Consider the following 42024-nt stretch of genomic DNA (forward strand, 5'->3'; position numbering starts at 1 on the left):
GACCTCGAAGGGTCATCGCCAGACCTCGAAGGGTCATCGCCAGAGCGCCGCCGCCTGCGTTTCTCTTTCCAAATCAACAATGTCAAAGACCAGAGCCGAAGCTCCGAGCCGCCTCCGTAACCGGGGAGCGGCCCCACCGTTTAGCGCCCGGTGTCGGCGGAGGCGGCTATTTAAACCAGCGCCTCATTTTGTCAAACTCTATTTTCAACTTTCTTTTCCAAACCGTCCCGCCTCCGAGGAGGCCGAACCGCTCCGCGGCGCCGAATGGACTTCAGCGCCTCGGAAAGAAAAGAGAGCTTCGAATGAGCCCCCGAAGCGGCGGGCCGCGTCGGGAGGGCGGTGTTTATGCGGGAGCCCATTTTGAGTCAAGCGCACTGCAACGCGCTTTGACGATTTTCTTCGCAAACCGCCCGAAAAGCCCGCCGCATATGGGTGGCGGAAGCCCCCTCCCCTCGCCCACGAACAGGCGCAGGGCGGCGAGACAATCGTTCAGGAGCTGGAAAATCGGGTCGTCCGCCGGCCTCGGCGGGAATCGGCCGTCGAAACGACGCCGCTTCGGCGCGTCGCTCGCGCCGGAAAATCATCGTCCGGGACGAATCCCGGATCTCCGGCGGCGCTTCGAAAAGCGCCGCCGGGATCGTCAGTCTTAGAATCGCTTCGTCACCTGCACGCCGTAGGTGCGCGGCTCGTTGACGAAGGCCGTCAGGTTGTTGAAGTCGATCGCGCCGATGACATTGGCCTCGTCGGTCAGGTTGCGGATGTAGACCGCCGCTTCCAGGCCCTTGGCCGGGCTGCGCCAACCGGCGCGGGCGCCGCCCTCGAAGCTGGTGTCCTGCATGAACTCGACCGACTCGTAGAGGAACAGGTTGAAGTCCTTCTGCAGGACCCAGTCCGTCGAGGCGAAGAGCTCGGTCCCGTTGCTCAGGCCATGCACGTAGGTCAGCGTGATGTTGGCCGTGTACTTGGGAGCCTGCGGGAACGGGTTGCCGTCGATGTTGGCGCGGCGCGTCGTCCCCACCGTCACGATCGGATCGGTCACGGTGCAGTTGGCGCCGCAGAAGGCGACCAGCAGGTCCTTGTCCTTGATCTCGGTGTGATTGTAGGCGAACCCGCCGGCCAGGCTGAAGCCGGCGCCCAGATAGACGTCGCCGTCGATCTCGAGGCCGTAGCCCACGCCCTTGTCGGCGTTGATCAGTTGGTTGAAGTTGCCCTCGCCGCCGATGGCCGTGAACTGCGGGTCGGAGACCTCGTAGTAGTAGGCCGTGGCGTTCAGGCGCGCGCGGCCTTCCCACAAGCGCGACTTCAGGCCGGCTTCGTACGACATCACGGTTTCCGAATTGGCGGCCGTGATCAGGTCGGACGAGGTGATGCGGCCCTGCAGCGAGGGACCGCGATAGCCCTTGGCCACGCGGGCGAAGACATTGAGGTCGCCATTGACCTCATAGAGGGCGCTCAGATCCCAGCTGACCTGCTCGTCGCCGACCGAGCGACGCACGTCGAACAGCGGACGGGCCGTGCTGGTGCTGCCGGTGGGGATGATCCGGTCGCCCTGGAAGTCGCGGCTGTCTTCGGTGTAGCGCAGGCCGCCGGTGATCTTCAGGGCGTCGGTGACCTTGTAGTTGGCCTGGCCGAACACCGACCACGACTCCGAGCGCTGGACGACGTCGCCGATCACGGTCGGCGCCAGGCCGCCCGTGCCGTTGAAGGTGCCCGAGACGAGGTTGAAGCGCTCGTCCCAGAAGAACGCGCCGACCTGCCAGCCGAAGCGGCCGTCGCCGTTCGAGGCCAGGCGCACTTCGATGGTCTTCTGGTCCAGGTCGCTCGACAGGGTGCCGGTCTCGGAGTTGAACGGCGTCTTGTAGGGCGCGGTCGCCGCGGCCGAGGCCACGCCGCCGTCGATGTCGCCGTCACCCGACGAGCGGCCCTGATAGGCGCTGACCACGCCGGTCAGGGTGACCGGGCCGAAGTCATAGGCCGCCTGCAGGCTCTGCGAGGTGGTGTGCTGCTTCTGCGGGTTGTTGCGGCCGCCGTCGTAATAGACCGTGTCGCGGTCGAAGTTGCCGTTCAGCTCGTTGGAGCCCTTGGTCAGCACGTTGGCGCGGTTCAGCGTGCCGGTGCCGATGTAGTCGCGGGCCTGCAGGGTCAGCAGGGTCGACAGGCGCTCGGTCGGCTTGAAGGCCACGTGCACGCGGGCGGCGACGTCGTCAAAGCCGCCCAGGTCGTCGCCGTCGCCGGCGAACGAGGGGTTGTAGGCGTTGTTGACCCAGTCGTCCCGGTGGTTCCACAGGCCCGCCACGCGCACCGACAGGGTGTCGCTGACCGGGATGGAGACGCCGGTCTCGGCGCGCACCGCGCCCAGGTTGCCGTAGGCCAGCGAGCCGAAGCCGCCGAAGTCGTCCGAAGGCTTGGCGGTGTCGATCTTGACCACGCCGGCCGGGGTGTTGCGGCCGAACAGCGTGCCCTGCGGGCCGCGCAGCACTTCAAGCTGCTCGACGTCGAACAGCGGGAAGCCCTTCAGGAAGACGTTTTCCAGCACCACGTCGTCGAGCACCACCGACACCGGCTGCGAAGCGTTGAAGTCGAAGTCCACATTGCCCAGGCCGCGGATGTAGAAGCGCGGAGCGTAGCGGCCGTTGGAGCTTTCGATCTGCAGGCTGGGCACGCGGGCCGACAGCGACAGCACGTCGCCGCCGCCAGCGGAGACCGCCGCCAGGGTCTTGCCGCCCAGGGCGGTGACGGCGAACGGCACGTCGCGGATGTTTTCGCTGCGGCGCTGGGCGGTGACGACGATCTCTTCGGTGATCGTGGCGTCGGTCGCCGGCGCCTGCTGGGCCAGGGCCGGAGCGCTGGCGAGCAGCGCAAGCCCGCTCACCGACAGAGCAAGCCAAGTGTGGCGATGGTTCATAGGTCTATCCCCTGTAATTTATAGGGGCGCTGCCTACGCCGCGACGTTACGCCAGCGCCATAAAAAACCGGCGCTATTGCTTGAATTTTTCACGACAACTGGACGTTGCCTAAAGAGGCTCCAGCTTGCACGCTGCATTTACTGGAGAAACCAGGGAAAGAATAACAGCAATATATGATCTTATTCCGCATCCATGGCGCAGCGATCTGGCCCGCCTGACCGGCAAGTAAGACATGACTTACCCGAACAACGATCCGTGAACGAACAAATACCGACGAAAGGCGCAGACGCGGCGTCGCCTTTGCGGGCGCCGGAACGACCGATCCTGGACCTTCGAACGGAGGGAGACGTGGTGCCGGTTGAGGGGATTGAACCCCCGACCTTCGGTTTACAAAACCGCTGCTCTACCGCTGAGCTAAACCGGCGCGCCGACGCGTGTTCGCGAACGGGCGTTCTCCTTAGCCGCAGTCGACGGGGCGAGGCAATGCCCCCGCCCCTCGCCCAGGTAAGCTTCAGAGGAACACGGCCACCGTCTGGCGGGCGGCGATCAGCGGGGTTCCGTCCCGGCTCCACAGGGTCATGGCCTGGGCCGAATAGCCCTCGCGGATCGTCTCGGCCCGGCTGCTCATCAGTCGCCAGCCGTCGTCGTCGGGCGCATCGCCCAGCACGTCCATCGACCAGGTCATGGTCGAGATGGGCGCGAACTGATCGAACACCGACAGGGCCGGCGGCGGCAGAGCATCGGCCAGGGCGACCATGGCCGCCAGCGAGCGGGCGGCGGCGTCGCGGTGGCGGATCCACACCAGGAAATCGGGCGGCCCGCCGCTCAAGGGCCGTCCGCCGGCCACGTAGCGGAACTCGAACTGGCGCGCGAAGGCCGGACCGGCCCCTTCGGGGATGAACAGCTCGCAGGCCTCGGGCGCGGGAACGGCCGGCGCCGGCAGGTCGAGGTGGTCGAGCCTGGAGGCGCGCTCGGCGCCGAAGGTCAGCGCGCCGCGCGTGGCCAGGCCGCCCTCCCCCGTCAGGTCGACGCTGGCGAACAGCGCCGACTTGCCCTGGCGCAGCACCTCCACCTTTGCCGACAATTCGCCGGCCGCCGGGCCGACGAAGGCGAACTGGGCTGAACGCAGCGGCGGGGCCTGCGGCAGGCGGCGCGCGGCGGCTTCCAGGCACAGCGCCGCCGACAGGCCGCCATAGGTGGTGCGCCCCTGCTTCCAGTCGTCGCCCACGGTCGCGACCACCGTCTCGCCATCGATCCGCAGGGCGTCGATCAGTTCGCTGTAGCTGGGCACGGTGCTTGGTCTCCCACGCCTGGAGTGGCGCGCGACCGACATAGTCCTAATTCGAAACTGACGTCAATCTTCCCCGACGTTCAGTTGCCAGGACACGCCGAAGCGGTCCGACACCCAGGCGAACCAGGGGCTGAAGCCGTAGCTTCCGGGCGGCATCAGCACCCCGCCGCCCTCGCCCAGCACCCCGGCCAGGCGATCGACCTCGGCCGCCGAGGCGCAGGTGACGAAGAACGAGAACGACGGCGTGAAGGTAAAAGCGTGCTTGATGAAGCTGTCGCTGCACATCACGCTCTGGCCGCCGATCGTGAAGCGAGCGGTCTTGATCGTACCYTGCGGCCCCGGGCCGGCGGGGCCGTAGAGCTCGACCTCTTCGACCACGCTGCCTGGAAAAACCGAGACGTAGAAGTCCAGGGCGTCGGGGCCGACGCCGTCCTGGAACATCAGGAAGGGCTGCACGGTTGGGCTCATGCCCCCAGCCTAGTCCCCTGCCCGCCTGTCGCAAGCGCATTGCGCTTCCCGCAAACGTTCGTTTGAATACGCGCCGAACGCCGCCCCCGGGAGCCGCCATGACCGCCTATATCTGCGACGCCATCCGCACCCCGTTCGGCCGCTATGGCGGCGCGCTGTCCAAGGTGCGGGCCGACGACCTGGCGGCGATCCCGCTGAAGGCGCTGATGGCGCGCAACCCCGGCCTCGACTGGAGCGCGGTGGACGAAGTTGTCTACGGCAGCGCCAACCAGGCCGGCGAGGACAACCGCAATGTCGCGCGCATGGCCCTGCTGCTGGCGGGCCTGCCGCAGACCGTACCCGGCGTCACCGTCAACCGGCTCTGCGCCTCGGGGCTGGAAGCCGTCGGCTACGCCGCCCGCGCCATCCTTTCGGGCCAGGCCGACCTGGTCATCGCCGGCGGCGTCGAGAGCATGAGCCGCGCGCCCTTCGTGATGGGCAAGGCCGACAGCGCCTTTTCCCGCAACGCCGAGATCTTCGACACCACGATCGGCTGGCGCTTCGTCAATCCGGCGATGCGCGCGGCCTATGGCGTCGATTCCATGCCCGAGACCGCCGAGAACGTCGCGACCGACTACGCCATCAGCCGCGCCGACCAGGACGCCTTCGCCCTGCGCAGCCAGCAACGGGCGGCGGCCGCCATCAAGGCCGGCTTCTTCGACGGCGAGATCGCCCCGGTCGAGATCCCCGGCAAGGGCGGCCCCACGATCGTCGATCGCGACGAGCACCCGCGCGAGACCACGCTGGAGGCCCTGGCCAAGCTGAAGCCGATCGTCCGCGAGGGCGGCACGATCACCGCCGGCAACGCCTCGGGCGTCAACGACGGCGCCGCCGCCATCATCCTGGCCTCGGAAGACGCGGTGAAGCGTCACGGCCTGACGCCGCGGGCCCGCGTGCTGGGCTACGCCACGGCCGGCGTCGCCCCCCGCGTGATGGGCGTCGGCCCCGTGCCCGCCACCCAGCGCCTGCTGGCGCGCACCGGCCTCTCCATCGGCGACTTCGACGTGGTGGAGCTGAACGAGGCCTTCGCCGCCCAGGGCCTGGCGGTGCTGCGGCAGCTGGGCCTGCCCGACGACGGCGCGCACGTGAACCCCAACGGCGGGGCCATCGCGCTGGGCCACCCGCTCGGCGCCTCGGGCGCGCGTCTGGCCCTGACGGCGCTGCGACAGCTGGAGGCCTCCGGCGGCAAGCGGGCCCTGGCCACCCTGTGCATCGGCGTGGGGCAAGGCGCGGCGCTGGCGATCGAGACCGTCTGATCCCTCTCCCCTTGCGGGAGAGGGTGGCCTCCGAAGGAGGTCGGGTGAGGGGTCGATAGGCCGGCCAGCTGCAACCGAGGCCCAGGCCGGGTGAAGTGCTCGAGATCTGAGAGACCCCACATCCGTCGGCTAGCGCCGACACCTTCTCCCACAAGGGGAGAAGGAAGGCCCGCGCCTAGACCTTCGGCGTCGCGGCCGCGCGGAAGCGGTCCTTCATCTTGGCGACCCAGCCGTTGAACACCTCGTTCTCGGCGGTCACGCGGCCAAAGTCGCTGCTGGAGGCAACGCCGTCGACGCCGGCCAGGGCCACGCGCAGGCCTTCGGGATTGCGGGCCGTGCCGATGAGGTTGGTGTAGCGCGTGCGCAGGCGGCCCAGCGAGGCGTCGTCGTCCGACAGGCTGAAAGCCACGGCGGCCCGCATCAGCTTGGCCTCGTCCGAGGGCGACAGGCCGGCCGCGTTCTTGAAGCGGTCGCCCAGCGCGGCCTCATAGAGCTTGCCGGCCAGGGCCCAGTTGCGTTGCTTCCAGGCGATGTCGCCGCGGATGTCCTGGGCGTCCCTGCCCTTGTCGCCCTCGATCACCTCCAGGGCGTCGTCGTAGCGGCCCAGGGTCATCAGGGCGCGGGCCGTGGCCAGGCGGCGCTCGCTGTTGAGGGCCGGCGGCAGGATGGTGGTGCGGGTGTTGTTGATCGCCGCCAGCGCGTCCTCGGGCTTGCGGTCCATCAGGTAGATCCAGGCCAGGTCGGTGGCCACCTGGGCCTTGGGCACGCCGTTCAAGCGGTTGTCGACCTGGTACTTGAGCAGCTTAGCCGCCTCGTCCAGCAGGTCGACGTCAACCAGCCGGCGCACGAGGTTGCGGACCATCTGGTCGCCGTCGGCGCCGATCGGCGTCAGGTCCTGATAGTCGTAGAACAGTCCCACGGCCTGGATCGGCTGCATGCCGTCGGCCAGACCGTCGAGGAACAGGGTGCGGAAGGCGCCGTAGAGATCGTTCTGCAGGGCCACCGCCTGCGGCAGGTCCGGCAGCACCTTGTTGGCCGAGCGCAGCACCTCCAGCGCCTCGCGATAGCGGCCCTGGTCGATGTAGAGCTTGCCCAGCGCCCGCACGACGTCCAGTTCGACGCCGTCGCCGCGCCAGCGGAACCGCAGTTGGTCCAGCGTCCTGGCGGCCTCGGCCGGCGAGATCTGGTTCTTCTCCAGGCGGATCTGGGTGGCGTGCAGCACGGCGGGCGTGGCGATGCGGTCGTTCGGCGCCTTGCCGATCGCCTGGAACATCTTCAGCGCCTTGTCCTTGCGCCCTTGCAGCTCGAAGGCCTTGGCCAAGGTCAGGCGCAGGTCCAGCTGGTCGACGATCGGCAGCTTGGGCAGCTTCAGGGCCTGGTTGACCAGGCGCTCGGCGCCGACCCCGTCGCCGGTGGCGGCGGCAGACTCGGCCTGGGCGCCCAGGAAGCGGGCCTGCCACACGGCCGGGAACAGGTTCATGGCCTGGGCGCCGCCTGCGAACTTGTTGCGGGCGTCCACCCACTGGCCCTGCTTGTAGGCGACATAGCCGCGCCACAGGGCGCTGGACGGATCGTCCGACAGCACGGGCGAAGAGAAATCGGCTTCGGCCTCGGCCCAGCGGCCGGCCATGGCCTTGGCCGCGCCGCGCAAGCCGCGGAACTCGGCGTCGCCCAGCAGGCCCTGCTGCTTGCGGGCCGCGGCGTTCAGCACGCCGATCGCCTCGAACGACAGGTTAGAGCCGACCAGGAAACGGGCCAGGGCCATCCGGGCGGCGATATCGCCCTGGCGGTCGGCCGGATCGACGGCGGCCACGGCCGCCTGCAGGGCGTTGTAGCGCGCCAGGAAGCCGCCCGAGCCGGTCTTGGGCCAGTGCTCCAGGTCGATGACGGCGGGCATGGCCGCCGGCTGCGGCGCGCCGGTCACGATCTCGGCCGCGCCCCCGCCGGCACCGGCCGGCGACAGCACCAGGCCCTTGGGCCGGCCGATGCGGACGATGTCGCCCTCGGTCAGGATCTGCACGTCGCTGGCGAAGGCTTCGACGGCCAGACCCTGCGCCGACGGCAGCAGGGCCATCTCCACATACTCGCGGCGCGAGGCCAGCCCCTTGGAGGGGGCCAGGGCCGGGACCACGCCGATGCGGTCGCCGACGGCCGGATCGCTGACCCACACGGGACGGGCCGCGCCGGCCAGGTTCGCCGACAGGCTGGCGGGGGTGGCGGCTTCGTCGCGGGCCACCTTCACCGGGTCGGGCTCGCGCTGCAGGCCGGCCCCTAGGGCCACGGTCCAGCTGTTGCCCTGCCCCTCGGCATAGACCGGCACGCCGGGCTTGGCCGAGATGCGCAGGGCCGAATAGTCGGCGCCGCGGAAGACCTGGATCTTGGTGTGGCTGGGCCCGGTCTGCGGCGTGCGGCCCAGGTCCAGGCGAACGGGCGCGTCGAACACCACCCAGACCGCCTCGCCGCGCTTGAACACGGCGGCCGCGGCCGGCGCCGCCCAGGTGGTCGTGAACTGGGTCTGGCCGTCGGTCTTGTTGTAGGTCACGGCCACCACGCCGCTGGCGGGCGCGGGATTGGGACGGCGCGGGTCGCGCGGAACGGGCGCGGGCGTCGCGGTCGCCGCGGCGGGCGCTCCGGCTTGCGGCGGCTTGGCGAAGATGTTGACGAAGTCGATCCCGTCGGCGCGCCCGACCCGCAGGTCGGCGTCGTCGGTCAGGGTCAGGACCAGTTCCAACGCGCCGCCGACATGGCGGGCCTCGACTGTCTTCACCCAGCGCGGCGGGGCGATGCGAAGGCTGGCCAGATTGGGATTGGCGTCGCGGCCGAAGCGCAGGATCGCTTGCTGCCCCTCGCGGCGCATCTTCATCACCGGAACGCGGCCGCTCCAGCGGAACTCCAGGCGCGAGAAGTCGGGAGCCTGGGCGACGCGGACGACCAGGTCGCCCTGCACGGCCTGGGCCGCGGCGGGCGCGGCCGCCAGAACCGTGGGCGCGACGACGCCGGCGATGCAGATCGCCGCAACGCTCGCCTTCAACGCCCCCCGCAGGTTCATGAGCCCCCCAGCTTCCCCTTAGCCGGCCTTTTTCGGCGCGCCGGCGCCGGCCAGGGCCGGAGCCGCGGCCTGCTGGCCGCCGGCGGCGGGCGCCGCGGCGTTCTCGGCCACGGCGGCCTTGCCCTTGGCGATGGCGTCGCCCGAGAAGCGGCTGGCCAGGCGCTCGGTCAGCACCTTGGCGTCGGCGGGCGCCATGTTGGCCAGGATCATGGCCAGCGTCCGCTCCTTCATCTTGGCGGCGATCGGCAGGCGCACGCTGTCTTCCAGCACCGTCAGGCGGACGGCCGCGTCCTTGGGCTTCATGGCCGAGAACACGGTGACCATGCGGTCGACCTCGGCGGCCTTCTGGCTGTCGGCCTGGCCCAGCAGGCCCTGGATCTCGCCCTTCATGCCGTTGAGGGTCTTCATCTTGGCGTCGAGCTTGGCCTCGGCGGCGGCCAGCAGCTGCAGCTGGACGTCGATGTCCTGCTCGCGCTGGTCAAGCTGACCGCGACGCTGGCCAAGGCTCTGCAGCACGCGCAGTTCGGCCGGCGACAGGCCCGCTTCCTTGGCAAGGTCCGTGGCCGACGGCGCGCAGATGCGCGGCGGGGCGGCCTTGGCGGCGGCGTCGCTCGACGCGCTCTCGGCCGAGGCGGCTTCCTCGCCCTTGGCGTCCTTCTTCTCGGCCTTGGCGCCCTCGGCGAAGGCCTTCGCCCCGCTCAGCAGGTCGGGAACCGACTTGGCGCCGGCCAGGGCGTTGACCGCCAGGACGCCGACGACGGCGACGCCGACGATCGGCAGGATGCGGGGAACGTTCTTCATCGACGGTCTCTGAATGGCGATCCGGGCCGCGACGCGGGGTCGGGGCCGTCGAACAGGTCATCATCCACCCGAGCCCGTGAACGGGGCGTTTCACGCGCGGGCGTGGGCGACGAAATAGGCGAGGAATTGGCGGCCGTCGCGGGACGCGAGGTCGCAGGGCCGGCGCCGCGGGCGCGAGCCTCGCGCTCCAGCATGGCTTCGAAGTCCTGCGCGTTCAGGCGGCGACCGCCGGCCGGGGCGGCTTCGGGCGCCGGCGGCGCGGCGAAATCACGCGGATCGCGGGCCGGACGCTGCGCCGGCTCGGGGCGGGCCTCGATGCGCGGCGCGGCGGCGGCGCGGGTCATGCGCTCGTCCAGCTGCAGCGCCAGGGCCTTGGCCTTCTCGATGCGGTCGGCCAGGTATTCGGAAGCCTCGTCGGTCGCCGCGCGCAGGTCGGCCAGGCCCTGTTCGGCGCGCTGGGCGGCGTTGTCCAGGTCGGCCACGGCCTTGGCGAAGCCGCTCTGGGCGTCGCGCAGCGCCTTCAGCTTGCGCTCCAGGCGCCAGCCGAAGACCAGCGCCACCATCAGGAGCACCGCCAGAAGAACCTGCAGGGCGACCGAGATCAGGCTCATTTGAGTTTCTGGACCGCCTTCTTCGCCGCGGGCGTCAGCGGGGCGTCGGCCCGGATGGCGATGGAATGGTTACGGCGGCCCATCCGGCCGCGGGTAAGCGGAATCGACCCCGCCCGCAACTCCACCAGACTGTCGGGCGTGGCGTTCAGCATCAACGTGTCGCCGACCTGCAGGTTCAGCACCTTGGAAAGCGGCAGCTGCTGCTCGTCGAGCACGGCGCGCACCTCCATCTGGGTGGTCCAGAGCTCGGTGGCCAAGTGGCCTTCCCAGATGTTGTCGCGGCCGAACTTCTCACCCATGAACTGCTGCAGCAGCATCTTCCGGATGGGTTCCAGCGTGGCGTAGGGCAGCAAGAGCTCGATGCGGCCGCCGCGGTCTTCCATGTCGATTCGCAGCTTCACCAGGATCGCGGCGTTGGCCGGGCGGGCGATGGCGGCGAAGCGCGGGTTGGTCTCCAGGCGGTCCAGGGTGAACGACACCGGATGCAGCGGCTCGAAGGCGGCCTTGGCGTCGTTCAGCACCACCTCGACCATCCGCTGCACCAGCACCCGCTCGATGGTGGTGTAGGGACGGCCCTCGATGCGCATGGCCGCGGTGCCGCGACGGCCGCCCAGCAGCACGTCGACGATCGAGTAGATCAGGTTGGAGTCGACCGTCAGCAGGCCGTAATTGTCCAGTTCCTCGGCCCGGAACACCGCCAGGATGGCCGGCAGCGGGATCGAGTTCAGGTAGTCGCCGAAGCGGATCGAGCTGATGTTGTCGAGGCTGACTTCGACGTTGTCGGAGGTGAAGTTGCGCAAGGACGTCGTCATCAACCGCACCAGGCGGTCGAAGACGATTTCCAGCATCGGCAGGCGCTCGTACGAGACCAGCGCCGAGTTGATGATGGCGCGGATGCCCGTGCGGTCGTCGCCGCCGTCGCCCGACAGGTCAAAGCCCAGCAGGCTGTCGATCTCGTCCTGGTTCAGGATCCGCTCGGATCCCATGCCGTCGCCGCCGCCGTCGTCCCAGCCGGCCATACCGGCCATGCCGCCGCTGAAGTCGCCGAAGCTGTTGTTCAGCTCGCCGCCGCCCGAGGCGTCGAAGGTCCCCGGGGGGTTCTCCGCCGCCCATTGGGCCATCGCGGCCTGATCGTCGATCTCGTCTGCCATGATGGTTCGCCTCAGCCGGCCCGAAGGCTAGTTGATCAGCATCTCCTCGATCAGGACGGCGTTAACTTTCGAAGGCGCGGCCACCAGGTTCACCCGGCGCAGCAGTTCGGCGCGCAGCTGGTAGCTGCCCTGGCTGCCGGCCAGGTCCTCGGGACGCAGCTCGCGCAGGAAGGTCTGGAACATGTCGGTCAGGCGCGGAAGGTTCGGCGTCAGCGCCTCGGCCGTCTCCTCGTCGGGCAGCTCGAAGGTCAGCTTCAGCTTCAGGAAGGTCGACTTGCCGTCGGCCGACTGCATGTTCACGACGATGTCGGGCAGGGTGTAGAACACCACGCCGTCGGGGCCTTCCTTGACGACCGGCGCGCCGGCGCCGCCCTCGGCGGTCTTGGCGCCCTCGCCGCCCTCTTCCTTCTTCTTTTCCTTTTTCTTTTCCTTCTTCTCCTCGCCGTGGCCGGCTTCGCCCTCGGCGGCCGGCTTGGGCTTGAGCATGAAGAACGCAGCGGCCCCGCCGCCGCCCAGAACGAGCACGCCGGCGGCCGCCGCGATCAGGATGATCGGCGGCTTCTTCTTGGCGGGAGCTTCACCCTCGGCCGCGCCCTCTTCGCCTTCCGGGGCGGGAGCTTCCTTGGGGGGTTTCTTGGCCACGCGCAGGTTCCTTGAAATCTATGACCCGTACTCATGCGCGAGCATGGTTAACGATCTCTTTTGAAGGCCATTTGGTCGCAGGTCGAATCTGCCCGGCGGACTTCTGCAAAGCGTCGCCATTAACCACCCTCCCCGCTGATTTCATTGCGATTTTCGAGTTGGCACGCGGCTTGCTTGCAGGGTTGCGGCGCATTTGTCGCGCCAAACTGCGAGTTAATCGTCATGGACAACGCGCTGTATGTGGGCCTTTCGCGGCAGATGACGCTCCGTCGTGAGCTGGACATCGTCGCGAACAACATCGCCAACGCGAACACCACCGGCTTCAAGGTCGAGGACCTGATGGTCCGCACCGAACCGGCCAAGCCCGCGCGCACCGCGGGCGGCCCGGCGCCGATCAAGTTCGTGCTGGACGACGGCGTGGTCCGCGACTTCACGCCCGGCGCCCTGAACCAGACGGGCGGAACCTTCGACCTGGCCATCGAGAACCAGGGGTTCTTCAAGGTCTCGACCGGCGAAGGCGAGCGCTACACCCGTGACGGCCGCTTCACCACCAACCCCGAAGGCGTCCTGACCACCCAGGAAGGCGCTCCGGTGCTGGACGACGGCGGCGGCCAGATCACCATCGACCCGGAACTCGGCCCCGTCAGCATCGGCCGTGACGGCATCGTCACCCAGGGCCAGGTGCGCGTGGGCAAGATCGGCGTCGCCCGCTTCTCCGACCTCGCCTCGCTGCGCAAGGACGGCGACAACCTCTATCGCAACGTCGGCAACGAGACCCCGCAGTCCGCCACCGACGCGATCATCCACCAAGGCATGCTGGAGGGGTCGAACGTCCAGCCCATCCAGCAGATCACCAAGCTCATCGAGGTCAGCCGCGCCTACGAGAGCATCGCCAAGATGATGGACCAGACCGCCGAACTCTCGCGCTCCGCCGTCGAGCGCATGGGCAAGGTCCAGTAAGGGATAACGAACAATGCAAGCTCTGCGCACCGCCGCGACCGGCATGTCGGCCCAACAGCTGAACGTCGAGGTCATCTCGAACAACATCGCCAACATGAACACCGTCGGCTTCAAGCGCCAACGGGCCGAGTTCCAGGACCTGCTGTACCAGACGATCGAGCGCGCCGGCGCCCAGTCGTCGAGCGACGGCAACGTGGTCCCGACCGGCGTTCAGGTCGGCGGCGGCGTCAAGGCCGGCTCGGTGTACCGCATCACCGAGCAGGGCACGCCGACCATGACCAACAACCCGCTGGACGTGGCCATCCAGGGCAAGGGCTACCTGCAGATCCTGCTGCCCTCGGGCGAGACCGCCTACACCCGCGCCGGCAACTTCTCGACCAACGACCAGGGCCAGATCGTCACCGAGGACGGCTACCTGGTCCAGCCGGGCATCACCATCCCCGAGAACGCCACCGGCATCACCATCGGCAAGACCGGCCTGGTGCAGGTCAATCTCGACGGCCAGACCGACGCCCAGACGGTGGGCCAGATCGAACTGGCCAACTTCATGAACGAAGGCGGCCTCGAGGCCATCGGCGACAACCTCTATCTGGAGACCGGCGCGTCCGGCGCGGCCAACATCGCCGCCCCCGGCCAGCCCGGCTTCGGCACCCTGCTGCAGAACTACACCGAAGCCTCGAACGTCGACGCCGTCAGCGAAATCACCTCGCTGATCGTCGCCCAGCGCGCCTACGAGATGAACTCCAAGGTCATCACCACGGCCGACCAGATGCTCCAGGCCACCTCGAACCTGCGGTCGTAAGCTCATGAAAACCCTGCTTCTCGCCGCCGCCGCCCTGCTGATCGCCGCCCCGGCCGCCTTCGCCGGCCAGCCGGTCAGCCTGCGCCAGGACACCACCGACGCCGACGGCGTCATCACGCTGGGCGAACTGTTCGACGGCGCCGGTTCGGCCGGTTCGATCGTCGTTGGCCGCCGCCTTGGTCCCAGCGCCGTGCTCGACGCCGCCCAGGTGCAGATGACCGCTCGCCGCGCCGGCCTCGAGTGGGCCAACCCGCAGGGCCTGCGCCGCATCATCATCCGCCAGGGCGCCGAAGGCGGCGGCCAGCTGGCCGGCGCTTCGGCCGCCGCTCCGCGCGGCAACGTGGAGGTTCTTGCCTACGCCCGCAGCCTGGCGGCCGGCGAGACCGTGCAGCCGCAGGATCTGGTGTGGATCAAGGTCGCCTCGGCGCCCTTCGACGCCCCGTCCGACGCCGACGCCATGATCGGCATGACCACCAAGCGCCCGCTGCGCGAGGGTTCGGCCGCCTCGATGCGCGACGTCGCCGCCGCCCAGGTCATCGCCAAGGGCGATGTTGTCGCAGTCACCTACGACTACGCCGGCGTGGCCCTCACCTTGCAAGGCAAGGCCATGAGCGCCGCCGCCGTCGGAGAAGCCGTCAGCGTGCAGAACACCGCCAGCAAGAAGATCATCGAAGCGGTGGCCACCGGCCCCGGTTCGGCCGCCGTCGGCCCCGAGGCGCAAGCCCTCAAGGCCCGTTCCAATTCCGTGCGCTACGCCGCCCGCTAAGAGAGCAAGAGACACCCATGCGCCCCGCCGCCTTCGTCGCCCTCGCCCTGCTCGCCCCGATCGCCGCCTGCTCGACCGTCACCGAAGCGGTGAAGGGTCCCGAACTGGCTCCCGTCGGCTATCCCGCCTCGCTCGCTCCCATGGCCCCGACCTACGTCTCGGCCCGCGAACCGGCCCCGCAGGCCGCCTCGGCCAACTCGCTGTGGCGCGTCGGCGCCCGCGCCTTCTTCAACGACCAGCGCGCCAGCCGCGTCGGCGACATCGTCACCGTGCTGATCGAGATCGACGACAGCGTCAGCACCTCCAACACCAGCAAGTCCTCGCGCACCTCGACGGGCAACGCCGGGGTCAGCAACTTCTTCGGCCTGGAATCCAGCCTGGGCAAGGTTCTGCCGGGCGGTTTCGACCCGGCCAACGCCGTGGGCACCAACTCGGCCTTCTCCAATTCGGGCGYCGGCAGCGTCAGCCGCTCGGAGAAGATCAACCTGACGGTCGCCGCGATCGTCGCCCAGGTCATGCCCAACGGCAACATGGTCATCCAGGGCACCCAGGAGGTGAAGACCAACAACGAACTGCGCCAGCTGACCGTGGCCGGTATCGTTCGCCCGGAAGACATTTCCTCGGCCAACACCATCAAGCACACCCAGATCGCCGAAGCCCGCATCAACTACGGCGGTCGCGGCGACATCAGCCGCGTGCAGAAGACCCCGGCCGGCCAGTCGCTGGTCGAGAAGTTCTCGCCGTTCTGATGATCTAGGGGCGTTCCGGACAGGTCCGGACGACAGCGTACAATCGCCCCTCCTCCGCCGCCCCCAGGGTGAGCGGAGGCAGACCGGCAGAAACCGCCTAGGCGGCGAGGCGTTCTCCTGACGAAGGAGATCCGCCGCCATGTCTTCCCGCCTCGTCGCCGCCGCACTGCTCGCCGCCCTCGGGCTGGCCGGCTGCGCGCACGAGCAGGCGGCAAATCCCGCCTATGCCTGGGCCTATCTCAACGAGCCCGGCGAAGGCCCGAAACTGGCCTACGGCCGCCCCTCCAGCGACGAGGTGCTGCTGATGCTGGTCTGCCCCGCGCCGGGCGGGCCGGTCGAGGTTTCGGCCAGCGGGCTGGAAGGCGGAACCATAGGGCTGGCCAGCCGCGACCGGACGTCGCACCTGGCCGCCAGAACCGTCGATGGCGGTGGAACCGGGAGCCTGTTGCTGGCCTCGGCGACCACGCGCGACCCTGCACTAGGCAATTTTCGCCGCACGGGCGATCTGGCAATCGTTAACGGCGACAAGCGCCACAGCATCGCCGCCAAGGCCGACGAGCGCCGCCGCGTGAAGGCGTTCTTCGAGGCGTGCGGGGCTTAGGGCAGGCTTTCCCCTCACCGTTCCAGACCAGCTAGGGCGGCGTCGCGATCAGGGCGCCGGAACGCTGAATTTCGGCGGCGCGAGAACGACCTCGGCCGGCAGCCCTGTCATGTCTCCCGTTCGGAGATAGTCGATAAACCGATCCAGCGCGTTCGGATCCTGGTCGGCCAGATCATAGATCGCCCCATGGCCGCCGCGCCTGACGACGACCAGACGGCTGTTCGGGAAATAGGGCTGGATCTCCCGCGAGTTTTCGATGGGCGTGGAGGTGTCCCAGTCTCCGTGGAGAAAGACCACCGGGATCGGGCTCATCGCCGGAAGTCGAAGCGCGTCCCCGGCGTCCGGCGTGGGCCACAGCGAAACCGCGGCCATCGACGGGGCGAAACCCCAGGTTCCGAGGTATCGAACAGCGGCATCGTTGAAGAGGCGCCGGCCACGGGCCTCCGAAACGTTCAAGCTGGTGTCGATCAAGGGGCCGATCAGCGCGGACGGCGCAGCCGCCAGGGGCCGCCGGCTGGCTGCGACCTCCTCGGCCCACGCTGCGTACCGCCCCCGATGGATGTCGATGATACGCGCCGGCCATTCGGACGGGCGAGCGATGAGGCTCAGCCGGAAGTCATCCGGGCCGAGCACGACGTCTTCGCCAGACTTGAGCCGGACGACGACCGGCGCGTTCTCGAGGCGAGCCAGAATCTCGTCGACGGCTTGCCGTAGGCCGCCCGGCGGAAGCGACGCCGCGAGGCGTGGATCGGCTTGCGCCTCCACAGCGATCCGCATCAGCGCCGCCCAGACGTGCGACGGCATGTCGTAGCCGTTGTCCAGCGGTTCGACGCCCGACAGGAGCGCTCGGCTGACCGTCTCTGGATGCAGCCGCATGACTGCGAAGCTCCACTGCGATCCGTAGCTGAGCCCGAAGAGGTTGATCCTGGCGTAGCCGAGCGCCCGACGCAGGTCGTTCAGGTCCTCGGCGCACTGGACGACGGTATAGCCGGCGAGGTCATGATCAGGATAGCGGGCCAGCGCCCGGCGAACCACGGATGGAGCGGCCTTCAGTTCGTCATCCAGGCGCGCCGGCCGATCCAGCGGCTGGCCATCGGGATTGTAGTTGAAGCCCAGCCGCTCAGAGGCTCCCGATGCGCCTCGCTGGTCCATGACGACAACATCGCCCGCACGCCGGAAACGAAGGACGTCGCCGCGTTGCCTGGCCGCGCCGAACCAGTCCAGCCCGGATCTTGTAAAGGCGTCGATATAGCTGTCGCCCGGACCGCCCGGCAGCATGAACACCGGCGGCGTCGCCTGGGAAGCCGTTCCCTTGATCCGCATGTAACGGACAGCGATCAGCCGGCCGCCAGGTCGGGCCCGGTTCTCCGGCACATAGATGTGGCCCAACTCGTAGCGGACGACCGACAGGCCCGAGAGCAGATAGCGCGTGCTAGCCCTCACCTCGCCCGGGCGAGGCGGCTGGTCGACCGGCGGCCGCCCAGTGCAGCCTGCGATGACCAGCATCGCCGCCAAGGCGAAAGCTGTCCGCCACCGCCTGATCCCCACAGTCTTGTTCATGCAAGCCCCACACGGCGCGGGGTTCAGCGCCGCCACACACGAGACCGGACAGCGCGCCCGAGCCTTGGCAGCATACAGCAAGTTTTCCCGGCCGCGCGACGGGCTCGACCCAAGGCTGGCTGTGGCAAGGGAAGGCGAAGCTCAGAAAAGCAAAACGCCGCAACGGCGAGCGTCGCGGCGTTTGTTGTTTCACCCGGCTTAGCGGCTTTAAGCCCGCCGCCCCGCGGCGCTGACATTGTCCATGCCCAGCGCCGACAGCGCCCCGCGCAGGATGCCTTCGGCGTCGAGGCCGGCCTCGGCGTACATCAGGTCGGGCTTGTCCTGGTCCTGGAACACGTCCGGAAGACCAAGCGTGCGGATCTTCAGGCCGCGATCCAGCGCGCCGTGCTGGGCCAGGGCCTGCAGCACGAAGGCGCCGAAGCCGCCCATGGCGCCCTCTTCCACCGTGACGATGGCCTCGTGCTCGCGCGCCAGGCGCAGCAGCAGGTCAAGGTCCAGCGGCTTGGCGAAGCGGGCGTCACAGACCGTGGCCGAAAGGCCGCGGGCGGCCAGCAGGTCGGCGGCCTTCAGGCTTTCGGTCAGGCGCGTGCCGAACGAGACGATGGCGACGCTGGTCCCTTCGCGGACGATGCGGCCCTTGCCGATCTCCAGCGGGTCGGCAGGTCCCGTCGGCAGCTCCACGCCCACGCCCTCGCCGCGCGGATAGCGGAAGGCGCTGGGGCGGTCGTCGATCTCGACGGCGGTGGCGACCATGCGAGCCAGTTCCAGCTCGTCGGCGGCGGCCATCAGCACCATGCCGGGCAGAGCGCCCATGAAGCCGATGTCGAAGCTGCCAGCGTGCGTGGGACCGTCGGCGCCGACGAGGCCGGCGCGGTCCATGGCGAAGCGCACCGGCAGGCGCTGGATGGCCACGTCGTGGACCACCTGGTCATAGCCGCGCTGCAGGAAGGTCGAATAGATCGCCGCGAACGGCTTCATGCCGTCGGCCGCCAGGCCCGCGGCGAAGGTCACCGCGTGCTGCTCGGCGATGCCGACGTCGAAGGTGCGGGTCGGATAGGCCTTCTCGAAGATGTCCAGGCCCGTGCCCGAGGGCATGGCGGCGGTGATGGCGACGATCTTGTCGTCCTTGGCCGCCTGCTTGACCAGTTCCTGGGCGAACACCTTGGTGTAGCTGGGCGGGCCGGCGGCCGCCTTCTGCTGCTGGCCGGTGACGACGTCGAACTTGGCCACGGCGTGCAGCTTGTCGGCCGCGCCCTCGGCCGGGGCGTAGCCCTTGCCCTTCTGGGTGACGACGTGGACGAGGACCGGCTTTTCCTTGAATTCCCGGGCGTTCTTCAGCACCGAGACCAGGGCGTCCATGTCGTGGCCGTCGATCGGGCCCACATAGTGGAAGCCCAGCTCCTCGAAGAAGGTGCCGCCGGTGACCATGCCGCGGGCGTATTCCTCGGCCTTGCGGGCCGCGTCGCGGATCGGGGTCGGCAGCTTCTCGACCACCGTCTTGCCCAGCTTGCGCGCCTTGCGATAGGCGCCGCCCGAGACGAGGTTGGCCAGATACGCGCTCATGCCGCCCACCGGCGGGGCGATCGACATGTCGTTGTCGTTAAGGATGACCGTCAGCTGCCGCGTGGCGTCGGTGGCCGCGTTCATCGCCTCATAGGCCATGCCCGCGCCCAGCGAGCCGTCGCCGATCACCGCCACGACGGCATTGTCTTCGTTCTTGGCGTCGCGCGCGGCGCAGAAGCCCAGCGCCGCCGAGATCGAGGTGGCCGCGTGGGCCGCGCCGAACGGGTCGTATTCGCTTTCGGCCCGCTTGGTGAAGCCCGACAGGCCCCCGCCCTGGCGCAGCGTCTTGATGCGGTCGCGGCGGCCGGTGAGGATCTTGTGCGGATAGGCCTGGTGGCCGACGTCCCAGATCAGGATGTCTTTCGGCGTCTCGTAGACGTGGTGCAGGGCCACGGTCAGCTCGACCACGCCCAGGCCCGCGCCCAGATGGCCGCCGGTGACGGAGACCGCGTCGATCATCTCGGCGCGCACCTCCTGCGCCAGCTGTTTGAGCTCGGCGATCGACAGCCCGCGCGTTTGGGCGGGCGAGGAAACGGTGTCGAGAAGAGGAGTTTGCGTCGGCATGTCTGTAAAGAGCGCGGTCAGTTGCGGCGGTCCAGCACGAAATCAACGCTTTCGCGCAGATGATCGGCCCTGTCGCCAAAGATATCGAGGTGAGCCTTGGTCTGCGCGGCCAGAAGCTCCACGCGCTCCTTGGCGGCGTCCAGGCCCAGAAGGGTGACGTAGTTGGCCTTGCCCTTGGCGGCGTCCTTGCCGGCGGCCTTGCCCAGCAGGGCCGCGTCGCCCTCGGCGTCGAGGATGTCGTCGACGATCTGGTAGGCCAACCCCAGGTCCTGGGCGAAGCCCATCAGCGCGGCGCGCTCGGCTTCCTTGGCCCGGCCGATGATCAGCGGGATCTCGAAGGCGAAGGCGATCAGGGCGCCGGTCTTCAGGCGCTGCATGCGCGCCACCGCGCCCAGGTCGTCGCGAACGCCCAGCAGGTCGATCATCTGGCCGCCGCACATGCCGCGCGCGCCCGACGCGATGGCCAGCTTGCGCACCAGTTCCGAACGGACATGGCCGTCGTCGTGGGTGTCGGGGTGGGCCATGATCTCGAAGGCGGCCGTCTGCAGCGAGTCGCCGGCCAGGATGGCGGTGGCCTCGTCGTACTGCACGTGCACGGTCGGACGGCCGCGACGCATGTCGTCGTCGTCCATGGCCGGCAGGTCGTCGTGCACCAGGCTGTAGGCGTGGATGCACTCCAGCGCGCAGGCCGCGCGCAGCACCGGCCGCTCGGGCAGGTCGAACATCTTGCCGGTTTCCAGCGCGAAGAACGGCCGCAGGCGCTTGCCGGGCCCCAGCGCCGCATAGCGCATGGCCTCGGTCAGGCGGCTTTCGGGCCCGTCGGCGCGCGGCAGCAGCTCGTCGAGCGCCACGGTGACGATGTCGGCCGCCTGGGCGATGCGCTTGCCAAGGTCGCTCAAAACAGCTTTCCCCCGTTGGGCGCCGCGCGATCCACCGTCACGAGGACGACTTCGCCCTCGTCGTCGGGAAAGCCCAGGCACAGGACTTCCGACATGAACGGGCCGATCTGCCGCGGCTTGAAGTTCACCACCGCCGCCACCCGGCGTCCGACCAGCTGGTCGGTCGTGTAGTGGCGGGTCACCTGGGCCGACGAACGCTTTACGCCGAACGTCGGTCCGAAATCGATAGCCAGCTTGTAGGCCGGCTTGCGGGCCTCGGGGAAGGCCTCGGCCGAAACGATCGTGCCGACTCGGATGTCCACGCGCTCGAAATCCTCGAACGCGATCGTCGGCGACAGTTTCGGCGAGGCCTGGCCCATCAGGAGAACTCGGCCGGCTCGACGCCCGCGGCGCCGCCCTGGCCCAGGACGATCTTCTCGACCTTCAGGCGCGCGGCCTCGAGCTTCTTTTCGCAGTGCGCCTTCAGGGCCGCCCCGCGCTCGTAGATGTCGATGGAGCGTTCCAGCGGCGCCTGGCCCGATTCCAGTTCGGACACGATCTTCTCGAGCTCGGCCAGGGCCTGTTCGAAGCTCAGGGCCGAGAGGTCGTGCGCGGGAGAAGCGGCGTCGGTCATTTCTACTCCAAGGAGAAGCTGGCACCCTAGTTGGCGTGGGGCCGGCGGGCAACGGCTGTGAAAGGTCAGGCGCGCTCGAAGCGCTTGACGCACCAGTACTGGAAGCCCTGGTCTAGCGTCTTCTTCAGGCCCCGCGCCTGCAGGGCGTTGCCGATCATCACGTTGAAGAAGCCGTGGGCCACCAGCAGCACGTCCCGGCCGTCCTGCGACAGGGCGATCAGGGCGTCGGCGGCGGCTTCGGCGCGGGCCTCGGCCTGCTTGCGGCTCTCCTGGCCCATGTGATGATCGAAAAACCACCACCAGAAGCGGGCGAAGAAGCCCCACTTCTTGGGCGACAGCTTGATCCAGCTGGGCCACGGGGGCGGCGGCAGCGGCGCCTCGATGAACATCGGGTCGCGCGGAAAGTCACGGCCGCCCGCGACCGCCTGGGCGGTCTCGATCGAACGCCGGCGAGTCGACGAGACGATCACCTGCGAACGCGCGGCGATCTCAAGCAGGCAGTCCGGCGGAGTCTGGCCGGGCAGCAGGCCGCCCTCCTCGTAGCGCGCCCACCAGTCGCCATAGGTCCTGGCGTCGAAGCGCACCTTGCGCGAAAGGGCGGGTTCGCCGTGGCGGGCCAGGACGATGGCCCCAGGCGGGCGGACCACGCTCGAGGCGGTCTGGTCGGCGGTCGGTGCGTCGGCCATTTTCCTCGGCGACCCGGCGGCCGCTGACGCGGGACCGGGCCTCATCCTTCCTGAAGCGCTCTGACATGCGCCTTGGCCGAACGGCCGAGCGCTTCGAGGTCGTACCCGCCCTCGAGCGAGGAGACAATACGCCCTCTGGCCCGATGGTCGGCCACCGACACGATCGCCCTTGTGGCCCAGGCGAAGTCCTCGCTGCGAAGGCTTTGCGAGGCCAAAGGATCGCGCTCGTGGGCGTCGAATCCGGCCGACACCAGCACCAGGTCCGGCGCAAAAGCGTCGACTCGCTCCATCAGCCCCTCGAACGCCCGCCGCCAGGATTCGCGCGGCGCGCCCGGCGCCAGCGTGGCGTTGACGATGTTGCCCACGCCCCGTTCCGATGGGTCGCCGGTGCCGGGATAGAGCGGCGACTGGTGGATCGAGGCCACCATCACGGTCGGGTCGTGCTCGAACGCGGCCTGGCTGCCGTTGCCGTGATGGACGTCGAAATCGACGATGGCCACGCGGGAAAGGCCGCTGGCCTGGGCCACGCGGGCGGCGATCGCGACGTTGGAGAACACGCAAAAGCCCATGGCGATGGCCGGCTCGGCGTGATGGCCCGGCGGCCGCACCGCGCAGAAGGCCCGCCGGCCCTGCCCCGCCGCCACCTGCCGCACGGCCGCGACCACCGCTCCTGCGGCGCGACGCGCAGCGGCCAGGCTGCCGGTCGACAGCACCGTATCGGGGTCCAGTGCATGGATCCCCGCGTGCGGCGCGGCGGCGAAGATCGAATCGACGAAGGCGGCCGGATGCACGCGCCGCAGGTCGGCCGGATCGACCAGCGGCGCCTCGACAGGCTCCAGGTCCAGACCCGCCTCGTCCTCCAGCGCGTCGATCACCGCCTGCAGCCGCGCGGGACTCTCCACGTGGCCCAGACCCGGCCGGTGGTCGAGCATGTCGGCATGGGTGAACAGCGAGACGACCATGGAACGAGGTTATGCCGGATGAGCCGCGCGAGCCAAGCGGCGCTGGGGAAAGCCTCTTCTCCACCTCCCGTCATTCCCGCCCTTGTGGCGGGAAACCCTGGTGCCGCCTCCACGTGAGGGGCAAGCGGCGTGCTCAGCACGCCGCCCCATTCGCCCTTGCGGCCGATAGAGGGGTTCCCGCCACAAGGGCGGGAATGACGGGAGTATAGGTGAGAGCCTTCTACACCCCCGCCTTTGCCGCCGGCCGGGCGTTCATCTCGTCCAGCCAGCGCTTGACGTGCACCAGCGCAGGATCGGGCCGGAACCTGGCCATCCGCGCGAAGTCGATGCCCGTCACGGCCAGGATGTCGGCGATGGTCACCCGGTCGCCGGCGATGAACGGGCTTTCCGCCAGCCTGCGGTCCAGCACCTTGATCCCCTTCTCGGCGGACGCGCGGTTGCTGGCGGCCACTTCCGGGATCTGGGTCTCGATCGCCGCCAGGGCCGGATGGCTGTGGCGCACGGTCAGCATCAGCGGCGTGGCCACCAGCATCTCGGCGCGCCTGGCCCACATCTCGATCACCGCGACCTCGCGCGGGTCGACGCCGAACAGGTTGGGCTCGGGATAGACGCTTTCCAGATAGCGGCAGATGGCCACCGACTCGGTGATCGTGGTCCCGTCGTCCATCTCCAGGGCGGGCACGTTGGGCAGCCCCGTCCTGGCCAGGTAGTCGGGCGTGCGGTGCTGGCCCGTGAAGATGTCGACCTCGACGATCTCGACGTCCTCGATCCCCTTCTCGGCCATGAACCACCGCACCCGCCGGGGATTGGGCGCACGCCGGCTGTCATAGAGCTTCAACGAAAAATCCTCCCGGTTTTGGCCGGGAGGATCGTTGGTTTTCGCTGCGGAAGGAAAGGGCCTTACAGCCCGAACAGCACCCGCGGCATCAGGCCGATCAGCGAGCCGGTCAGGCAGGTGGCCAGGAAACCGGCCATCATCGCCTTCCACACCAGGCTCAGCACTTCCTGGCGGCGCTGGGGCACCAGCACCGAGAAGCCGGCGACATTCATGCCCACCGAGCCGATGTTGGCGAAGCCGCACAGGGCGTAGGTCATGATCATCCGCGAGCGCTCGTCGAGGCTGGCCGCGCCGGTCTTGGCCATCTGGATGAAGGCGGTGAACTCGGTGAGGATCAGCTTGGTGCCCAGCAGGCCGCCGGCGCTGCCGGCTTCCTTCCAGGGGATGCCCATCGACCAGGCCAGCGGCGAGAAGATCACGCCCAGGCCGCGGGTCAGGCTCAGCGGCTGGCCGCCGATGGCCGGCAGCATGGCCAGGAACTTGTCGAGCATGGTCGCGAGCGCCACGAAGACGATCAGGGTCGCGCCGACGTTCAGCGCGATCTGCAGGCCGTCGGTGGTGCCCTTCATGACGGCGTCGATCGAGCTGCCGTAGGTCTTGTCCTCGGCGGCCAGGTCCAGGTCGCCGCCCTTTTCCATCGGATCCGACGGCACCACGATGCGGGCCAGCAGCACGCCGGCCGGGGCCGAGATGATCGAGGCGGTCAGCACGTGGGCGGCGGCGTTGGGCAGCACGTCGGCCAGGATGGTGGCGTAGGCCACCATGGTCGAGCCGGACACGCAGGCCATGCCGACCGTGATCAGCATGAAGAGTTCCGAGCGGGAGAGCTTGTCGAGATAGGCGCGGATGAAGATCGGGCCTTCGATCTGGCCCATGAAGATGGTGGCGGCGGTGGCCAGGGCCGGCGGGCCGCGCAGGCCCAGCGTCTTCTGGAACACGAAGCCGAAGCCCTGGGCGGCCCACTTCAGGATCTTCCAGTGCCACAGCAGCGCCGACAGGGCGCAGACCACCAGGATCACCGGCATCACGCGGAAGGCGAAGATGAAGCCCGCGCCCGGGTTGCTGACCGGATAGGGCTGGTCGCCGCCGGCCAGGAAGCCGAACACGAACGCCGTGCCGGCCTGGGTGGAGGCGCCGAGGCCCTCGACCGCGCCGTTGACGCCGCGCAGCATCTGCTGGGCCTGCGGCAGGCCGAACAGCAGCACCACCAGGCCGACCTGGATGATCAGGGCGCCGATGGCCAGCACCCACGGGAAGCGCTTGCGGTTTTCGGAGACGAGCCAGCAGAGGCCCAGGGTGAGCGCCAGACCCGCGAGGGCCTGAACGTTCTCAGGACGGAAAAGCAAGACGGCAGAACCTTGAATTGTGAAGCGACGCCCCCGCGACGCCGACCAAGGGGCCAGTTTGTCCAACACAAGCGCGCCGGGCGCAAGCGGCTTGCTTAACCTTCGGCGTCGCGGGGGCGCGTGCTCGTTCGGCGAACAGTTGGCCGCCTCCAGGCTCGTCATCCCGGCCGAAGCCAAGCGTAGAGCCGGGACCCAGGGGCCGCCGCACTGCATTGGCGACCGCCGGGGGGATGAGCTTGGCGTCTACGCCCAGTCCTCTGGGTCCCGGATAAGCGCTGCGCGCTTTCCGGGATGACGGATATTGGAAATGGCTGCGAAGGCCTGGCTTCGCAGCCATTATCCTTACGCCGCGATGCTCACCGACGAGGCCGAGCTGACGCCCTCCCCGCTGGCGGCGCTGCTCGTGGCGGCGTCGGCCAGTTGCTGCAGCAGCTTCTGCATCATGTCGGACGCCAGGGACGAGCTCGACAGCGTGCTGGCGAGGGTCGAGGTCGTGTCGGCGGAATCCGAGGCCTGCTTCAGCATGTCCGCGAACTCCTGGCCCGACAGGCCGCCGTCGCCGTCCGTGTCCGCCGCCGAGATCAGGTCGGAGGCGGCGCTGGCCGCATCGGTGCCGTCGGTATTGGCCGCGGCCAGTTCGGCGGCCGAGACCGTGCCGTCCTGGTTGGTGTCGAGGCTGTCGAACACCTGGCTGACGCCGCCGCCTCCGCCGGCGCTGCCAGAGCCGCCGCCTTCACCACCGCCCGACGGCGGAGGTCCGGGCGGCGGACCGCCGGGGCCGCCCGAAGCCTGGGCCAGGGCCGCGAACTCGCCGCCGGTCAGCACCCCGTCGCCATCGCTGTCGCCGTCCGAGATCAGGCTGCTGACCGCCGAGGAGACGTCTTCCGACTCGCCCAGCGCGTTGGTCAGGGCCGTGGTCAGTTCGTCGGTCGAAAGCGCGCCGTCGGCGTCGGTGTCGAGGCTCTCGAAGATCCCCTGCCCGCCGCCCATGCCCTGGGGGGCGCCCATGCCCTGCATGCCGCCTTCCTGCATCGAAAGCAGCGAGCCCAGGGTTTCAGAGCTGAAATTCTCGCCGCTCGAGCCCTGCGAGCTCATCGGCGGCGGTGGGGGCGGCGGCGGCTCGCCGCTGCCGACCTGCATTTGTTGCCCAGCGGACGCGCCGCTGGATGACGAGGCGGCGCTGGCCGCCGACGTCGTCTGGGAGCCGCGCATCGACTGCAGCAATTGCTGCATGATCGAGGTGCTGCTCAGGCTGGAAACGCTCAAGGCGATGTCTCCTGGAACCGGTGATGCGCATCAAGGCGCGGGCGTTACGCGCGCCCTTGCCCTGGGCGCACGCCGGTTCGAGCGAAAAACATTCCACATTTCGGGGTGTTACGGCACTGAAATGCGCGCTTCTCCAGTCCTTCTCCCCTTGCGGGAGAAGGTGGCGGCCGCAGGCCGACGGATGAGGGGTCGCGCTAACGAAAAACGCCGCGACAGCGGATCGGCTGTCGCGGCGTCTTGCTTTTGAGAGACCCCTCATCCGATCCCCGCTTTCGCGGGGACCACCCTCTCCCTCAAGGGGAGAGGGACGAGGGAAAGGATCACTTCCCGGCCAGTTCCTTCACCAGCGCGTCGCGGCCATAGACCTTGGTCAGCGCCTCGGTGATGGCGGCCGTCGAGACCACGACGGTGCGGTTGATCGAGCCGTCATAGCCGAAGGCGCCGCCCAGCGAGTGGATGTTGCCGTCGAAGGCCGCGCCGATCACCCGACCCTTGGCGTCGATCACCGGCGAGCCGGAGTTGCCGCCGATGATGTCGTTGGTGGTGACGTAGTCATAGACCGTCTTGAGGTTCAGCTTGTCCTTGGCGGCGATCCAGCGCGGCGCGGCCTCGAAGGGCTCGGCGCCGGTGACGCGGTCGTAGAAGCCGGCGAAGTCGGTGAACGGGGTGATCGTGCGGCCGCGATGGGTCCAGCCGGCGACCTTGCCGTACGACAGGCGCAAGGAGAAGGTGGCGTCCGGATAGACGCTGTCGCCCAGCACCGCGAAGCGGGCCTTGGCGATGCGCTCGGCCGCGGCGTCGGTGGGGGCGGTGACGCTGGCCTCGTAGGCCTTGCGCAGCTCACGGCCCTGGCCCTCGGTCTTCAGCACGAACTGGATCATCGGATCGTCCGAGGCCTGGATGGCGGCCAGCCCCCCGTCCCACAGCGCCTTGCGCACGGCCGGGTCGGCCAGCTTGCTGCCGGCGACCAGACGGGCCGACAGACCCTCGGGGCTTTCCTTGCCCAGCAGCAGCTTCACGGCCGGGGCGTCGGCGGTCAGGTACTCGCGGGTCTTCAGCAGCCAGTGCTCGAGATAGAGGCGCTCCAGCGGCGCATCGACCGGACGCACGTCCAGCAGGCGCTTTTCCAGCAGCGGCAGGCGGGTGTCGGCGTACTCCGGCAGGCGCTCGGCCGCCGGCTTGGCGCGTTCCTGGGCCCCGCGCACCAGGGTGCGGGCGTAGCCGTAGAGGTCTGACCCGCCGCCAGCGGCGCTTTCCAGCTGGCGCATCGGCACGAACTGGTCGGCCACGGCCAGCTGGGCCTTGTCGATCTCGKCCCACGGGTCGCCGATCTCGGCCGACAGCTTCGGATCGGCCGCCACCTTGGTCTTCAGGTCGGTCTCGGCGGYGCGCTTGGCGTCCATGAATTTCTTGTCGTTCAGCACGAACTGCTGGCCGAAGAACACCTTGTAGCTGTTCTCGACGCCGGCCAGCGGCTGGTTGGCGATGCGCTTGTTCTCTTCGGACTGCTCGCCGAACTGGATCAGGCGGCCACGCATCTCCGAGCGCTGCAGCTGGCCGATCGGGATGACCAGGTCGCGGTTGGTCTCCAGCTGCGAGACGGTCAGCTGGCGCTGGGTGGTGCCCGGGTTGCCGGCCACGAAGGTCGGCTCGCCCTCGACCGGCGCGGTCGCGCGCCAGGTCAGGTGGTTCGGGGTCACGGCCGGCTTGCCGTCCTCGTACAGGCGCAGGAAGGCGCTATCGAGGTTGAAGCGCGGGAAGTTGAAGTTGTCCGGGTCGCCGCCGAAGAAGGCCGTGGCGTACTCCGGCGCGAACACCAGGCGCACGTCGGCGTAGCGGCGGTACTTGTAAACCTTGTACTGGCCGCCGCGGTAGAAGCTGATGGTCTGGCAGCGCAGGGTCTTGTCCTGGCCGCAGGCGGCCAGTTCGGCGGTGGCGAAGGACGCGTCGCGCGCCTTGACGAAGTCCTGGCCGGTCTTGCCCGCGCCGGCGGCCTTGACCTGGTCGGTGACGTCGGTGATCGACAATAGCACCTCGGCCTGCATGCCCGCGCACTTCAGTTCCTCTTCGCGCGCACCAGTCAGGAAGCCGTCCTTGACGTAGTCCTTGCCTTCGCTCGACAGCGCCTGGGTGCAGTCGGCCACGCAGTGGTTGTTGGTCAGCACAAGGCCCTGCTTGGAGACCACCGAGGCCGAGCAGCCCGTCGTCAGGCGCACGGCTGAGGCGCGCACGGTGTCGAGCCACTTCTGATCGATGTCGACGCCGTAGGTCTGCTTGACCTTGGCCGAGGGGAAGTTGTCGAAGGTCCACATGCCCTCGTCGGCCTGGGCCGCGCCGGCGGCGGCGAACGAGAGAACCAGGGCCGAGGCGGCCAGCGTCAAAGTCTTCATGAGTCGTCCTTGCACGGCGCAACGCCGTCGTGGCGTACAATGTAACAGCCATAACCAAGCCAGGCCGGCAGAGCCACCCCTGTTTCGCCACGGCCGTTTCGCCGGTCGGGCTCTCGACGCAACAAACATGCGCCGCGATCACATTCCGTCGAAGAGTTCCGTCTTACCCCGATTTAACTTGGCCTAAGCGGGTCTGCGCTGCTCTTGTGCAACCGTTGATTGGGGGAGCGTGTCGGCATGTCGCTGGCGTTGGCCACACTGTTGTACGAATGGCGGCGATACCTGGCGGCGATCATCGCGCTGGCCTTCTCGGGCCTGCTGGTGCTCGCCCAGGTCGGCATGTTCACCGGCATCGGCAAGGCCTTCACCGCCACCATCGACCGCTCGCCGGCCGACATCATGGTGCTGGGCCCCAAGGCCGAAAGCCTGATGAACGGCGGCAACGGCCTGCCGCGCCGGGTCATGGCCCAGATGTACATGCACCCCGAGGTGGTCGAGGTCGCCGATCTCGACGGCGGCGGCGGCCTTTGGACCAACGATCCGCCCCCCGGCAAGAAGCGCGTGCGCGAGTGGATCCAGACCTCGGCGGTCGACACCCGCAGCGACGCCGTGACCTGGCCGCGCGACTACAACGAGAACATCCGCGTGGCGCTGCTGGAGCCTTACTCGGTCGCGATCGACCGCACGGGCATGGCCAAGCTGGGCATCCAGAAGCTGGGCGACCGCGCCGCCATCAACGGCAAGACGGTCTATGTCCGCTACATCCTCGACGGCTATCCGAACATGATGCAGCCGACCATCGTGGTCTCGCGCGACACCCTGCGCCTGCTGGGCCAGGCCTCGACCGGCAGCCGCGTCGGCCCGCTGATGGTGCGCATCCGCGATCCGGCCCGCGCCGAGATCGTCCGCGACCAGCTGAACGCCACCTCCGACAAGGCCTACCGCGCCTGGACCCGGGCCGAGCTGTCGGAAGCCAACGACGGCGCGATGATGAAGGAGAGCTTCATCGGCATCATGCTGGGCTTCTCGGTGTTCCTGGGCCTGCTGATCGGCGTGGGCATCACCTCCCAGACCCTGCGCGGCGCGATCCTGGCCAACATCAAGGAGTTCGCCTCCCTGCGGGCGCTTGGCGTGTCGATGGGCTCGCTGCGGATGATCGTCATCGAGCTGGGCTTCTGGACCGGCGTCGCGGGCCTGGCGGCCACCGCCGTGCTGGTCGGCGCCGTCGCGCAGCTGGCCAAGATGGGCGGCCTGCCGATGAGCTTCCCGATCCCCATGGTGATCGCCTCGGCCGGGTTCCTGATGCTGATCGCCATCGTCTCGGGCCTGCTGGCCCTGGGCATCCTCAAGAAGAGCCAACCGGCGGATCTGCTGCGATGAGCCAATCCCCCTCCCCCCTCGTCCCGGGCCAATCTTCCATGGGCAAGACGGCGATCGTCGCCAAGGGCCTGCAGAAGCGCTTCAAGACCGGCCGCACCTATATCGAGGTGCTCAAATCGGTCGACTTCGACGCCCTGCACGGCGACGTGACCATGGTCATGGGCCCGTCGGGTTCGGGCAAGTCGACCCTGGTGGCCTGCCTGTCGGGCCTGCTGCGACCCGACGAGGGCCGGGTCAAGGCCATGGGCCAGGAGATCTGGTCGCTGCCGTCCGGCCGGATCGACAAGTTCCGCCTCGACAACTGCGGCTTCATCTTCCAGGGCTTCAACCTGTTCCCCGCCCTCACCGCCCTGCAGCAGGTCACCACCGTGCTGAAGTACCAGGGCTACGACGTGGCCGAGGCCAGGCGCATGGCCATGGTCGCGCTCGACGAGGTGGGCCTGGGCCACCGGGTCAACCAGCGCCCGTCCGAGCTGTCGGGCGGCGAGAAGCAGCGCGTGGCCATCGCCCGCGCCCTGGCCAAGCAGCCCCGGCTGCTGTTCGCCGACGAGCCGACCTCGGCCCTCGACGGCGAGAACGGCCAGATCGTCACCCGCCTGCTGCAGCGGGCGGCCAAGGAGCATGGGGCGGCCGTGATCTGCGTGACCCACGACCACCGCATGGAATCCTTCGCCGACCGCGTCATCCACATCGAGGACGGCCGCATCCTCGACGACCGCCGCGTCACGTCGCAGCCCGCGCCCGCCGCGGCCGACCGCCCTCTCATCGGAGCCTGAGATGCCCGCCCTGTTCCGTCGCCGCCGCTTCTGGCTGATCTCTGTCGGCGCCCTCGCCATCCTGGGCGGAGGCGTCTGGTACAGCGGCCAGGCCAAGGCCAAGAAGGTCGAGGCCGCCAAGGTCGCCGCCGCCACGCCCGCCACCCCGTACGGCGCCGTCGCCGACGGCAAGGCCGACGTCGAGGGCGGGGTGATCTCGGTCGCCGCCCGCCGCCAGGGCATCGTCAGCGAGGTCTACGTCCAGGAAGGCGACATGGTCCACAAGGGCCAGCCGCTGGCCAAGCAGGAGGACGACGACGTCCGTCTGGCCGCCGAGACCGCCGCGGCCAACCTCGCCCAGGCCCGCGCCCAGATCCGGGTGCTGGAGGTCCGCAGGACCACGGCCCAGCGCGAGTTCACCCGCCTGCAGGGCCTGACCGCCTCGAACTTCGTGGCCGGGCAGCGCCTCGACCAGGCCCGCGACGCCATCGCCGGCGCCGACGCCGAGCTCGAGGCCCAGCGCGCCATGGTGGCCACCTTCGCCGCCCAACTGAACCAGGCCCGCTACAACCAGGAACTGACGATCATCCGCGCCCCGGCCGACGGCCGCATCGCCCGCCGCTACGCCAATCCGGGCTCGGGCGCCTCGACCCTGAACGTCACCTCGATGTTCGACCTCGAGCCGTCCACGGCCCGCATCGTCCGCGCCGAGATCAGCGAGTCGGCCATTCCGTTCGTCGCCATCGGCCAGTCGGTCGAGATCATCCCCGAAGCCGACCAGAAGAAGACCTACACCGGCAAGGTCCTGCGCCGCGCCGCCGTGTTCGGGGCCCGCAAGCTGCAGTCGGACGATCCTTCCGAGCGCACCGACGCCCGCGTGGTCGAGGTGGTGGTCAGCGCCGACGACACGCCCTTCCTGATCGGCCAGCGCGTGCTGGTGAAGTTCATGAAGCCTGGCCAGGTCGCCGGCGCCAAGCGCACCGGCCCGCAGGCCGCCGATCCGCCCAAGACCTGATCGCGGCCGAGGGGAGGCCCCGCCTCCCCTTCCCGCCCCACACCCTTTCCCGCCCTTGACGCTCCCTCCTCCCGGTCGCACAAACGCGTCAAACCAAACGCGCGTTTGAGGGAGATCTACGGGCATGGCGGACGACATTCGCTTCGACGGTCAGGTGGCCATCGTCACGGGCGCGGGCGGGGGCCTCGGCCGCCAGCACGCCCTGGAACTGGCCCGTCGCGGCGCCAAGGTGGTGGTCAACGACCTGGGCGGCAGCGTCGACGGCTCGGGCGGCTCGTCCGACGCGGCCAAGGCCGTGGTGGCCGAAATCGAGGCCTTCGGCGGCCAGGCGATCGCCCACGGCGCCTCGGTGACCGACGACGCCGGCGTCGCCGACTTGGTCAAGACCACCATCGACACCTGGGGCCGCATCGACATCCTCGTCGCCAACGCCGGCATCCTGCGCGACAAGACCCTGAGCAAGATGGAGCTGGCCGACTTCGAGGCGGTCATGCAGGTGCACGTCTTCGGCACCTTCAAGCCGATCAAGGCCGTCTGGGACATCATGAAGGCCCAGAACTACGGCCGCATCGTCGTCACCACCTCGTCGTCGGGCATGTACGGCAACTTCGGCCAGTCCAACTACGGCGCGGCCAAGATGGCGGTGCTGGGCCTGATGAACACGCTGAAGCTCGAAGGCGCCAAGAACAACGTCAAGATCAACGCCATCAGCCCGGTCGCGGCCACCCGCATGACCGAGGGCCTGATGCCGCCCGAGATCCTGGCCAAGCTGAACCCCGAATACGTCACCCCCGGCGTCGTCTACCTGGTGTCGGAAGACGCCCCCACCGGCGCGATCCTGACCGCCGGGGCCGGCGTCTTCGCCCTGGCCCGGATCTTTGAGACCGAAGGCGTCTATCTGGGCGAAGGCGGCCTGTCGGCCGAAGAGGTTCGCGACAGCTGGGAGGCCATCACCGCCGAGCCCGGCCAGCAGGCCTATTTCAACGGCGGCGAGCAGGGCCAGAAGTTCTTCCGCAAGTTGGCCGGCGGCTGATCCAAAGGTCGCGGGCGCTGGAACATCCGCGCCCGCGATCGCCACAATTGACGTAAATTACAAAAATCTGCACCTGCGAGAATTGAGGCGAATACAAGTCTTTACCTAAGGGAAGCCTCACGTTTTGACATAACGCCGAATGAATAGAGGCCGAAAAGGCACGATTTCTTTGACGCCGAGAACAAAATTCACCGTTACGCGAATAAATAGCAACGGTTTTTGAAAAAGTACGTTAGAGCCGGCGGCAACCTCCAGCATCGCAAGGTGTTGGATGGACCTAACCTCCCCAAGAAGGTCTGTCAGTCACATGGCTCTCTCGCGTAAAGTCCTCGCCGCCGGTGCGGCGCTCGCCGCCCTCGCCGCCGCTTCGCAAGCCTCCGCCTCGGGCTTCTATCTGCAGGAACAATCGGCCCGCGGCGCCGGCCGCGCCTATTCGGGCGAAGTCGCCGACAGCGGCGCCGCCAGCCTGTGGTGGAACCCCGCCGCCATCGCCGGCGTCGAGCACGCCGAAGTCTACGGCGGCCTGCACGCCGTGCTGGTGAACTCCAAGGTCGCCAACAAGGGCTCCACCATCACCCGTCCGGTTCCGATCACCACCCCGGTGGGCGGCACGGGCACGGCCACCGACGTCATCAATGACGGCGTGGTGCCCAACTTCGCCGGCGCCTGGCGCCTGAACGACAAGATCGTCGTCGGCCTGTCGATGGCCGCGCCGTACAACTTCACCACCGAGTACGAAGCCAACAGCTGGGCTCGCTACGACGCCATCAAGTCGCGCCTGACCACGGCCGACCTGCAGGCCACCCTGGCCTACCGCGTCACCGACAAGCTCGACCTGGGCGTGGGCATCAGCGGCGTCTACGCCGACGCCGAACTGTCGAACGCTCTGCCGAACGCCTCGCCGCTGCAGGCTGACGGACGCCAGGAACTGACCGGCGACGGCTGGGGCTACGGCTGGACCGTGGGCGCCCAGTTCCACGCCACCCCGGCCCTGACCTTCGGCGCCAGCTACCGTTCGAAGACCGAGCACACCCTGAAGGGCGACGTGGCGGTCTCGGGCATCCTGGCCCCGCTGCCGACCACGGCCAACCGAACGGTCGCCGGTGAAGCCACCATCACCACCCCGTGGATGGCCAGCCTCGGCGCCCGCTGGGCCGTGACCCCGAAGACCACCCTGAACGCCCAGGTCAGCCGCGTCGGCTGGAGCGAATTCGACGCGATCCGCGTCACCTTCGCCGGCGGCGGCTCGGTCAGCGAGCAGGACTACAAGGACATCACCACGGTGGCCCTTGGCGTCGATCACCAGCTGACCCCGCGCCTGACCCTGCGCGGCGGCGTCCAGAAGGACCCGACCCCGACCCCGGACGAAGGCCGCACCGCCCGCGTTCCGGACGGCGACCGCATGCTCTACGCCGTCGGCGCCACCTGGGCCGCCAAGCCGAACCTGAACCTCGACATCGCCGCGACCTACATCTCGTTCGACGATTCCGAGATCCACCGCACCGACGCCACGGCCACCGGCTCGTCGGTGACCCTGAACGGCCTGGCCACCGGCCACGCCACGGTCCTGTCGACCGGCGTCCGCTGGACGTTCTGAGCCTTCTAGGTTCCTGAAGACGGAAAGGCCGCCTGGATCGCTCCAGGCGGCCTTTTTGTTTTGAACCTCCCCCCGTGGGGGAGGCGGCCGAAGGCCGGTGGGGGGACGTTCTCAGCTTCCGAGGCGCCGGCCGATCTCCCAACTCCCCCAACCGATCGCTGCGCGATCGCCTCCCCCACGGGGGGAGGTTCCTGGTTATGGGGATAGAGCAGCGTGGGTCCCCGGCGTTCAGCGAAAAGTCCTGAACCAATCCAACCACTTGCAACTTTCTCACGCGCCTGGATCAGACGCGCTCAGAACGCCCGCATAATCACAGCTGTCCCGTCGCGGGGAGAGGGCGCAAGGATCCGGCCCGAAGCGGCGACGTGGATGCGATCGAGCGGGGCCGCCGGAGCTGCGTGAGCAGGGCCGGGCCAGGCTTAAATGAGGATGGGGGACGTAAACCCATCCATCGGGAGCCTGCCTGACTAGGCTCCCGCCCGTCCAAGGGTCCGCGCCGCCATGCACGCCTGGCCGCCAAGAAACGGGGCGCACTGCATGGGGAAGGGGTAAAAGGCGGAAGAGGCCTGCGCGCCCCGGCCTGAGGACAAACGATCGCGCGGGGCGTTCCAGCTTCGTCGAAACGGTACCTAGAACTCACACATCCGGGCGAGGCCCGGACGCCCCGCGCCCTCTCCATCACCATCGCAGCGAAAGCGCGAGGCCGCAAAGCCGCGCCCGCCTACAAGGAACCTCCCCCTGTGGGGGAGGCGGCCGAAGGCCGGTGGGGGGCCGTTTTCAGCTTCCGAAGCGTCGGTCGATCACCCGCCAACTCCCCCCACCGATCGCTGACGCGATCGCCTCCCCCACAGGGGGAGGTTCCTGGAAAGCGACGACCGCCTTCGCCCGTAGGCCTCAGCCCCCCTTCTGCCGGGCCGCGAACTCCCGGCGGAACTGTTCGAACCGCCCCTGCGCGATCGCATCCCGCATCGCCGCCGTCAGGGCCTGGAAGAAGGCGATGTTGTGCCACGACAGCAGCACCTGCCCCAGGATCTCCTCGGCCTTGAACAGGTGGCGCAGATAGGCCTTGGAATAGTCGCGGCTGGCCGGGCAGTCGCTGGTGGGATCCAGAGGGCTCTCGTCCTCGGCGAAGCGGGCGTTCTTGATGTTGATCGCCCCGTCCCAGGTCCAGGCCTGGCCGTGGCGGCCCGAGCGGGTCGGCAACACGCAGTCGAACATGTCGACGCCGCGATAGACGGCTTCGACCAGGTCGATCGGCTTGCCCACGCCCATCAGGTAGCGCGGCCGGTCGGCGGGCAGGAGGCCCGGCGCGTAGTCCAGCACCTCGCACATCGCCTCGTGCCCCTCGCCCACGGCCAGGCCGCCGATGGCGTAGCCGTCGAAGCCGATCTCCTGCAGGCGCTCGGACGACTCGCGGCGCAGGTTCTCGAAGGTCGAGCCCTGCTGGATGCCGAACAGCGCCTGCGTATCGCGCGTGCCGAACGCGGTCTTGGAGCGCAGGCCCCAGCGCGCCGACAGCTCCATGCCCTCGCGCGCCCTCTTCTCCTCCGCCGGCCAGGCCACGCATTCGTCCAGCTGCATGACGATGTCGCTGCCCAGCAGGTCGGCCTGGATCTCCATCGACCGCTCGGGGGAAAGCACGTGCTTGGTCCCGTCAATGTGGCTGGCGAAGGTGACGGCCTCTTCGGTGACCTTGCTGATCCCCGACAGGCTCATCACCTGGAAGCCGCCGCTGTCGGTCAGGATCGGCTTGTCCCAGCGCATGAACTTGTGCAGACCGCCCAGGCGCTTCACCCGCTCGGCCGTCGGCCGCAGCATCAGGTGATAGGTGTTGCCCAGGATGATGTCGGCGCCCGTGTCCTTGACCTGGTCGACCGTCAGGGCCTTCACCGTCGCAGCCGTGCCCACCGGCATGAAGGCCGGCGTGCGGATGTCGCCGCGCGGGGTCTTGAGCACGCCCGTGCGGGCCTTGCCGTCAGTGGCTTTGATCTCGAAGGGGAAAGCGGCCATCTAGACGGTCTCGGTTTCGGCGCGGAACAGCAGCGAGCCGTCGCCATAGGAATAGAAGCGGTAGCCCGTCGATATGGCGTGCTCGTAGGCCGCGCGCATCGTCTTGCGGCCGGCGAAGGCGCTGACCAGCATGAACAGGGTCGACTTGGGCAGGTGGAAGTTGGTCATCAGCACGTCGACCGCCCGGAAGCGGTAGCCCGGCGTGATGAAGATCGCCGTCTCGTCGGCGAACGGCCGCACCACGCCGTCCTCGCCCGTGGCGCTCTCGATCAGGCGCAGGGACGTGGTGCCCACGCAGACGATGCGGCCGCCGGCCGCGTGCACGGCGTTGAGGGCGTCGGCGGTCTGGGCGGTGACCTCGCCGAACTCGGCGTGCATCTTGTGCTCGGAGACCTCGTCGGTCTTCACCGGCAGGAAGGTGCCCGCGCCGACGTGCAGGGTCACGAAGTGCAGGGAAACGCCCTTGGCCTTCAGCGCCTCCAGCAGCTGCGGGGTGAAGTGCAGGCCGGCAGTCGGCGCGGCCACCGAGCCGTCCTCGCGGGCGTAGACGGTCTGGTAGTCGGCGCGGTCGCGGTCGTCCTCGGCCCGCTTGGCGGCGATATAGGGCGGCAGCGGCATCATGCCGTGCCGGGCGATGCCGACGTCGAGCTCGGGCCCGGACAGGTCGAAGGCCAGAACGACCTCGCCGCCCTCGTGCTTCTCGACGACGGTGGCGTCCAGGCGCTCGCCGGAGCCCTCGGCGGCGAAGGCCACGCGGTCGCCGGCCTTCAGCCGCTTGCCCGGTCGCATGAAGGCGCTCCAGCGGTCGGGCGCAATCCGGCGGTGCAGGGTCGCCTCGACGGCCACGGGCGTGCCGTCGGCGCCGCCGGTCGTGCGGCCCTCGCGCAGGCCCGACAGGCGCGCGGGGATCACCCGGGTGTCGTTGAACACCAAGGCGTCGCCGGGACGCAGGAAATCAGGCAGGTCGCGGACGATGCGGTCCTCAAGGCCCTGCCCCGGGCGCACGACGAGGAAGCGCGCGCTGTCGCGCGGCTCGGCCGGGCGCAGGGCGATGCTGTCGTCGGGAAGATGGAAGTCGAAGTCGGAAAGGCGCATGGGCCGGCTTCAAGGCCACGAAGGGGGCGCAAGGTCAAGGCGCGGCGCGGCCGCATGGGCGCCGCGCGGCTGCGCAATCGCCCTTCCCGCGGCCTTCGAACCTACGCCGGCTTACACGACCGTCGCCTGGCCGTGCTAAGGGGCGAGCCATGCAGCTGATCTTGCACCTCGCCCGACTGTTCTTCCGCGGCACGGCCCTGGCGCTGGTCCTGCTGGCCCTGGTCCTGGGCCTGGCGGGCCTCGGCGGCGCCTTCAGCGACCGGCTGGACGTGGCCAACCATTTCGCACCGGTCTGGCTGGTCCTGGGCCTGGCCGGCGCGCTTCTGGGGGCGATCGTCTCGCGCCGCGGCGAGCGCTGGGCGATCGTGGCCATGGGCGCTCTGGCGATCCTGGCCCACGGCGGCCTGATGGCCTCGGAGCTGATCGCGGCCCAGACCCGCAAGCTCGATCCGGGTCCCGCGACGCTGAAGGTCATGCAGTTCAACGTCTGGGCCTCGAACGACGACCCCAGCCAGGCGCTGGAATGGGTTCTGGCCGAGGACCCCGACATCCTGTTCGTCGAGGAAGGCGGTGGCGAGGCCTGGCCGCTGATCAGCCACCTGCGCCGGCTCTATCCCTTCGTCGTCTCCTGCGTCGGCACGAACCGTCCGTGCGACAGCTGGATCTTCAGCAAGAAGCGCATGGTCGCTCGGGGCGGGATCTATGACCGCGAGCGGCCGCTGTCGGTCGCTTGGGCCACGCTGGCCGATCCGAAGGGGCCCTTCACGGTGGTCGCCACGCACTATGTCTGGCCGATCCCGGCCGGCGCCCAGCAGGCCCAGAGCCGCCGCCTGGCCGAGATGCTGGAGGGCTTCGACAAGAAGGCGATGATCGTCGCCGGCGACTTCAACTCCACGCCCTGGTCGTGGAGCCTGCGCCGGCAGGACAAGCGCTTCGGGCTGGAGCGCCGCACCCTGGCCCTGCCCTCCTGGCCGTCGGGCTCGTTCATCCGGCTGGTCAAGGCCCCCTTCCCGCTGATGCCGATCGACCACGTCTATGCGGGCCGGCAGTGGAAGACCGTCTCGGTGCGGCGCGGCCCGCACCTGGGCTCGGATCACCGGCCGGTGGTGATCACGCTCAAGCGGTCCTGAGGCTGTCGATCTCGGCGGCCAGGTTGCGGCGCGCCGGAGCGTCCAGCGCCTGGGCGAAGGCCGGATCGGGAAACAGCGTCGGCGCGGCCAGGAAGGCCTCCAGCACCCGCGCCCGGCCGGCGCGATAGACCTCGTCCGGCACGGCCGCGTACTCCTCGCGGATGGCCCGGGCATAGGCGGCGTAGGCGGCCGGCTCGGCGCCCAGGATCGACAGGTCGATCGAGACCATCAGCGCCCCCAGCCGGTCCCCGGCCTCGACCGTGTGGCCCTTGGTCAGCAAGATCAGGCGCTCGACCTCGGCGATGTCGGCCTCGGGCGCATCGGCCGCGGCCAGGGCCTGCCGGGCCAGGTCGGCGCTGCGGGCCTCGTTGTCGGGACGAAGCGGGTCGTAGACCGCGTCGTGCCACCAGATCGCCTGGACCAGCAGGCCGCGCTCGCGATCGTCCAGGCCCGGCGTCGCCGCCAGCCTGGCCAGGCAGTCCTCGATGTGGACCAGCGTGTGATAGCGCCGGTGCGGCTCCAGATAGGCCTGGCGCGGCGGCTCGGGACGAGCGGTCATGCGGTCTCCAAAGAAAAGGGCCCCTCCGTTTCCGGAGGGGCCCTTTCCTGGACTTAGGCGTCGGCGGCGATCTTGGCGCTGACGATCTTGCCCGGCGCGCGCGGCGGCTCGCCCTTGGGCAGGCTGTCGACGTGGTCCATGCCGTCGGTGACCACGCCCCAGACGGTGTACTGCTTGTCGAGGAAGGTGGCGTCGTCGAAGCAGATGAAGAACTGGCTGTTGGCCGAGTTCGGATCGGGCGTGCGGGCCATCGAGCAGACGCCGCGGACGTGCGGCTCGGCCGAGAACTCGGCCTTCAGGTCGGGCTTGGACGAACCGCCGCGGCCGGTGCCGGTCGGGTCGCCGCCCTGGGCCATGAAACCCGGGATCACGCGGTGGAACACCACGCCGTCATAGAAGCCCTCGCGGACCAGTTCCTTGATCCGCTCGACGTGGCCCGGAGCCAGGTCGGGACGCAGCTTGATGGTGACCGGACCGGTCTCGAGCGTCAGGATCAGGGTGTTTTCGAGGTCAGCCGACATGGTCGTCCCTTCGGTACGGGGTTTGGCGAGCCGAGCCCGCCGGGAGAATTGAGTCTGGCGCTCTTTAGCCCGCCGCAAAGCGGCTGTGAACCGCCGTCACTGAACGCTGACGGGGACTTCCAGGTCGCAGACCGAAAAATCCGCGCCCTTGGCCCGCCGCACGGCGGCGATCTGGTTGCGGAACCACGGGCTGGCGGGATCGATCACCCGCACCTTGGGCCGCTCGGCCTGCGGGATGTCCGACAGCAGGCGGACCTTGGTCATCTCGTCCTGCGGGTCGGGCACCGGCTCGCCGGTCTTGATGGCCCGCACCACCTCCAGGCCAAAGATCACCCGGCCAAAGGCGGTGTAGCGCTTGTCCAGCGACGGGTACGGCTGGCGCATCAGGAAGAACTGGCTGTTGGCGCTGTCGGGCGCGTCGTCGCGGGCCATGCCCAGCACGCCGGGGCAATAGGTTCCCCAGGCGGCGACCTTCTTGTCGCTGGTCATGCTGCTCCAGCTCAGGGCCTGGCTGACCACGGGCAGCGACTTCAGGAGGCCCACTTCCGTGCCGGCCGGCGAGGCGGCGACCGCGAGCGGCAGGGCCTGGTCGCGGCGGAAGGTGAACTCGGCCTTCAGGTTGGGCTTGTCGCTGGCGCCCTGGCCGGTGTCTTCCGGGTCGCCGGTCTGGGCCATGAAGCGGTCGATGACCCGGAAGAAGGTGCGCCGGTCGTAGACGCCTTCGCGGGTCAGCTCCTGCAGGCGCGCCACATGGGCGGGCGCGACCTCCGGAACCAGCTCGACCAGGATCCGGCCCTTGGTGCTGTCGATGACCATCACCGTCTCGGGCGCCGGCGTGCGCCAGTCGGTCTCGCGCGGGCCGGCGGGCGCGGCCACGGCGGCGGCCTTGGCCCGCTTGCCCTTGGGGGCGGCCTGCGCCGCCGGAACGACCGCCGCGGCGGCCAGGAGAGCGACGGCGGAGACGATCGGCAGGCGCATTCAGTCGACCTCGGCTTACTTGCTGACCTTCGCGGGTACTTCCACGTCGCAGATGTTGTAGCCGGCGCCAAGCTCGGCCTGCTTCTTCTTGACCAGTTCGACGAAGGCGGGACTGCGGGTGTCCATCACCTGCACGGTCGGGCGCTTGTCGGCCGGGATGTCGGCCAGGACCTTGACGCTCAGCATCTTGTCCTGCGGATCGGGAACCGGCTCGCCGGCCTTGATGGCGCGCACCACCTCCAGGCCCGACAGCACGCGGCCAAAGCCGGTGTAGACCTTCTCCAGAGACGGGTAGTGCTGGCGCATGAAGAAGAACTGGCTGTTGGCGCTGTTGGGATCGCCGGCGCGGGCCATGCCCAGCACGCCGGGGCAGAAGTTGGCCCAGGTCTGCACCTTGCCGTCGGCGGTCATCGCCGCCAGCATCGAGGACTGGCTGGTCACGGCCAGCGGGCCGACGAAGCCGGTCTCCAGCGAGCCGATCTTGCCGGTCGGCGTGAACGAGCCGCCCGAACCGGGGCGGCGGAAGGTGAACTCGGCCGTCAGGTCGGGCTTGTCCGAGCCGCCGGTGCCGTCGTTCTTCGGATCGCCCGTCTGGGCCATGAAGCTGTCGATGACGCGGAAGAAGGTCAGGCCGTCGTAGAAGCCGGCGCGGGCCAGCTCGCGCACGCGCTCGACGTGGCCGGGCGCGGCCTCGGGCACCAGCTCGGCGACGATGCGGCCCTTGTTGGTCTCGACGACCAGGACGTTCTCGGGGTCGGGCGTGCGCCATTCGCCGCCCTGGGCGGCGACTTGAGCGGAGGCGGCCGAGGCCGAAACGAGCGCCAGGGCGGCGACGCCGAGAGCGCGGAACGCAGACTTCATGGATTTCCCCGAACAGATCTCGTCGCCCCGCGTAGAACGGGCGGAGCGGAACCACAAGCGTCGTCGATGATTTCGACGACTTGTGGGCGATCGCGACAGCGAACCTTTCCGGGTTGCGGGTGTTGCGGCGCCGGCGCTGTCCCCCTCCGGCCCTCCGGGCCACCTCCCCCAACAGGGGGAGGATCTTGATCGGCGAACCTCCCCCTGTGGGGGAGGCGGCCGAAGGCCGGTGGGGGGCCGGTTTCAGCTTTCGAGGCGGCGGCCGGTTTCGCAGTCACTCCCCCCACCGATCGCTGCGCGATCGCCTCCCC

37 protein-coding genes and 1 tRNA gene are annotated in these 42024 nt (G+C 69.1%); 12 read left to right on the top strand and 26 right to left on the bottom strand.

Annotated features, from left to right (window positions below; all coding sequences use genetic code 11):
• Positions 1 to 646: 646 nt before the first annotated feature.
• The 4 genes from AC1DCG_RS17915 to AC1DCG_RS17930 form a co-directional block, all read right to left on the bottom strand.
• Entirely contained in the window at positions 647 to 2905 is a 2259-nt protein-coding gene (locus AC1DCG_RS17915) for a TonB-dependent receptor (RefSeq protein ID WP_477031120.1), read from the bottom strand.
• Between the two features lie 350 nt (positions 2906 to 3255).
• Positions 3256 to 3330 (bottom strand) — tRNA-Thr (locus AC1DCG_RS17920).
• A gap of 87 nt (positions 3331 to 3417) precedes the next feature.
• Positions 3418 to 4197: an acyl-CoA thioesterase gene (locus AC1DCG_RS17925; protein WP_477031121.1), complete on the bottom strand. Its 780-nt coding sequence runs from the start codon at positions 4195 to 4197 to the stop codon at positions 3418 to 3420.
• A gap of 63 nt (positions 4198 to 4260) precedes the next feature.
• Positions 4261 to 4665: a VOC family protein gene (locus AC1DCG_RS17930; protein WP_477031122.1), complete on the bottom strand. Its 405-nt coding sequence runs from the start codon at positions 4663 to 4665 to the stop codon at positions 4261 to 4263.
• A 98-nt stretch (positions 4666 to 4763) separates the two neighbouring features.
• Here AC1DCG_RS17930 and pcaF point away from each other — a divergent pair, with 98 nt between their 5' ends.
• Entirely contained in the window at positions 4764 to 5960 is a 1197-nt protein-coding gene (pcaF, locus tag AC1DCG_RS17935) for a 3-oxoadipyl-CoA thiolase (protein ID WP_477031123.1), read from the top strand.
• Positions 5961 to 6135: 175 nt separating this feature from the next.
• Here the strand turns inward: pcaF and AC1DCG_RS17940 are convergent, their stop codons facing one another.
• From AC1DCG_RS17940 to fliL, 5 genes are read right to left on the bottom strand one after another with little or no spacing between them, the layout of a single operon-like run.
• Entirely contained in the window at positions 6136 to 9009 is a 2874-nt protein-coding gene (locus AC1DCG_RS17940) for a tetratricopeptide repeat protein (protein WP_477037028.1), read from the bottom strand.
• 18 nt (positions 9010 to 9027) lie between these two features.
• Positions 9028 to 9810, bottom strand: a complete 783-nt coding sequence (locus tag AC1DCG_RS17945) for a MotE family protein (protein ID WP_165262145.1) — start codon at positions 9808 to 9810, stop codon at positions 9028 to 9030.
• Positions 9807 to 10421 (bottom strand): DUF6468 domain-containing protein, encoded by a 615-nt coding sequence (locus AC1DCG_RS17950; RefSeq protein WP_165262143.1) that lies wholly within the window; start codon positions 10419 to 10421, stop codon positions 9807 to 9809. Before AC1DCG_RS17950 ends, AC1DCG_RS17945 begins: the two co-directional genes overlap by 4 nt.
• A complete protein-coding gene (fliM, locus tag AC1DCG_RS17955; protein ID WP_058349208.1) occupies positions 10418 to 11572 on the bottom strand; it encodes a flagellar motor switch protein FliM in 1155 nt (384 codons plus the stop codon). The genes AC1DCG_RS17950 and fliM overlap by 4 nt, the downstream gene beginning before the upstream one ends.
• Before the next feature lie 27 nt (positions 11573 to 11599).
• Positions 11600 to 12214 (bottom strand): flagellar basal body-associated protein FliL, encoded by a 615-nt coding sequence (fliL, locus tag AC1DCG_RS17960; protein WP_165262141.1) that lies wholly within the window; start codon positions 12212 to 12214, stop codon positions 11600 to 11602.
• Positions 12215 to 12436: 222 nt separating this feature from the next.
• Here fliL and flgF point away from each other — a divergent pair, with 222 nt between their 5' ends.
• The 5 genes from flgF to AC1DCG_RS17985 all read left to right on the top strand — a co-directional run bounded on the left by flgF (position 12437) and on the right by AC1DCG_RS17985 (position 16092).
• The gene (gene flgF, locus AC1DCG_RS17965) at positions 12437 to 13174 is read left to right on the top strand and encodes a flagellar basal-body rod protein FlgF (RefSeq protein WP_109099099.1); all 738 of its coding nucleotides are present in this window, start codon (positions 12437 to 12439) and stop codon (positions 13172 to 13174) included.
• A 13-nt stretch (positions 13175 to 13187) separates the two neighbouring features.
• A complete protein-coding gene (flgG, locus tag AC1DCG_RS17970; RefSeq protein WP_101712695.1) occupies positions 13188 to 13976 on the top strand; it encodes a flagellar basal-body rod protein FlgG in 789 nt (262 codons plus the stop codon).
• 4 nt (positions 13977 to 13980) lie between these two features.
• Complete coding sequence (flgA, locus tag AC1DCG_RS17975) at positions 13981 to 14742, top strand: flagellar basal body P-ring formation chaperone FlgA (RefSeq protein WP_165262139.1); 762 nt, start codon at positions 13981 to 13983, stop codon at positions 14740 to 14742.
• Positions 14743 to 14759: 17 nt separating this feature from the next.
• Positions 14760 to 15491 carry a flagellar basal body L-ring protein FlgH gene (gene flgH, locus AC1DCG_RS17980; RefSeq protein WP_477041592.1) on the top strand — a complete coding sequence of 244 codons (732 nt, stop codon included), beginning with the start codon at positions 14760 to 14762 and terminating at the stop codon, positions 15489 to 15491.
• A gap of 139 nt (positions 15492 to 15630) precedes the next feature.
• Entirely contained in the window at positions 15631 to 16092 is a 462-nt protein-coding gene (locus tag AC1DCG_RS17985) for a hypothetical protein (protein WP_477031126.1), read from the top strand.
• 48 nt (positions 16093 to 16140) lie between these two features.
• Here the strand turns inward: AC1DCG_RS17985 and AC1DCG_RS17990 are convergent, their stop codons facing one another.
• The 11 genes from AC1DCG_RS17990 to AC1DCG_RS18040 all read right to left on the bottom strand — a co-directional run bounded on the left by AC1DCG_RS17990 (position 16141) and on the right by AC1DCG_RS18040 (position 28779).
• Entirely contained in the window at positions 16141 to 17652 is a 1512-nt protein-coding gene (locus AC1DCG_RS17990; protein WP_477037029.1) for an alpha/beta hydrolase, read from the bottom strand.
• Between the two features lie 207 nt (positions 17653 to 17859).
• Entirely contained in the window at positions 17860 to 19779 is a 1920-nt protein-coding gene (dxs, locus tag AC1DCG_RS17995; RefSeq protein WP_477031128.1) for a 1-deoxy-D-xylulose-5-phosphate synthase, read from the bottom strand.
• Positions 19780 to 19796: 17 nt separating this feature from the next.
• Complete coding sequence (locus AC1DCG_RS18000; RefSeq protein ID WP_058349198.1) at positions 19797 to 20678, bottom strand: polyprenyl synthetase family protein; 882 nt, start codon at positions 20676 to 20678, stop codon at positions 19797 to 19799.
• Positions 20675 to 21037, bottom strand: coding sequence for a tRNA-binding protein (locus AC1DCG_RS18005; protein WP_101712702.1), 363 nt, complete (start codon positions 21035 to 21037; stop codon positions 20675 to 20677). The genes AC1DCG_RS18000 and AC1DCG_RS18005 overlap by 4 nt, the downstream gene beginning before the upstream one ends.
• A complete protein-coding gene (locus AC1DCG_RS18010; protein WP_109099095.1) occupies positions 21037 to 21291 on the bottom strand; it encodes an exodeoxyribonuclease VII small subunit in 255 nt (84 codons plus the stop codon). The genes AC1DCG_RS18005 and AC1DCG_RS18010 overlap by 1 nt, the downstream gene beginning before the upstream one ends.
• Before the next feature lie 65 nt (positions 21292 to 21356).
• Positions 21357 to 21977, bottom strand: a complete 621-nt coding sequence (locus AC1DCG_RS18015; protein ID WP_477031129.1) for a histidine phosphatase family protein — start codon at positions 21975 to 21977, stop codon at positions 21357 to 21359.
• 41 nt (positions 21978 to 22018) lie between these two features.
• Positions 22019 to 22939, bottom strand: coding sequence for a histone deacetylase family protein (locus AC1DCG_RS18020; protein ID WP_477031130.1), 921 nt, complete (start codon positions 22937 to 22939; stop codon positions 22019 to 22021).
• Between the two features lie 220 nt (positions 22940 to 23159).
• Complete coding sequence (locus AC1DCG_RS18025; protein ID WP_477031131.1) at positions 23160 to 23777, bottom strand: glutathione S-transferase family protein; 618 nt, start codon at positions 23775 to 23777, stop codon at positions 23160 to 23162.
• A gap of 62 nt (positions 23778 to 23839) precedes the next feature.
• Entirely contained in the window at positions 23840 to 25123 is a 1284-nt protein-coding gene (locus AC1DCG_RS18030; RefSeq protein WP_165262125.1) for a NupC/NupG family nucleoside CNT transporter, read from the bottom strand.
• 342 nt (positions 25124 to 25465) lie between these two features.
• Positions 25466 to 26389, bottom strand: coding sequence for an EF-hand domain-containing protein (locus tag AC1DCG_RS18035; protein ID WP_477037033.1), 924 nt, complete (start codon positions 26387 to 26389; stop codon positions 25466 to 25468).
• A gap of 320 nt (positions 26390 to 26709) precedes the next feature.
• Entirely contained in the window at positions 26710 to 28779 is a 2070-nt protein-coding gene (locus AC1DCG_RS18040; RefSeq protein ID WP_477041593.1) for a S46 family peptidase, read from the bottom strand.
• Positions 28780 to 29016: 237 nt separating this feature from the next.
• Here AC1DCG_RS18040 and AC1DCG_RS18045 point away from each other — a divergent pair, with 237 nt between their 5' ends.
• The 5 genes from AC1DCG_RS18045 to AC1DCG_RS18065 all read left to right on the top strand — a co-directional run bounded on the left by AC1DCG_RS18045 (position 29017) and on the right by AC1DCG_RS18065 (position 34559).
• Entirely contained in the window at positions 29017 to 30159 is a 1143-nt protein-coding gene (locus tag AC1DCG_RS18045) for an ABC transporter permease (RefSeq protein WP_165262119.1), read from the top strand.
• Positions 30160 to 30197: 38 nt separating this feature from the next.
• The gene (locus AC1DCG_RS18050) at positions 30198 to 30935 is read left to right on the top strand and encodes an ABC transporter ATP-binding protein (protein ID WP_240903594.1); all 738 of its coding nucleotides are present in this window, start codon (positions 30198 to 30200) and stop codon (positions 30933 to 30935) included.
• A gap of 1 nt (position 30936) precedes the next feature.
• On the top strand, positions 30937 to 31929 hold the full coding sequence (locus AC1DCG_RS18055) for an HlyD family secretion protein (protein WP_477031136.1): 993 nt from the start codon (positions 30937 to 30939) through the stop codon (positions 31927 to 31929).
• Positions 31930 to 32053: 124 nt separating this feature from the next.
• Positions 32054 to 32962: an SDR family NAD(P)-dependent oxidoreductase gene (locus tag AC1DCG_RS18060; RefSeq protein ID WP_165262113.1), complete on the top strand. Its 909-nt coding sequence runs from the start codon at positions 32054 to 32056 to the stop codon at positions 32960 to 32962.
• Between the two features lie 307 nt (positions 32963 to 33269).
• Positions 33270 to 34559 (top strand): outer membrane protein transport protein, encoded by a 1290-nt coding sequence (locus AC1DCG_RS18065; protein ID WP_477031137.1) that lies wholly within the window; start codon positions 33270 to 33272, stop codon positions 34557 to 34559.
• An 894-nt stretch (positions 34560 to 35453) separates the two neighbouring features.
• Here the strand turns inward: AC1DCG_RS18065 and tgt are convergent.
• Together tgt and queA are read right to left on the bottom strand one after the other, a co-directional pair.
• Entirely contained in the window at positions 35454 to 36569 is a 1116-nt protein-coding gene (gene tgt, locus AC1DCG_RS18070; RefSeq protein ID WP_477031138.1) for a tRNA guanosine(34) transglycosylase Tgt, read from the bottom strand.
• Positions 36570 to 37664 (bottom strand): tRNA preQ1(34) S-adenosylmethionine ribosyltransferase-isomerase QueA, encoded by a 1095-nt coding sequence (gene queA, locus AC1DCG_RS18075; protein WP_477037193.1) that lies wholly within the window; start codon positions 37662 to 37664, stop codon positions 36570 to 36572.
• A 149-nt stretch (positions 37665 to 37813) separates the two neighbouring features.
• Between queA and AC1DCG_RS18080 the strand changes: the two genes are divergently transcribed.
• Positions 37814 to 38794 (top strand): endonuclease/exonuclease/phosphatase family protein, encoded by a 981-nt coding sequence (locus AC1DCG_RS18080; RefSeq protein WP_477031140.1) that lies wholly within the window; start codon positions 37814 to 37816, stop codon positions 38792 to 38794.
• Here AC1DCG_RS18080 and AC1DCG_RS18085 read toward each other — a convergent pair.
• From AC1DCG_RS18085 to AC1DCG_RS18100, 4 genes are all read right to left on the bottom strand, one after another.
• Positions 38781 to 39353 (bottom strand): HD domain-containing protein, encoded by a 573-nt coding sequence (locus tag AC1DCG_RS18085; RefSeq protein ID WP_477031141.1) that lies wholly within the window; start codon positions 39351 to 39353, stop codon positions 38781 to 38783. The two genes, AC1DCG_RS18080 and AC1DCG_RS18085, sit on opposite strands and share 14 nt — an antisense overlap.
• A gap of 53 nt (positions 39354 to 39406) precedes the next feature.
• A complete protein-coding gene (locus AC1DCG_RS18090; protein ID WP_165262101.1) occupies positions 39407 to 39874 on the bottom strand; it encodes a peptidylprolyl isomerase in 468 nt (155 codons plus the stop codon).
• Positions 39875 to 39970: 96 nt separating this feature from the next.
• Positions 39971 to 40852, bottom strand: coding sequence for a peptidylprolyl isomerase (locus tag AC1DCG_RS18095; RefSeq protein WP_477031142.1), 882 nt, complete (start codon positions 40850 to 40852; stop codon positions 39971 to 39973).
• Positions 40853 to 40867: 15 nt separating this feature from the next.
• A complete protein-coding gene (locus AC1DCG_RS18100; RefSeq protein ID WP_477031143.1) occupies positions 40868 to 41713 on the bottom strand; it encodes a peptidylprolyl isomerase in 846 nt (281 codons plus the stop codon).
• Positions 41714 to 42024: the final 311 nt, after the last annotated feature.

It is taken from the genome of Caulobacter sp. 10L414 (assembly GCF_056395525.1).

What these genes read in the sequence shown, in the direction of transcription:
- AC1DCG_RS17915 (WP_477031120.1), bottom strand. Translation starts at nt 2,905, where the DNA reads ATGAACCATCGCCACACTTGGCTTGCTCTGTCGGTGAGCGGGCTTGCG.
- pcaF (WP_477031123.1), top strand. Translation starts at nt 4,764, where the DNA reads ATGACCGCCTATATCTGCGACGCCATCCGCACCCCGTTCGGCCGCTAT.
- AC1DCG_RS17940 (WP_477037028.1), bottom strand. Translation starts at nt 9,009, where the DNA reads ATGAACCTGCGGGGGGCGTTGAAGGCGAGCGTTGCGGCGATCTGCATC.
- AC1DCG_RS17945 (WP_165262145.1), bottom strand. Translation starts at nt 9,810, where the DNA reads ATGAAGAACGTTCCCCGCATCCTGCCGATCGTCGGCGTCGCCGTCGTC.
- AC1DCG_RS17950 (WP_165262143.1), bottom strand. Translation starts at nt 10,421, where the DNA reads ATGAGCCTGATCTCGGTCGCCCTGCAGGTTCTTCTGGCGGTGCTCCTG.
- fliM (WP_058349208.1), bottom strand. Translation starts at nt 11,572, where the DNA reads ATGGCAGACGAGATCGACGATCAGGCCGCGATGGCCCAATGGGCGGCG.
- flgF (WP_109099099.1), top strand. Translation starts at nt 12,437, where the DNA reads ATGGACAACGCGCTGTATGTGGGCCTTTCGCGGCAGATGACGCTCCGT.
- flgG (WP_101712695.1), top strand. Translation starts at nt 13,188, where the DNA reads ATGCAAGCTCTGCGCACCGCCGCGACCGGCATGTCGGCCCAACAGCTG.
- flgA (WP_165262139.1), top strand. Translation starts at nt 13,981, where the DNA reads ATGAAAACCCTGCTTCTCGCCGCCGCCGCCCTGCTGATCGCCGCCCCG.
- AC1DCG_RS17985 (WP_477031126.1), top strand. Translation starts at nt 15,631, where the DNA reads ATGTCTTCCCGCCTCGTCGCCGCCGCACTGCTCGCCGCCCTCGGGCTG.
- AC1DCG_RS17990 (WP_477037029.1), bottom strand. Translation starts at nt 17,652, where the DNA reads ATGAACAAGACTGTGGGGATCAGGCGGTGGCGGACAGCTTTCGCCTTG.
- dxs (WP_477031128.1), bottom strand. Translation starts at nt 19,779, where the DNA reads ATGCCGACGCAAACTCCTCTTCTCGACACCGTTTCCTCGCCCGCCCAA.
- AC1DCG_RS18005 (WP_101712702.1), bottom strand. Translation starts at nt 21,037, where the DNA reads ATGGGCCAGGCCTCGCCGAAACTGTCGCCGACGATCGCGTTCGAGGAT.
- AC1DCG_RS18010 (WP_109099095.1), bottom strand. Translation starts at nt 21,291, where the DNA reads ATGACCGACGCCGCTTCTCCCGCGCACGACCTCTCGGCCCTGAGCTTC.
- AC1DCG_RS18015 (WP_477031129.1), bottom strand. Translation starts at nt 21,977, where the DNA reads ATGGCCGACGCACCGACCGCCGACCAGACCGCCTCGAGCGTGGTCCGC.
- AC1DCG_RS18020 (WP_477031130.1), bottom strand. Translation starts at nt 22,939, where the DNA reads ATGGTCGTCTCGCTGTTCACCCATGCCGACATGCTCGACCACCGGCCG.
- AC1DCG_RS18045 (WP_165262119.1), top strand. Translation starts at nt 29,017, where the DNA reads ATGTCGCTGGCGTTGGCCACACTGTTGTACGAATGGCGGCGATACCTG.
- AC1DCG_RS18050 (WP_240903594.1), top strand. Translation starts at nt 30,198, where the DNA reads ATGGGCAAGACGGCGATCGTCGCCAAGGGCCTGCAGAAGCGCTTCAAG.
- AC1DCG_RS18055 (WP_477031136.1), top strand. Translation starts at nt 30,937, where the DNA reads ATGCCCGCCCTGTTCCGTCGCCGCCGCTTCTGGCTGATCTCTGTCGGC.
- AC1DCG_RS18060 (WP_165262113.1), top strand. Translation starts at nt 32,054, where the DNA reads ATGGCGGACGACATTCGCTTCGACGGTCAGGTGGCCATCGTCACGGGC.
- AC1DCG_RS18065 (WP_477031137.1), top strand. Translation starts at nt 33,270, where the DNA reads ATGGCTCTCTCGCGTAAAGTCCTCGCCGCCGGTGCGGCGCTCGCCGCC.
- tgt (WP_477031138.1), bottom strand. Translation starts at nt 36,569, where the DNA reads ATGGCCGCTTTCCCCTTCGAGATCAAAGCCACTGACGGCAAGGCCCGC.
- queA (WP_477037193.1), bottom strand. Translation starts at nt 37,664, where the DNA reads ATGCGCCTTTCCGACTTCGACTTCCATCTTCCCGACGACAGCATCGCC.
- AC1DCG_RS18080 (WP_477031140.1), top strand. Translation starts at nt 37,814, where the DNA reads ATGCAGCTGATCTTGCACCTCGCCCGACTGTTCTTCCGCGGCACGGCC.
- AC1DCG_RS18085 (WP_477031141.1), bottom strand. Translation starts at nt 39,353, where the DNA reads ATGACCGCTCGTCCCGAGCCGCCGCGCCAGGCCTATCTGGAGCCGCAC.
- AC1DCG_RS18090 (WP_165262101.1), bottom strand. Translation starts at nt 39,874, where the DNA reads ATGTCGGCTGACCTCGAAAACACCCTGATCCTGACGCTCGAGACCGGT.
- AC1DCG_RS18095 (WP_477031142.1), bottom strand. Translation starts at nt 40,852, where the DNA reads ATGCGCCTGCCGATCGTCTCCGCCGTCGCTCTCCTGGCCGCCGCGGCG.
- AC1DCG_RS18100 (WP_477031143.1), bottom strand. Translation starts at nt 41,713, where the DNA reads ATGAAGTCTGCGTTCCGCGCTCTCGGCGTCGCCGCCCTGGCGCTCGTT.